The following is a 56134-nucleotide window of genomic DNA, read 5'->3' as shown; positions in this document are numbered from 1 at the left end:
GGCTGCTGCCTGTGGCTGTGCCGGGTGTGGCGGCGGTCTTGTCTGGGCCGCTGCCTGTGGTTGTGCTGGGCGTGGTGGCGGTGTCACCCGGGCTGGTGCCTGTGGCATCGCTCGTTGCGGCACTTGGCGTGCTGCCGGTGGTGGTGCTGGATGTGGTGGTCGCGGCGTCGTCTGGGATCGCGCTCGGAGCGTTCTCCGTGGTCGCGCCGGGTGTACTGCTCGTGGCGCTGCCGGGCGTGGTGGCGGCGTCACCTGGGTTGGTGCTTGGGATGTCGCTTGCGGTTTGGTCTGGCGTGCTGACGACCGGTGCGCTGCTGGGCGTGGTGGCGGACGCCTCGTCTGGGCTGCTTTCCGGCGTGCTGCTGGTGGCGTTGCCAGATGCGGTGTGCGGGGCGTTGGTCGGCGTGCCGTTGGGGGAGGGGGACGGGGCGTTGACCGGTGTGTTGTCCGGAGCAACGCCTGGTGTCTCGGCCGGGGGATCGGTCTGTGCGTCGTCGGGGGGCGGGCCCTCCGTGGGGACCAGCTGGTGGGCGGCGGGGAGGTCGCAGAAACGGACGAGGACGCCGGTGGCCAGGGCGTGGCGGATCGCCTGCCATTCGGGGCTGAACTCGGCGAACGGCCAGAAGGCGGCCTGGCGGTCGGCGCCCTCCGGCTTGCCCGGTGCGTACGCCAGCAGGGCGACCGGCGGGACCATGCCGGGGTCGGCGGCCAGGCCGACGAGGGCGTCGGCCTCGGGCGGGCCCTCGATCAGGATCGCGTCGGGCTTGAAGGCTTCGAGGGCGCGGCGTACCGCCCGTGCCGAGCCGGGGCCGTGGTGCCGGATCCCGTAGACCTCGACGGCCATCGTCAGGAGACCTCCCGGCAGGCGCGGTAGAAGTCGAGCCACTCGGGTCGTTCGCGGACGACGGTCTCGAGGTACTCCTGCCAGACGACCCGGTCGGACACCGGGTCCTGGACGACCGCGCCGACGATGCCGCCCGCGATGTCGGCGGCGCGTACGACGCCGTCGCCGAAGTGCGCGGCCAGCGCGATGCCGCTGGTGATCACGGAGATGGCCTCGGCGGTGCTGAGCGTGCCGGACGGGGACTTGAGCTTGGTGCGGCCGTCGGCGGTCAGGCCGCCGCGCAGCTCGCGGAAGACGGTGACGACGCGGCGGATCTCCTCCAGCCCGGCCGGGGTCTCGGGCAGCTCCAGCGCGCTGCCGATCTGGTCGACGCGGCGGGAGACGATGTCGACCTCGTCGTCGACCGACTCGGGCAGCGGCAGGACGACGGTGTTGAAGCGGCGGCGCAGCGCGCTCGACAGCTCGTTGACGCCGCGGTCGCGGTCGTTGGCCGTGCCGATCACGGTGAAGCCCTTGCGCGCCTGGACCTCGGCGCCCAGCTCGGGGATCGGCAGCGTCTTCTCGGACAGGATCGTGATCAGGGTGTCCTGGACGTCGCCGGGCATGCGGGTGAGCTCTTCGATGCGCGCGACCGCGCCGGTGCGCATGGCGCGTACCAGCGGGCTCTCGACCAGGGCCTGCTCGGACGGCCCCTCGGCCAGCAGGCGGGCGTAGTTCCACCCGTAGCGCACGGCCTCCTCGGCGGTGCCCGCCGTGCCCTGGACGAGCAGGGTCGAGTCGCCGCTGACGGCCGCGGCCAGGTGCTCGGACACCCAGGTCTTGGCGGTGCCCGGCACGCCGAGGAGCAGCAGCGCCCGGTCGGTGGCCAGGGTAGCGACCGCGACCTCCATCAGGCGCCGCGGGCCGATGTACTTCGGGCTGATCGTGCTGCCGTCGGGCAGCTCGCCGCCGAGGAGGTACGTGGTGACGGCCCAGGGCGACAGACGCCAGCCGGGCGGACGCGGCCGGTCGTCGTGCTCGGCCAGCCGGGCCAGCTCGCCGGCGTACTCCTGCTCGGCGTGCGGCCGCAGCACGGTGGCGTCGGTTCGGGTCACTCGGACAGCTCCTTCAGCATGTCGTCACGGAAACGCAGGGTCTCGATCAGTTCGTTGAGCGTGCGGGTGGCGGCGGCGCCGGCGATCACCGTCACGTCGCCGCCGAGGCGGTCGGCCAGGGCTTCGAGCCGTGGCGCGGCCTCCGGGACCAGCCGCTGGTCGGCGAGCCGGCACAGCTGGGTGAGGGTGTGCTCGTACCGCTGGGACGAACGTTCGGCCGCCGTCGCCAGTGTCGCCACCACCGCGTCGGCCAGCTCGCCCGTCCACGGGCCGGGAATGCGTTCGAGAACGCGCAGCAGGTCGGGATTGCCCTCCACCCAGCGGACGAGCCCGGCCGCGGCCTGGTCGCGTTCGGCGGCGGGCAGGATGGCGAGCAGGTCGGCCAGCGCCTCAGGCTCGTCCGCCACCACACCGCGGGTGTAGGTGCCGACGCCCTGCCGCGGCCCGACGGCGAGGCGCAGCAGCGCGCGGGCCCAGCCGGCGTCGCGCTGGCGCAGTGCCGCCCGCGCCCAGCCGATGTGCATGTCGCGGGCGCGGCCCATGCTCCCGTCGGCGTCTCCGTCGGTGACCGGCAGGCAGACGATCTCCATCGGCGGCAGGCCGAACAGGTCGGTCCAGGTGGTCAGCGGCGTGCGGGCGAGGATCTCGCGGAGCCATCCGGCGCGCGCGCCGACCGGGCCGCCCGCCCGGCCGCCCGGCGCGAACGAGCCGGTGGGGTGGAACGGCACGCCGTCGCGCGCCATGTCCTCGTCGTGCTCGTGCGGCGCCTCCACCACGACCCAGGTCTGGTCGCGCTGCCTGATGGTGCGGACCTCGGCCCGCACGCACTCGCGGGCCCGCACCGCCATGCGCCGCCCGTACGCCGATCCGGGCAGCCGCGCCAGCAGGTCGGACGCGAGCTGGCGTACGTCCTTGCCGCGGTCTTCGAGCGCCTCTTCGAGGAACGGCTCGTCGTCGGCCGACAACCCGTGCTCGAACGTGGCGAGGAACGCGGCGCGTTCGGGTGCGGGCTCCTTGGCCCACGTCTCCCGCAGTACCGCGCGGGCACGGGCGGGGTCGGTGCCGCGCAGCCGGGCCAGGTGGGCGACGCGCTGGTTGCGCGTGCCGGTCTCCCACACGTCGGGCCCGCCGCCGGGATCGTCGCCCGACCCGACCAGATAGGCCCAGTCGGTGTTGCGCAGCGCCAGCCACACGCCACGCCGCCCGGCGGACCTGACGATCGCGGGCCGCAACATCCGGTCGCTGCGTCCCTTTTCCAGCAGCTCGGGCAGCAACCGCGCGGGGACCCGCAGGCCCCGCTCCGCCGCGGCCTCGAGCCACTCGGGCAGTACCCGGATCTGCTCCCCGCGCAGGATCCGGCCCAATCGCGCAGCAGCCTCCAGTGGCACGGCGGGGGCGTCCTCCACCGGGGCGGGCGCGATCAGCCCCGGCCCGCCGTCCTGGCCGTCCGCCCGCCGCCCCGCCCTGCGCCGAACGGTCAGCACCGCCGCCTGATCGAGCAGCCGACCAGCCCCGCCCTCACCGACCCCGACACCCAAATCGGCGTTGCCTGGCTCTGCGTTGCTCGGCTCTGCGTTGCTCGGCCCGGCGGTTGCCTGTGTCCCGGCGTTTGCCTGTGTCCGGGCGGTCGGCCGTGTCCTGTCGCCTGGCTGCGCCTGGGGACCGGGCTCCGCGCTGCCCGGCTCCGTGCCGGTGCTTGCCCGTGTGCCGGCGCCCGGCGCCGGGTCGCCGTCCTGCGGCGCCCCGGGACTCGGCTGCGCCTCGCTGCGCGGCCGTGCGTCCTGCGGTCGGGGGGCCGGGGAGAGGGCGAGGGTCGGGGGCGGGCGGCGTTGGGTGCCCAGGAGGGCGGCGGTGACGTGGTCGTTCCAGGTGGTCACAGGATCACGGCTCCCTCGTCCTCGTGCCAGGTGGACAGGGGGCGCAGGCCGCGCGGGGTCCACTCGCCCGCGACGGTGAAGGGGGCGCCGCCGGAGACGGCGAGGAGGCGCCACGGGTCGGGGAGGCGCAGCAGCGGCAGGGAGTCGCCCGCGGGGTCGACGATATGCAGGTCGTCGGGGGAGGACTGGGCCAGGCGGACGTCTTGCAGGACGGCCGGCCAGCGGTCGAGCCAGGGGTCGCGGGCCAGGGCGGCCGCGTGCTCGGTGAGGAAGGCGCCGATGGACGTGCCGGGCGGGGTGGCCGGGTGGGCGGCGCGGCGTTCGGCGACCAGGGCGCGCAGGGGCTGGGCGCCGGGGTAGTAGGCCAGGTCGGCGTCCACCTCGGTGCCGACCAGCAGGGACGCGTCGAGGGGGCGGCCGGGGGCGCCGAACGAGAGGACGAGGGCGGGGCGGCCGGTGTCGCGGCCGCGCAGCCAGACGCGGCGGGTGGTCAGCCGGTCCTGCTCGGAGTCGTGCGAGCCCGCCACGTACCACCGGTCGCGGACGCGCTCGCCCTGGCTCAGCACCTCGTCCTGGGTGAGGGTGAAGCCGACGCGGGACCGGACGGTGTCGCGGAGCCCGGCGGGCAGCCGGTCGCGGGACCGGTGGGCGCGGACGAGCAGGCGCAGCAGCGCGTACTCCTCCAGCAGCCGGTCGGGCCAGCCGGGCTGGCGGGGCACCGCGGCGAGCCCGCGGATCTGGCCCGCCAGGGCGCCGGCCTGCGCGTCGACCAGGCGGCGGGCGACGTCGTCCCACATCCGGTAGGGGGCCTTCTCCGCCTGGGCCAGGCCGTGCGTCACCTGGTCGCGCAGCCACTGATCGAGCTCGGCGAGCCCGTCGTCGACGCGGCGTTCGCGGCGCTCGGCGGTGCGCGGGTCCTTGGCGGCGGGCTTGTCGGCCGCGGCCTTGCGCTCGGTGGCGCGTTCGCGGCGGGTGGCGAGCCATTCGGCGGCCCATTCGGGACGCGGCGCGTCGCCGGCCGCGCCGTCGCTCCACAACAGCAGGAGGCCGAGGGTGTGTTTGCAGGGGAATTTGCGGCTCGGGCACGAACACCGGAATGCGGGCTCGGTCAGATCGGCGCAGGCGAGATAGAGGCTTTTACCGCTGCCCTGACACTCGCCCCAGACCGCCTCGGCGTCGCCGCCCGTGCCGCTCCATTTGGCGGGCACGGCGACGCTCGAGGCGGCCTTGGCCGACGCCTGGTCAGGTGCCAGGCCGAGCACCTGCTCCCGACCCCATCGATCGTTCACATTGTCGAAACTATCGGGAGGGTCCGACATTCACCCGGCACTTTTCCAAGCGTGCCGCGAACGTCTCCGGAGTCAGGTGCGGAAGGGGCCGGTGACGCAATAGGTGATCCCGCCCGAGGACGCGCCGGACGTGCCTCGCTGGGACGAGAAGTACAGCCGGTTTCCGGCCGGGCTGAACGCCGGCCCGGTGATCTCCGAGCCGCTCTGGCCGCCGATCCGGAGGAAAACGCTGATCTTGTCGTCCGGAGTGATCATGCAGATGTCCATCGTGCCGCCGTCCTCGGCGATGTAGAGATCGCCGGCGGTCGACCCGGTGATGTTGTCGACGCCCGTCAGCGGGGCGGGCCCGGGACTGACCAGGCCGTCGTCGTAGGCGAGCTCGTACGTGCCGGCGGCCAGGTCGACCTGCCACACCCGGTTGTCGCCCTTCGTGGTGAACCACACGGTGTCGCCGGCGTAGTGGCACCCCTCGCCGCCGTTGAACCGCTTGGCGCCCGACACCTGGTTGCGGGTGGCGGTGGGGGAGCCGTCCGGGTCGGTGACGGTGCCCCAGGTGAACGAGCCGGACGTCGCCGTACCGGCCCGCAGCACCTGGAGCGTGCCGGACGACAGGTCGCCCCACGTGGTGGGCACGAACCGGTAGAAGCAGCCGTCGGTCCTGTCCTCGGTCAGGTAGACGACCCGGCGTACCGGGTCGGCCGCCGCGGCCTCGTGGGTGAAGCGGCCCATGGCGGGCCGCGCGACCGCGGTGCCGCCGAACGGGTACGTCTCCCAGACCTGGCCGGTCGAGGTCTCCTCGCACGACAGCCAGGTGTTCCACGGCGTCTTGCCGCCGGCGCAGTTGGTGTTGGTGCCCGACAGGATCCGGGACGCCGCCGTCACCGTGCCCGCCGAGTTGAAGCGGAGCATCGACGCGCCCCCGCCCGCGCTCGCGCTGACCTCCGAGTTGGACACGTAGATCCAGCCGGAGCCGTCGGCGAAGCAGGCGCCGCCGTCCGGGGCGTCGTGCCAGGTGTAGGAGGTGCCGGTGACCGTCTGCCGGGAGCGCGCGACGATCTGGCTGGTGAAGCCCGCGGGGAGTTGGATGCCGCGGGCGTCGGCGGCCTGGAGCGGCCCGTAGGGGGACGCGGCGTTCTGGGCGGGCGCGGCGAGCGCGGCGTTCTGCCACAACGTGCCGGAGAAGGCGGCGGCGCCGGTGCCGACGGCCGAGGCGCGCAGGAAGGTACGGCGTTCCATCGAGGACTCCTGTGGGGGGTGAGGAGAACGATCAGTTGCCGAAGCTGTGCGGAGGGTGAGACCTTCCGAACCGCGTTGAGAGTAGAGAAGGTCCTGAACATGCACCCGTAAGTCGGATGAACGGGGAATTGACGGGAGCTGTCCGCCTTTGCGTGCCCCCTGCCTCCGGGCCCCACACCGTTTCCGTTCGCGTGGAGTTTCCCCAATCGGCGTCGGAACGCGACCGGAACGTCGGCCCCGCTGGACACTCTCTCGGCCGTGAAGGTCGCCATCGTGACCGAGTCGTTCCTGCCCCAGGTGAACGGGGTCACCAACTCGGTCTGCCGTGTTCTCGAACGCCTCGACGCCCTGGGCCACCAGGCCCTCGTCATCGCTCCCGGGCGGGGCTCCCGTGAGGCCGGTCCGGCCTGCTACGCCGGTGCGCCGGTGGAGTACGTCGCCGGCGTCGCCCTGCCGTTCTATCCGTCGTTCGTCCTCGGACTGCCCACCCGCCGCGTGACCTCCGTACTCCAGGAGTTCAAGCCCGACATCGTTCACCTGGCCTCGCCGCTGGTGCTGGGGGTGTCGGGCGCCGCCGCCGCGCGCCGGCTCGACGTGCCCAGCGTCGCGGTGTTCCAGACCGACATCGCCGGTTTCGCCCGCCGCTACGGTTTCCGCGGCACCGGCCCGCTCATCTGGTGGTGGTTGCGGCGCCTGCACCGGCGGGCGGACCGCACCCTCGCCCCGTCCACGCCCGTCCTGGCCGAACTGCGGCGCCGCGGCGTCCCCCGGGTCGCGCTGTGGGGGCGCGGCGTCGACCGGCGCCGCTTCCACCCGGACCACCGTTCGGCCGGGCTGCGCGCCGCGCTCGCACCGGGCGGCGAGGTCCTCGTGGGGTACGTGGGCAGGCTCGCGGCGGAGAAGCGCCCGCGCATGCTCACCCACCTGGCCGGCCTGCCCGGGACCCGGCTGGTCGTCGTCGGGGACGGGCCCGAGGAGGAACGGCTCAGGCGCAGGCTGCCCGATGCCGTCTTCACCGGCTTCCGCACCGGCACCGAACTGTCCGAGCTGATCGCCTCGCTGGACGTCTTCGTGCACACCGGCGCCGACGAGACGTTCTGCCAGGCCGTCCAGGAGGGCCTGGCGTCGGGCGTCCCGGTGGTCGCGCCCGCGGCCGGCGGCCCGCTCGACCTCGTCCGCCCGGGTTGGAACGGCCTGCTGTACGCGCCGGACGACCCGTACGGCATGCGCGCCGCCGTCGGCACCCTGGCCGCCGACGACGCCCTGCGGCGGCGCATGTCGGCCCACGCGCTGGAAGGCGTGCGGGGGCGTGGCTGGGACGCGGTCTGCGACGAGCTCATCGCCCACTACCTGGACCTGACGGCCACGATCACCGAGCCCGCCGCGCCTGAACGGGAACGGCGCGCTGCGGCTGCCGCGGCCGCGGCGGCGGCGGCCAGAGAGGAGAGCGTCGCGTGAAAGATTCGCCAGGGAAGGGGTTCCCGTTCGTGGTGTCGGTGCACGACGTGGCGGCGAGCACCGCCGAACCGGTCGCGCGGTGGCTCGACGACCTGGACGAACGTGGGGTGCCCGCGACGCTGCTCCTGATACCGGGCCCGTTCGGCGGCGGCCCGGGGCTCACCGGCGCCCCCGACCTGGTCTCGTTCGCGCACAAGGCGGCCGGGCGCGGCCACGAACTCTCGCTGCACGGCTTCCTGCACGAGGGCGTCCCCGGCGGGCCGCGCTGGCGACATCACGTCAACAGCCTCGTCGCCCGCGGCGCGGGAGAGTTCTGGTCGCTGACCGAGAACGAGGCGCGCGACCGCCTGCGCGCGGGCCTGGAGGCGCTCGCGGACGCCGACATCGGGGTCGTGGGGTTCACGCCGCCCGGCTGGCTGGCCTCCCCCGGCACCCGCCGGGCGCTGGCCGCGCTCGGCTTCGCCTACTGGACGAGCCATCTGGCGGTCCATCGCCTGCCGGACGGCCCGCCCGTGCGGATGCCGGCCCTGTCGCACCGGCCGGGCGGTTTCGGCGAACGTACGGGCGCCCGCCTGATGGTGGAGGCGTCGCGGGTGCTCTCCCGGGCCGGGAGGCCTTTCCGCATCGCCCTGCATCCGGCCGACCTGGCCAGACCGGGCCTGCGGCGCGCGGCGCTCACCGCCATAGACCGGGCGGTGGCCGCGGGCGGCAGGCCGGTGACCTACGAGACGCTGGTGACGGAGTGAGAGTCGTCCAACTGGCCAACCTCTACAGTCCCGTGTCCGGCGGCCTGCGCACGGCCGTCGACCGGCTCGGCCGGGGTTACGTGGAGGCCGGGCACCGTCGCGCCCTGGTCGTCCCGGGGCCGTCCTACACCCGCCGTGAGACCGAGGCGGGCCTGGTCATCACGGTGCCCGGGCCGTCGGTGGCGCCGGGATACCGGTTCGTCCTCGACCCGCGCCCGGTGCTGCGCGTCCTGGGCGGGCTGCGGCCGGACGTCATCGAAGTGTCGGACAAGGCGACGCTCACGGTGGCGGCCCGCTGGGGGAGGCGCCGCGGCGTGCGCACGGTGCTGTTCTCCCACGAGCGCCTCGACGCCGTCCTCGCCCCCCGTACGCCGCCCTGGGTGCCGCTGGAAGCCGTGGCGGACCGCTGGAACCGCCGGCTGACGGCCGCCTTCGACGCGGTCGTGGTCACCTCGGCCTTCGCCGCCGCCGAGTTCGCGCGCGTGGGAGCCCCGGCGCTGCACCGCGTCCCGCTGGGCGTCGACCTCGACACCTTCCACCCGGCCCCTCCGGACGAACCCGGCGCAGGGGGCGGCGTGCGGCTGGTCCATCTGGGGCGGCTCTCCACCGAGAAACGCCCCGACCTGGCGCTGCGGACCCTGCGGGAGCTGCGGCGGCAGGGCGTCCCGGCACGGCTGGACGTCGTGGGGGACGGCCCGCTGTCGGGGGCGCTGCGCACGTACGCGCGGCGCGAGAACCTGCCGGTCCGCTTCCACGGCCACGTGCCCGGGCGCGCCGAGATCGCCCGGTTGCTCGCCCGCGCCGACGTGGCGCTCGCGACCTGCCCGTACGAGTCGTTCGGGCTCGCCGTCCTGGAGGCGCTGGCCTGCGGCACGCCGGTGGTGGCCGCCGACCGCGGCGCCGCGCGCGAACTGCTGGCAGCGGGCGCGGGCCTCGCCGTCCCGCCGGACGCGGCGTCGTTCGCCGACGGCGTGCGCAGGGTGCTGCGGCTGCCCGGGGAGGAACGCCGCGCGGCCGCGCGGGCCAGGGCCGAGCGCTACCCGTGGGACGCCACCGTCACCGGAATGCTCGACGTCCTCGCCCCCGGAACACCGCCGCCCTAGATGGAGGCCGTCCGCCCTCAGCGGCCCCGGCCGATGCCCGCCGTGGGCCGGGAACGCTTGCGGCCCTTGCGAAGCCGGGCCTTGCGCTTGCGGTGGTATTTGGCGCGATCGAGCTTCTTCTGGGCCATGGGGCATGATCCGCCCGATCCGTCCGGGAGGGCAGGGGGCTGACCGCATCCGGCCCCTGGATACCGTGAGGTCATGCTCGTTCACCCGTGGGACGCCCCGCTCGACGACGCCGAGTGGAGGCACTGGCTCGCCGCGGGGCGCGATTTCGGCCAGCTCGTGGCGCCCGGCCGCGGCCGGGATCTGCCCGTGGTGGTGCCGACCCACTTCCTGTACGACGGGGACCGCACGGTCTGGCTCCACCTGGCCCGTCCCAACCCGGTGTGGGAGCCGCTGGCCGAACATCCCCGGGCCCTGCTCACGGTGATCGACGACTACGTCTACGCCCCGTCCGAATGGGGCCGCGACGAGGGGCAGGAGGCCGAACGCGCCGTCCCGACGTCCTACTACGCCTCCGTGCAGCTCGCCTGCGACGTGCGCGTCGTGGACGACCCCGCCGAGAAGACCGAGATCCTCAACCGGCAGCTCGCCCGCTTCGAGCCGCCCGAGTCGGCGCGCCTGCCGGTCGTGGACGCGGACCCCGACGGCCGCCTGCTGCCGGGCATCCGCGGGATCGAGCTGACCGTCACCGGCGTCCAGGCGAAGTTCAAGTACGCGGGCAACAAGAAGCGCCCCGTCAAGGAGCGCATCGCCGCGCGCCTGGAGGAACGCGGGTCGCCCGCGGACCTGCGGGCCCGCACCCACCTCCGCCGCCGTCACCTCGCCGACTGACCGCCCGTACCGGCAGAGGCCGCCGCACCGGCAGAGGCCGCCGCACCGGCAGAGGCCGCCGCACCGGCAGAGGCCGCCGCACCGGCAGAGGCCGCCGCACCGGCAGGGCCCGTCGTTCGGCGCTTACTGGCTGAAGCCGGGCGGGTTGGGGAGCGGCGGGGTCTCCGGGGCCATCAGGAGGCCGCCGGCCCCGAGCGCCAGCAGGGCGACGACCGCGAACAGGCCGACCCACGCCAGGCCGGGGACGCCCGTCAGGTGCGCCAGCTGGTCGGCGTCCGAGCTGGGGGCCATCCGCCGCGCGCGCATGCGCTGCAGCTCGACCACCGGGCGGGCCGCGGCGAACAGCAGGAACCAGGCGGCCAGGTAGGCGAACCCGGCCTGCGTCTTGGCGCCGCCCAGCCACGAGACACCGAAGATCACCGCCGCGACCGCCAGGATGGAGAGCACGCCGTACGCGTTGCGGATCATCACCAGCATCGCGCCGAGCAGCGCCAGCGAGAACCACAACATGAGCGTGATCCGGCCGCCGGCCAGCAAGCCGGCGAAGAAGAGCCCGAGCAGCGGCGGCGTCAGATAGCCGGCCATCGCGGTGAAGATCATGCCGGGTCCGTGCGGCTTGCCGCGCGACACCGTGACGCCCGAGGTGTCGGAGTGCAGCTTGATCCCGTCCAGCTTGCGGCCGGTGACGAGCGCGATCAGGGCGTGCCCGCCCTCGTGGGCGATCGTCACCACGTTGCGGGCGACCCGCCAGGTCGGCCCGTGCACCACCGCGGCGAGCGCGATGAGCGCCACCAGGATGACCAGCCACCATGGCGGGGTCGGCTGCGTGCCCGTCACTCGGTCCCACAGCTCGGAGATGCTTACCTGTTCCACGTCCACCCCGGGTTGTCGTTCGGCGTCACAAGGTTAGGACGTTCCGGATAAGTGGCGCGTTCGGTTCCGTTCAGGCCGTTCCGATGAGACGTGTGCGCCGGTGTGAGGTGAGTCACGGGAACGGACGTCTGATTCGGCCACTCTTATCGGTTCGCAGGGCGGATCGGCTGGACCCCCGTTATCTTGTGGGATTCAGACGCACTAAGGTGCACTTCGCGCCGAAAGTGACGCTTCGTCCAGGTCAGAACGACAGTGTGCTCGGGCGTGCCGGGGAGAGGGTGACGGGGTGTGAGCGGGGTGGGATCCGCCGGTCGGCGGGCGGTCTTAAAGGGACTGCTGCGTCGTGACCGGCTCACGGGCCAGATCGCGATAGGGCTGGTCGGCGTACTGATCATTTCCGCCCTCGTCTACGGCGTCGGCATGGCCAGCGCACGTTACAAGGTCTCCGACGTCGGCGCCTGGCTCACCGCCACCGGCAAGGGCATGATCGTCCACGCGAACGGCCTGCTCGGCAAGGTGGACGGCAAGGCCCAGCTCCCGGCGCGGATCCGCAACTCCAACATCAAGATCATTCAGGACGGCAACACCGTCCTGCTGGTCGACGAGGCGACCGGCGTCGTCAGCCGCATCGACCCGTCCCAGCTCAAGGTCACCCAGAGCCGCGCCTTCGGCCCCGGCGTGCAGATCGCGGCCGCCGACGGGGTCGCCTACACCGTCGACCTGGCCAAGGGCGCCGTCCAGCAGATCGACCCGGTCAGCCTGGCCGCCGTCAACCAGCCGGTGGCCCTGCCGCCGCCCCTCGACATGGCGGGGCTCGACGCCCGGGGCACGTTGTGGGTCCCGCTGCCGCAGAGCGGCACGCTCCAGCCGATCCTGAACGGCGTCAAGGGCGCCCCCGCCGAGGTCGCCCGGCCCGGCGCCGAGCTCCAGCTCTCCATGGTCGCCGGCGTCCCCACCGTGCTCGACACCACGACCGGCACGGCCGCGATCGTCGGCTCCGGCGGCGTCCGCAAGGTCGCGCTGCTCTCCTCGGTCCGCGGCGCCCCCAAGGTCCCCGCCCGGGTCGAAGGACAGACCCTGCCGATCCTCGGCGCGGCGGGCTCCCTGGTGCTGCTCGACACCGGCACCGGACGGCTGACCTCCGCCGGGCTGCGCCTGCCGCAGCGCCACGCCTTCGGCGCCCCGCAGGTCCTGGGGTCCAGGGTCTACATCCCGGACGAGACCGCCGGCGAGCTCATCGTCTACAACTCCGCCACCGGCCGCATCGAGCGCCCGGTCCGCGTCTCCGGCCGCCCCGGCGCCATCGACGTCTTCGTCAAGGACGGCATGTTGTGGGCGAACGACCCCGACGGCGACAAGGCCGTGGCCATCGGCCCGGACGGCGTCGCCAAGCCCATCCAGAAGTACACCGACAAGGTCCCCGGCGGCCAGCGGCGCCCCATCCCGTCCCAGGGCGACGGCGGCGACCGCGGCGGCCGTGACGGAGGCAACGGCAACCAGGGCGGCGACCGTCCCGGCAACCAGGGGCCGCGCAAGCCCGGCCCCGACCAGCCCCCGACCGCGCCGAGCGGCGTGCGGGCGACCGGGGAGAACGGCACGATCAAGGTCGACTTCGTGCCGTCCGGCTACAACCGCATCCTGCCCGCGGAGTACGTCCTCACCGACGCGCAGAACCGCGCGGTGCCCGGCGCCCAGCCCGCCTCGGTGCCCGCGAGCGGCCAGCCCTACCAGTTCACCGTCGGCAACCTGCCGTGCGAGCAGACGTTCCAGTTCCGCGTGCACGTGCGCTACCAGGACCCGCGCAGCAAGGCCGTCCGCAACGGCAGCCACGGTCTCAGCAACCGGACCGCCGCCTGCGTCAACCCGAAGGCGCCCGAGTCGGTCCAGGCCCAGGCGAACCCCGCCTCCGGCGACATCACCGTCAACTTCGTCCCGGGGGCCGACTCGGGCGCGGTCACCGGCTACGTCGTGACCAACGACCAGGGCACCCCGTACCCGGGCACCGCCACCGCCGGGCCGGGCGGGCCGTACCAGTTCGTGGTCGAGGGCCTCGCCTGCCAGGCGGGCGACTACACGTTCAAGGTCGCGGCCAGGTACACCGAGCAGGGGCAGGAGAAGGAGGCCCTCTCGCAGTCCTTCGCCAACGCGCGCCCCTGCAACGAGCCCGGCGCGGTGACCGGCCTGAGCGCCGACCCCGTCAACCACGGCGCCACGGTCCGGTGGGGCGGCGGCACGGGGCGCGGCGTGACGTTCGAGGTCACCTCACCGGGCGGCACGCAGAACGCCGGCACCGCCACCAGCGCGAACGTCACCGGGCTGGCCAACAACACCACGCACCAGATCACCGTGCGGGCGCGCAACGGAGCGGGCGAGACCACGGCGACCACCTCGGTGAACCTCGCCTACCAGACGTCGGTTCACCGAAACAAGGCCAACAACCAGACGAACACCATCATCCGGCCGCAGCCCAGGAAGACGGGCGAGGCCGGACGGATCAACCAGGGCCAGTACATCGACATCACCGTCATCTGCCAGATCCGCGGGGAGAGCGTCACCGAGTCCGAGACCGGCGAGACGAGCGTCTGGTGGAACCGGATCAACTGGAACGGCGGCACCGCCTACCTGAGCGTGACGCTCATGGAGGGGCCGCGCCAGCCCGGCGGAACGATGTTCGAGTGCGCCTGACGCGAGGGAGCAAGGACGGGTGACCGACAACCACACCAACATGGCCGACGGGGAGGCGCTGGCGGCGCGGTTCGCGCAGATGTTCGCGGCGCTGGCCGGCAACATCGAGCGGGTCATCCGGGGCAAGCGCGACAAGGTGGAGCTGTCCCTGATCTGCCTGCTGGCGGAGGGGCACCTGCTGGTGGAGGACGTGCCGGGCGTCGGCAAGACGACGCTGGCGCGGGCCGTCTCGGCGTCGGTGGAGGCGCGCTGGGCGCGCATCCAGTTCACCCCCGACCTGCTGCCCAGCGACATCACCGGCGTCTCGATCTTCAACCAGGGCAAGAGCACCTTCGAGTTCCACCCCGGGCCGATCTTCGCCAACCTCGTCGTCGCGGACGAGATCAACCGCGGCTCGCCCAAGACCCAGTCGGCGCTGCTGGAGGTCATGGAGGAGCGCCGCGTCACGGTGGAGGGCACCCCGCACCCGGTGCCGCGCCCGTTCATGGTCATCGCCACCCAGAACCCGGTCGACATGGACGGCACGTACCCGCTGCCGGAGGCCCAGCTCGACCGGTTCCTGATGCGCATCTCGATGGGCTACCCCGACCACCAGTCCGAGGTGGCGGTGCTCGCGGGCATGCCGACCGGGGCCATGCTCGACAAGATGCCGCCGATCGTCGGGCGCGAGGACGTCGGCCGCATGATCGAGTTCGCGTCGCGGCTGCACGTCGCCGCGCCCCTGTACGACTACGTGGTGCGGGTCGTCGCGACGACCCGGGACCACCCCGAGCTGCGGCTGGGCGCCAGCCCCCGGGCCAGCCTCGCGCTGCTGCGGGCGGCGCGGGTGCGGGCGGCGGCCGCCGGGCGTTCGTACATCGTGCCGGAGGACGTCAAGGCGCTGGCCGTGCCCGTGATCGCGCACCGGCTGATCGTCACGCCGGAGGCCGAGCTGCGCGGCCGCACCGGCGCCGACGTCGTGGGCGAGGTGCTGGCCAACGTGCCGACACCCCAGGCCGCGGCCGTCTGATGCTGACTCCGCTGGGGTGGGGGACCGCGGCGGCCGGGGTCGCGCTGTACGGGACGGGCTGGTGGCTCGGCTACCCCGAGCCCGCGATGCTGGCGCTGGCCGGGCTGCTGGCGGTGGCCGGCGCCGTGGTGTGGACGCTGCCGCGGCCCAAGCTGGAGATCAGGCGCGAGATCTCGCCGCTGAAGGTCGAACGCGGCGAGCCCGCCGCCGGCGTCCTGCACGTGACCAACCGGGGACGCGGCATCCGCGGCGGGCTGACCGGGCTGGACACGGCCGGGTCGACGCCGGTGTCGGTGGACATCCCGCGGCTGCGGGCCAAGGGCACCCGGACGGTCACCTACCGGCTGCCGACCGGCCGGCGCGGCGAGATCCCGGTCGGGCCGCTGCGCCTGGTGCGGGCGGACCCCCTGAACCTGGCCCGGCGCGTACGGGAGTTCGGCCGCCCCGAGACGTTGCTGGTGCGGCCCAAGACCGTCCAGCTCGGGCTGCTCCCCTCGGGGCGGGCCTACCACCTGGAGGGGCCGACGAGCGACAAGTCCCCCGCGGGCACGACGACGTTCCACGCGCTGCGCGAGTACGTCATCGGCGACGAGATGCGGCACATCCACTGGAAGTCGTCCGCGCGCACCGGCACGCTCATGGTCCGGCAGCTGGTGGACGCCAGCCTGCCGACGACGACGCTGGTCATCGAGGCGCAGCCGGAGGCCTGGGCCGACCAGGACGACTTCGAGCTCGCGGTGGACGCGGCGGCCTCGGTCGCGGTCGGCGCCTGCCAGGCCAACTTCCCGGTACGGATCCTGGCGGGCGGCGGCCCGGTCGCCGACACCAGGGGAGGCCCGGACGACGCCGAGGCGGTCCTCGACCACCTCACCAGGGTGATGCCCGCGGCGGGCGCCCAGCCGGTGCTCGACGTCGTCCGCCGGGTGCGGCCCGGCGGGTCGCTGGTCGTGGTGACGTCGGGACGGTCCGACCTCGGCCGGATCGCGACGGTGCGCGGCCGCTTCGACCGGGTCGTGGTGTTGCGGGTCAGGCCGGAGAGCGAGGCGGTCGCGCCGCCCGGCGTGCACCTGGTCGACTTCGGCGACCTGGAGACGCTGGCGAACGCGTGGCAGTACCTGGGGAGGCGGCGATGAGGCGGTATCTCTCGCTCGTCGTGACCGCGAGCCTGGCCGCCGTGGCCGGGCTGGCGTTCCACCGTGTCTTCGGCTTCGGCCCGGTCGTGCCGGTCGTCGCGGTCGCCGCGACGGTCCCGACGGTGTTGTCGGCCGCGCTCGCCGGTCCCAGGTCCGACCGGCCCTGGCCGTTGTGGGTCTCGCTGGTCCTGACCGTGATCGGCTGGACGGCGACGGTCGCGGTCACCGTGCTGCGGCCCGCGCTCAGCGGCGGCACGCTGCCGCAGGCCCTGCGCGAGGGCGTGCTCAGCTCGTGGAAGTCGATCCTCACCACCCTGCTGCCCGCACCGGCCAAGCCCGAGTTCCTGGTGCTCGTCCACGTGCTGGTGTGGCTGGCGGCCTTCGCCTCAGCCGAGCTGTCGCTGCGCACCTCGCTGCGGGCCGCGCCGTGCCTGCCCGCGTTCGCGGTGTTCGGCGTGGCCCTGATGCTCGGCGTGGACGGCCCCGGCTCCAACCTCCCGCTCGTCGCCGCGACGGTCGTCCTGATCGTCGTGCTCGTCCTCATCCGCGGCCGGATGGGCGTCCAGGCAGGTGCCCAGGCAGGTGCCGGGGCGGGCGCAGAGACAGGTTCCGGGGCCGGCTCCGAGGCGGGCACTGGAACGGGCGCGGGGGCGGGCGCCAGGGCGGACTGGCGGCCGGTCCTGCTCGGGCTGCCGGTCGCCGCCGCGCTCGGCGGGCTGGCCTTCGTCACCGGCCCCCACCTGCCCGTCAACGCCGAGCCGTACAACCCGCGCGAGAACGTCGCCGCCCCGCCGCCGCAGCAGCGCGACAGCGTCAGCCCCCTCGACCGGGTGGGCGGCTGGCTGCACAGCGGCAACCAGATCCTCTTCAGCGCCCGCGGTGGCAAGCCCGAGCCGTTCCGGCTGGTCGTCCTGGACAGGTTCGACGGCGTGACCTGGTCGTCCGCGGCCAGGTTCACGCCGACCGGCAGCCGTGTCCCCGCCGACCCCGAGCCCGGCGAACGCCTGCCCCTCTCCCAGACGATCACGATCCGCGAGCTGCCCGGCGTGTGGTTGCCGGCCGCCGACCGGCCCCGCCTGGTGAAGGGCCTGGGCGTGGTCGTCGACCCGGAGAGCGGGACGATGGCGTCGGCGCAGCAGCTGAAGGCCGGGCAGGCATACCAGGTCGACGCCCAGGTCAGGACGTGGAAGGACGCCGACTTCGGCGGGGCGGGCGTCGCCCAGGACGCCCAGGCGAAGGCGGCGACGGAGCTGCCCTGGGGGCCGGGCGCCACCGCCGCGCCCGTCCAGATCGCGGAGTTCCGGGCGTTCGCCCAGCGCGCCACCGCCGGGGCCACCTCCCCGGGCCAGCAGGCGGCCATGCTCGCCGACCACCTGAAGAAGTACGCGCGGTACGACGTCAGCGCGCCGCCCGGCCACAGCTACCGGCAGCTCGACTACTTCCTCGGCGAGAGCCGCCGAGGCACGCCCGAGCAGTTCGCCACCGCCTACGCGCTGCTGGGACGCACGCTCGGCCTCCCCACCCGGGTCAAGGTGGGCTTCACCGGCGGCACGCTGGTCGGCGACGAACGGGTCATCCGGTCCGGGGACGTGATGGTCTGGCCCGAGGTGAAGCTCGACGGGTACGGCTGGGTGGAGTTCGACCCGATCCCCGTTCAGGCCAAGCGGTCCAAGGACAGCACGGTCGCGACGGGGGAGACCAAGCAGGGCCTGGAGAACGCGCAGCGCAACGCGGTCAACCAGAACCGCGGCAACAACCCGGGCAAGTCCGCCCCGCCCGTACCGCCCAAGGCGGGAGCCGACGGCGGCTTGGGCATCCCGGTGTGGACGATGCCGGTCGCCGGGGTCGTGCTGCTGGTCCTCGGCTACCTGCTCGCCGTCCTGATCGCGCCCGTGCTGCGCAGGCGGCGGCGCCGTTCGGGGTCGCCGGCGGAACGGATCGCGGGGGCGTGGCACCAGACGCTGGAGCACCTGCACGACGTGGGCCTGGCCACCGCCCGGACGCTCACCGCGCACGAGGTCGCCCGGTTCGGCGCGCGCAACCTGGGCGACGCCGCCCTGGCACATCTGCGGCCGCTCGCCGACCTGGTCAACCGGAGCCGGTTCTCGGCCGGGGCCGCAGACCCCCGGGCGGCGGACGCGGCGTGGGAGCACAGCGACCAGGTCGGACGGCTGGTCACCGCCAAGGCGGGCCTCCCGCGGCGCCTGCTCCGCCGCCTCCACCCCCGATCCCTCCGCCCCCGCTAGCACGCCCCTGCGTCGGGGCCGGGGGCGGTGCGGGCGGGTCAGTAGGGCTTGGGCTCCGACTCGACCATGGCCTTCAGGCGGGCGGTGTCGCCGGTGGTCCAGCCGTCCGGGCCCGCGATGGCCGCCCATCCCTCCACCGCGTTGGTGCCGTACTCGTGCCCGTGCGGGGCGGGCGGCCCGTACGCCAGCATCAGGTCGACGGTCGTCTGCCAGAAGCTGACCAGCGGGAACCACCGCACGTCCGCCGAGACGTCCGGCCCGCGCGGCAGGTCGAGCCAGTCGGGCCGCTGGAAGAGCAGCTCGGGGCTCCACCACACCACCGGGTCGGAGGCGTTCTGGAGGTAGAGCACGCGCGGGCGCTCCCGCCCCGCCGCCGCCAGGTCACCCGGGAACTGGGCGAACCGCACCGCCCGTCCCCGGTCGTACACCGCGCGCCAGACGGGACTGCCGGGGTCGCGCCCCGCGATGATCGTGCGCCAGATCGGGTTGACGTTCGGCGGGCCGACGAGCAGCGCCCCGTCGGTGCGGGCGAGCAGGTCGTCCAGCCCCGCGAAGGCGCTCTCCACGCCGTACGAGCCGAGGCTCTCGCCCGCGACGAGCAACCTCGGGCGGCCGCCGGGAGGGAGCGTCTCCAGCTTGGCCCGCACCTCCCGGATGAGCGCCGCCGTGGCCCGTGCCGCGCGGTCCCGGTCGACCAGGAAGGACGCCCAGCTCGGCAGGTAGGAGTACTGGAGGGCGGCGATGGCGGTGTCCCCGCCGTACATGAACTCCAGCGGCTCGCTGATGCGCGGGTTCAGCCATCCGCTGCCGGTGGTCCCGGCGACGGTGAGCACTGCCCGGCCGAACGCGCCCGTGCGCTCCAGCTCGCGGACGGCCAGCCGCGCCTCGTCCGTGAACTCCTGATGGCCGACCTTGTGCGGCATGCCCACGTACACCCTGATCGGGTCCAGCGCGGGCCGTCCGGTGAAGGCGCTGATCCGTTCCCTGGACGGCGCCGTCGCGGTGAAGTTGCGCCCCTGCGCGCCCAGGCTCGCCCAGCCCACGGCCGAGGCGGGGCTGCCGGAGACGAACGGCGAGCCGGGCCGCGCGATGCCGGGCAGCGTCCCGGCGTTGGCCGCCGCGGACGTGCGGTCGGCGACCGCGAGCACCGTGTCGTACACCACGCCCTTCAGCGCCGCGGCGAGGATCACCGCGCTCAGCGCGAGGCCCCCGAGGTAGGCGAGCCCGCGCGGCACGAAACGGTCGAGCAGCTGGATGAGCGCGAGCGTCCCGAGCCGGACCGCCCGCGCGGCCAGCAGCAGCCCGGCGCCCACCACGGCCGCGACGAGCAGCACGAGCGGGATGATCCAGTCGCTCTCCGGCGGCAGCCCGGTCAGGCGGCGCAGGTCGCCCTGCATGCGCACGCTCTCGATCCACGCCAGCGGCAGCGTGATCAGCGTCCCGGCCACGGCGAAGATCCGCCAGCCGTACGTCCTGGCCCGCGTGGACGGGTACCGCCCGCCCAGCGCCCAGCGCACCGGCGCCCACACCAGCGTGCCGGCGCAGTAGCCGATGAACGCGGTGACGCCGCCGATCACGCCCTGGAGCAGCCACGAGCGCGGCACCAGGGACGGCGTCAGCGACGACCAGAAGAACACCAGGCCGACGACGGCCCCGGCGAGCCCCGGCCGCCGCCACATGAGGGCGGGTGTCACCGCACGCGGCCCCTGGGCGGGCACCAGGTCGAGTTCAGGTCCGCGCCCGGCCAGCCCGCCGTGACCGCGCCCGCCACGTACGCGCTCTGCAGGAAGTCCAGGAGCGCGTCGCGCGGGTCGGCGGCCTCCCGCACCGCCTCCCACGGCAGCCGGGCCTGATGGGTCGCCCCGGTCGGCTCCCAGGTCGCGGCGTCCGGCCGCAGCGGCTGCCCGGTGAGCGCCTCCGGCTCGGGATGGGTGTAGGAGTAGAACGCGGGCGCGCCGGTCTGCCGGTCGCCCGCCCACCAGCCGAAGCTGATGACCTCGTGGCTGTAGGCCTCGCGGGCGACCGGGTCGGCGCCCTCCATCTCCGGCGCGGGCCGCCCCGAGAACCGGGCGGTGGCGAGGTCGAAGCTGTGCCAGAACAGCTGCACCGGGCTGGCCTTGCCGTCGAACCAGCCGCTGAACTCCTGGAAGACCTCGTCCGCCCACAGCAGCGCCCGCCGGAAGTCCTCGACCGCCGCCCGGTCGTAGGCGTCGTGCTCGGTGTCGTCGGCGAACGGCGTGGTCATCGGCACCCCGTACGGCTCGGCCTTGATCTTCACCTGGATGCCGAGCCGCCGCAGCAGCGCCTCCAGCTCGTAGTAGAACGCGGCGACCGACAGGCCGTCGCGGAGCGGGACGGCCTCCTCGCGCCCGCCGGCCCGGACGTCCAGACGATGGTTGACCAGGTCGAAGGCGATGGTGAAGCTCACCCCGTCGTGCAGCATCCGGCCGGTCGAGTAGCCCCGGTCGGTCACCTTGAGGGTGGTGTGCCACCAGTGGTTGCGCGGTGCCGCCGACGCGAGCTGGATCTTCCCGACGATCTGCGTCCAGAGATGCAGCGTGTCCTTGGTGGGCTCCCATGCCGCCAGCGGCAGGGCGGGCAAAGCGTCGCTCATAACCGCGCTTCTACCCAGAACGGCGTTCCGGACCAACCGCTTTGTCGTTCCTTGGCATGGATCAGGGCAAGACCTGCTGGTGGGGCAGAGTGGTACTCCCGTTCCGCCGTCGAGGAGGCGTCATGACCGACCCCGCCGGGCCGCGCCCGGTCAGCCCGGCAAGTCCGGTCCGTCCGGTACGTGCACCGGAGCCCGCTGACCTGGAACGGGCGTGGCGCGACGTGAGCGCGGTGCTGCCGCCCACGCCGGTCGTGCCGACCCCGCTGGCGCCCGGCGCGGTGCTCAAGCTGGAGACCTTCCAGCCCGTCGGCGCGTTCAAGATCCGGGGCGCGCTCGCCGCCATGGCCGCGCTGCCGCCCGGCGAGCCCGCCGTCACCGCCAGCGCCGGCAACCACGGACTGGGCATGGGGTACGCGGCGCAGCGGCTGAAGGCGGACGTCACCGTCGTGGTGTCCACCCGCGCCTCGCCGGCCAAGGTCGCCAGGATCAGGGCCTACCCGGTCCGGCTGGTCGAGCACGGCGCCACCTACGACGAGGCCGAGGCGTACGCGCTCGGCCTGCCGGGCCGGTACGTCTCGCCCTACAACGACCCGCACGTCATCGCCGGTCAGGGCACCATCGGCCGCGAGCTCGACGCGCAGGTCGAAGGCCCGCTCACGGTGGTCGCGCCGGTCGGGGGCGGCGGGCTCGCCGCCGGGCTGAGCCTGTGGGCGCGCGAACGCGGCGACGTGCGGCTCGCCGGCGTCGAGTCGGCCGTGTCGCGGGGCGTCTCCGCCTCGATCACCGCCGGGCGCGTGGTCGACGTGGAGGTCGGCGACACCTTCGCCGACGGGCTCCCCGGCAACCTGGAGCCGGGCAGCGTGACGCCGGGCGTGCTGCGCGGGCACGTGGACATGACGACCGTCACCGACGCCGAGCTCCGCACCGCGATGCGGTGGTTGTTCGCCGAGCACGGCCTGGTCGTGGAGGGCGCGGGCGCCGCCGGCGTGGCCGCCGTGCTGTCCGGCCGGGTCGAGGTCACCGGCCGCCTGGTCGTCGTCCTCTCCGGCCGCAACATCACCGTCCCCGTCTACCGGGAGGCACTGCGCGACGACTGACGTGGTGGCCGTCCTGGTGGCCGTCGCGGTGGGCATCTTGGCCGATTTGTAGGCACACCCGCTGCTGGTGCGTTACCGGAAAACCAGGCTTGGCGTGTTTTGGTCATGGCCGGGGTGGATAGATGATATTGCCGCTAAAGTCCCCTGTTCAGGCAAAGGGACGGGTGACTCGTGAGTCGACAGGGGAACGGCGGGGTCTGGCGCGCCGTGTTCAGCCGGGATCGCATGACGGGGCAGGTGGCGATCGGACTGGTCGGCCTGCTGGTGGTGACCGCCGTCGTCTACGGCGTCGGAGTCGCCAGCGCCAAGTACAAGCTGTCGGACGTGGGCGCCTGGCTGGGCGCCACGTCCAAGGGCATGCTCGTCCACGTCAACGGCCCGGCCGCCAAGGTCGACGGCAAGGCGCAGCTGCCCGCGCGGCACCGCACGGCCAACATCAAGATCATTCAGGACGGCAACACCGTCCTCCTGGTCGACCAGACGACCGGCGTCGTCAGCCGCATCGACCCGTCCCAGCTCAAGGTGACCCAGAGCCAGCAGTTCGGCGGCGTCCGGCTGCAGGTCCTGGCGAACGCGGGCAAGGCCTACACCGTCGATCCGGTCAAGGGCGTCGTGCAGGAGATCGACCCGGTCAAGCTGGCGCCGGTGGGCAACCCCGCCACGGTGGCGCCGCCGCTGGAGGAGGCCGGGGTCGACGTGCGGGGCACGCTCTGGGTGCCGTCGCCGCAGACCGGCCAGGTCGTGCCGTTCTCCGGTGGCGCGCTGCACGGGCCGGTCCGCGTCGGCACCGGCGGCGACCGGCTGTCGCTGGCGATCGCGGCGGGCGAGCCGGTCGTGGTCAACGCCACCGCCGGAACGGCCACGATGGTCGGCCCGGACGGCACCGGGCGGCTCACCGCCAACCTGCCCTCCACCATGCGGCAGGCCACGCGGACCGGCGCCGAGACGCTGGTGCCTCCCCGGACCGAGGCCAAGACCGTGCCGCTGCTCGTGCAGAGCACCGGCTCGCTGGTGCTGCTCGACACCGGCACCGCGCAGTTCCGCAGCGTCAAGCTGCGGCTGCCGCGGCACCGCTACCAGGCGCCGCAGATCCTCGGGTCCCGGGTCTACATCCCCGACGAGTCGGCCGGCGCGCTGCGCGTCTACAACACCGCGACCGGCGGCATGGAGGGGACCATCGCGGTGGCGGGCCGCAACGCCGACCTCGAGGTCTTCGTCAAGGACGGCATGTTGTGGGCGCACGACCCGCAGCGGTCCGGCGCGGTCGTCCTCGACGGCCGCGGCCCCGCACGGGCCTTCGGCAAGTACGAGGACCAGGTGGCCGGCGGCAACAACCGCCGCAGCCTGCCGCAGGGCCAGGGCGGGCAACAGCCGTCGACGACACCGAACAACCCGCCGCAGCCCCCGCCGCCGCCCAACCGCACGCCACCGCCGCCCGGCGCCCCTCCGGAGCCGCCCACCGGGCTGGTCGTCACGCCCGGCGCCGGGACCATGCGGATCGGCTTCCAGCCCGCGCTCGGCGGCTCGCCGACCGGATACGTCCTCAAGGACGTCCCGGCCGGGCTGACCGCCGCCCCCGCCGCACTCGCGCCGAACGCGGGCGAGTACGCGTTCACCGTCTCCGGCGGCGACTGCGCGCAGGAGTACCGCTTCCGCGTCGCCGTCCAGTACAAGGACGCCCAGGGCCGGGCGGGGGAACGGGTCTCCGGCTACACCGACCCCGTCCGCCCGTGCGTGGCCCCGGGCGCGCCGTCCGGCATCCAGGCGCAGGCGACCGCGCAGGGCGCCCGGCTGTCGTGGGCCGCGCCCGCGGGCGCACAGGGCGCCGCCGTCAGCTACAAGGTCGGCTGGACCGGCCCCACGTCCGGCACGAAGAACGTCACCACCACCAGCGCCACCCTCGGGACGATCTGGATCAACGGGCAGTACACGTTCACCGTGAGCGCCGCCAACGGCGCGGGCTCCGGCGACGGCACCAGCACGAGCGCCACCCTGACCGGGCCGTCGAGGTCGTACGCCATCCAGCACAACGGCAGCTCCGACGCCTACGCGAGGTCCGCTGCCAACGGCACCAGCGGCACCGTCTACACCTACAACGACAACGGCCACACGCTGACCGTGCTGTGCCAGGTCAAGGGCGCGTACTACACCCACCCGACCGCCGGCGCGAACTTCGCCGGAGACCTCTACAACAGGGTCAGCACGCCCAGCGGCCCCGGCTACATGATCGGCTACCTGGCCAACACCCCGGGCAGCGCCGGAACGGGCTGGAGGAACTTCGTCGGCCTACCGCTGTGGCGCTGCTCCTGAGCCTGACCCGCGCCCGCGTTCAGCGCGCGTCATGTGAGCCCAAGCTCGCGCGTCATGTCCTCTAGGCCCGGACCCGGGATGCCATCCCTGGGTCCGGGCCTACGGCGTGCGGGCTCGGGGCGTCCGGCCGCAGGGCGTTGGGACCTGACGCGTCCGCCTCTAGGAGGTGACGCGGGCGTTTCTGATGCAGATGGGCTTGGACCAGGACACCTGCGGTGAGTTGTCGGCGCCAAGGCCCGGCACGGAACCCACCTGGAAGCAGTAGCCCAGCTTGGGGTTGAGCTTGGAGAACGTGGCGGTCACGGCGCCGTTCTGCAGCGGCACGACCGCGTTGCGGGCGAACGGGGCCTGCTGCGCGAGGATCGGCAGCCGCCGCGCGTTCGGGGGCAGCCGCCACGTCAGGATGACCGAACGGCCGATCTCCCGCGCCTTGAGCCCGTAGGGGCGCGCGGACAGCAGCTGCGACTTGGTCAGCGGGGCGTTGCCCTGGGGCAGCTGGGTGCCGCCGCCCTGCGCCGGGGGGCCGCTGGACGCGGGAGCCGTCGGGTCGGTGCCGCCGCCCTTGTCGCCGCCGGTGAGGGCGAGCGCGCTGATGCCCACCACGAGCCCGCCGACGAGGGCGATGGACGCGGCGACGATGAGCCCGCGGCGCGGACCGTCCCCGCCGTCGAACTCCTGGCCGGGCGGCTGCGGCTGGGTGGTGTGCGGCGGCCCGGTCACCACCGCCTGCGGCGGCCAAGCGGGCACGACGCCGTCGACGGGGGAGGGGGACTGGGCGGGCGCGCCGGGACCCACGAGACCGCCCGCCAGGCCCGCGCCCGCGACGCCACCGGCCAGGCCCGCACCGGCGATGCCGTCCGCCGGGCCCGCGCCCGCCAGGTCGGCGGGGCCGGCGAGACCGGCAGGGCCCGGCGCGACGGCGCCCGGCGCGCGGCCGGCCACCGTCCGGGCGTCCGCGATCTCGGCGTCCGCCGCGCGGGCCGCGCCCGCCCGCGCCGCTGCCGCCCCGAGCTGGGTCGGCGCGTTCGCGGAGACGTCGAAGGCCGACGGCCCCTCGGGCGCCAGATGCGCGGCCGGGGTCGTGTCGGGCCGGGGGGTCGTCGGCGCCCACTCGGGCACCGCCGGCGGCCGTGGATGGGACGGGACCTGCGGCGCGACGACGTTCTCGAAGCCGCCGCCCCCGTCGCCGCTGTGGGTGAGGTCGGTCATCGGCAGGCCCAGCTCGGCTTGGAGGCGGCGCAGCCGCTGGGCGAACTCCACCGCGGTCGCGTACCGCTGCTCGGGCGTCTTGGCCATCGCCCGCGAGATGACCTCGAAGGCCTGCTGCGGCACGTCGGCCCGCTGGAACACCGGCGGCGGGTCGTTCATGATGCGGAACACCAGCTGCGCGATGCCCTCACCCTGCGGGCCCTTGAACGCGGGCCGCCCGGCCAGCAGCTGGTAGAGGGTGGAGCCGAGCGAGTAGACGTCCGCGCCGACGCCCGGCGTCCTGCCCTCCAGCACCTCGGGCGCCGCGTGGTGCGGGGTGAACGCCTGCGTGTGGCTGTGGTCGAACGAGTCGGTCAGCCGTGCGATGCCGAAGTCGGCCAGCGCGGGCTCGCCGTACCGCGAGACCAGGATGTTCTGTGGCTTGACGTCGCGGTGCAGCACGTCGGTCTCGTGCGTGGCCGCCAGCGCGCTCGCCATCTTGACGCCGACGCGCAGCACCTCGGGGACGGGCAGCGGCCCCTCCCGCTCCAGCCGGTCGATGAGCGCGCCGCGCTCGAAGTACTCCATCGCGATGTACGGGCGTCCCGACCGGGTCGTCCCGGTGTCGAGCACGGTCACGATGTTGGGGTGCCCGGACAGCCGTCCGGTGATCTTGCACTCGCGCTGGAAGCGGCGCATGGCCGAGTCGTCGACGGCGCTGATCGACAGGACCTTGAGCGCCACCGCCCGGTCCAGGCGCTCCTGGTGGGCCCGGTAGACGACGCTGAATCCGCCCTCGCCGACCTGCTCCAGGACCCGGTAGCCGGGAACGTCCTCGGTCATGAGAGGGGCAGGTCCTTCTGATGGGGGGCCGAGGGTGTTCCCCCGGGGGTACCAGATTAGTACGGGGACGAAACGGGCGTGTGCGGACGGGCGGATGGGGCCGGTGGCGGACATTCGCCAGTAGTCGTTAGGTATTGAACGACGTATGGTCCGCGTGGCACGCTGCCCGGGTGATCTACGAGGCGCTGAACGACGAGCACGACTACGAGATCGACGAGATCGAGGGCGCCCTCCCCGGCGGGCTGACCGGCACCCTCTACCGCAACGGCCCCGGACGCTGGCAGGTCGGGGAGAGCCTGCTCGACCACATCTTCGACGGCGACGGCATGGTGTCGCGGTTCGCGTTCGGCGGCGACGGCCGGATCCGCTACCGCAACCGGTACGTCCGCACCCGCCACTACCGGTACGGGCAGCGCACCGGCCGGGTCGGCCTGCGCGGCCTCGGCACCCAGCGCCCCGGCGGCGCGCTCGCCAACATGCTCCGGCCGCCCGCCAACGTCGCCAACACCGGGATCATCCGGCACGGCGGGCAGCTGCTCGCGCTCTGGGAGGGCGGACGCCCGTTCCGCCTCGACCCCGAGAGCCTCGAGACGCTCGGCGAGCACTCGTTCGGCGGCCGGCTCAGCATGGCCGCCGCGTTCTCCGCGCACCCGTCCCGCTGCCCCGACACCGGCGAGCTGTTCAACTTCGGCATGGACTTCACCCGGGTGCGCAGCCTGCGCTGCTACCGCGTCGACCGGCGGGCCCGGCTGCACCACATGCCGCGGATCTCGCTGCCCTACAGCCCGTGGAACCACGACTTCGCGCTGACCCGCCGCCATCTCGTCTTCGTGATCAACCCGGTGATCCCCAAGGTCGCGCAGATCCTGCTGGGCACCGGCTCGATCGCCGACGGGCTCCGGTACGAGCCGCACCGGCCCACCTGCTTCACGATCGTGCCGCGGTACGGCGGCAAGGCGCGGATCGTCGAGCACGAGGCGCTGCTCGGCTTCCATATCGTGAACGCTTTCGAGGACGGCGCGGACATCGTCGTCGAATTCGTGCGGTTCGCGGACTGGAATCAGGTGTCCACGGCATTCCGGGATTTCCGTACGAGCGACTTTCCGTGGGGTTGCGCGCTCATGCGCTGCCGCATCACCCCGTCCGGCCGCGTCGAGGCCCAGGATCTGTGCGAACTGCCGATGGAACTGCCGCACGCCGACGTCCGCCAGGCGGGGAGCCCGCACCGTTTCACCTACTTCGCAGGGCGCACCGGCCCCGCCGCCGTCGGCATCCACGCCTACGACCACCTCAAGGGCGTGCGCACGGTGCACGAACTGCCGCCCGGCCACGGTTTCGGCGAGCCGGTCTTCGTCCCCCGGGCCGACGACGCGGACGAGGGCGACGGCTGGCTGCTCGCGCTCGCGTACGACCCGGACGAGCATCGTTCGCGGCTGCTCGTGCTGGACGCCCGCGACCTGGAGGCCGAGCCGGTCGCCGTCGCGCACCTCCGGCACCACGTTCCCATGGGATTCCACGGTTCGTTCGTCCGCGAATAGCGGGAGATGTCACCCACCTCGATTAATCGTTCTGCCAATTCCGCGCCACCGCGCGAGCACCCTCCTTAATCTCTGACCGTCGTTCGCTCAGCAGGTCAAAGAGGAGTTGGCTCGATGCCGGAAGATGTCAGGTCGCGCGCCGCGACGGAGTCGCAGTATCGGGACCTAGTCCGGTTGGCGTACTTCGTTCTCCCCGGCAAGGGCAAGCGGTTCTACCGCCTCGCCGTGGCACAGCGCGTCGTCGACGGCGTGATGGCCCGCCGCGGCGACGTCGCCCGGCAGCGGACCAGGGTGCTGCGCCGGTCGATGCGGCCCTCCTGGCGGCTCCGCGTCGGCCTCGGGCCGTGGTTGCGCGCCCTGCCGGCCAAGCTCCCCGACCCCGCCCTCACCAAGGCCCTGGCGAGCATGGAACCGCGCGTCCGCGTCGCGTACGTGCTGCGCCACATCGAGGGCCTGCCGCGCTACGAGGTGCGCGACCAGCTCATCGCCCTGCGCGTCCGCGACGCCTGGTCCGTGATCGACGACGCCGACGCGGCCGACCTGCCCGCGATCGCCCGTTCGGAGCCGTTCGAACCCGCGCCGGTCCGCCGTCCCCGCCGCCGTCCCGTCCTCCCGCTCGCCGCCGCCACGCTGACCACGGCGCTGATCGGCACGCTGATCGTGACCGAGAGCGGCGGCTCGGTCCTCGGCGGCACGCCCGCGGCCGAGGCCCGCAACGTCCGCCTGATGGTCTCCGCCCCGGACGCCTGGACCCGCCGCCCGCACAGCCTGGACGTCTGGCCCGCGCGCGGCGACCTGGCCGCCGACAGGGCCTTCACCGGCCGCGCCCTCGACGCCTGGGCGGGCACCCGCCGCCCCGGCGCCCGCCGCCTGTCCGGCGAGGCGCAACTCCTGTTCGCGGGCCGGATCAACGGCACCCCCACCGCCCTCCTTCGCCAAGGTGCCCACATGGCCCGCTACACCACCGCCCCACCCGCCAACGTCCACCCCAACCCCACCGCCAATCCGACGCCCGCCCTCAACCCGGCTCCCACCACCAAGACCCAGCGTCCCAAGACCCCCGCCGACCCGGCATCCGCCACGAAGACGCCCAACGCCAAGGTGCCCAACGCCAAAGTGCCCAACACCAAAGTGCCCCAGAGCCCGGCGGCCGGCGGGGCCGGGGGTACGGGGGGCGGTGGATCGGGGCGCGGGATCCTTGAGGTGTTCGCGGTGAGCGGCGACGCGTCCAACCCGATCGCGCTCGGCGGCGGGCGTTACCTGCTCGCGCCCTGGGACAAGGGCGCGACCACGCCCGCCGGGCGCAAGGTGGCCGTCGCCGAGGGCGTGACGGCCCCCGTGACCGTCCGGACCCGCTGCGGGCGCGGCCCGCTGCTCGACATCACCGGCGGCGACGGCGCCCGGACCGTGGGCGAGTTCGGCGGCCTGCGCCCGGTCGTCCTGACCTACCGTTCCTCGACGGCCACCGCGCCCGCCAAGCCCGCCAAGGTCCCGGCGAAGCCCGCTCGGCTGAAGACGTCCAGCGTGGAGGTCTGGGACCGGCTCGGCTGCCTGCTCCCGGCGCCCACGCGGCCGGTCGCCGAGGCGGGGGCCTGGACCTTCTGGACGGGGTCGCTGCCGCACGGCGGCGGGAAGGCCGACTGGGCCTGCGGCGGCTTCACCTACGCGGACGGCGGCACGGTGAGCCAGGCCGCGCTGCTGGCGGACGAGGAGGAGCACGCCGCCGGCATGTGCGACCCGCGCCGCCCGGCCGGCGGAACGTGGTGGCAGGCCCCGTCCGACCGCTGGTACTACGTCGCCGCCGCCGCGCGCGGCCTGACCCCGCGCGCCACCGGCCCGGTCCGCCGGCCCGAGATCGCCAAGAGGCTGCTCGTCGGGTCCGCCCCCAAGCCCGCCGAACGCCCGTCCGACCCGGTCGTGCTGACCGCCAGGACCGGCTGACCCGCGTCACGCCAGGCCGGTCAGCGCGCACTTACCGCGATCGGGCACACTAGGGGTGCACCGAACGAGATTCAGCCGGTTGGCGCGCGACCGGCACGCGAAAGGGGTCGCACATGGGCAAGGGTCCGCTCTCCGGAGTGCGGGTGATCGAGCTGGCCGGGATCGGGCCGGGCCCGTTCGCCGCCATGTTGCTGGCCGACCTGGGCGCCGAGGTGATCCGCGTCGACCGTGCCGCCGCCGTCCGCCCGACCGGCGGCGCGGTCGGCACCGACTTCACCAACCGGGGCAAACGTTCGATCGGGATCGACCTCAAGAGCGAGCAGGGCAAGGAGGTCGTGCTCCGCCTGGTCGAGAAGGCCGACGTGCTCCTGGAGGGGTTCCGTCCGGGCGTGACCGAGCGGCTCGGGCTCGGCCCCGACGACTGCCTGGCCCGCAACCCCGAGCTCGTCTACGGGCGGATGACCGGCTGGGGCCAGGAGGGGCCGCTCTCGCAGTCGGCCGGGCACGACATCGGCTACATCGCCGTCACCGGTGCGCTGCACGCCGTGGGCCGTGCGGGCGGGCCGCCGCAGGTCCCCATGAACCTCCTCGGCGACTTCGCCGGCGGCAGCATGTACCTCATCGTCGGCGTGCTGTCCGCCCTCCTCGAGGCCAAGACCAGCGGCCGGGGCCAGGTCGTCGACGCCGCCATCGTGGACGGCACCGCCCACCTGTCCACGTTCATCCACGGCTTCATGGCCGGCGGCATGTGGCAGGACGAGCGCGGCGTCAACATGCTCGACACCGGCGCGCCCTGGTACGACGTCTACGAGACGGCGGACGGGAAGCACATGGCGGTCGGCGCGCTCGAACCGCAGTTCTACGCCGAGTTCATCCGCCTGCTCGGCCTGGAGGGCGAGGACCTGCCCGGACAGCACGACCGCGACGGCTGGCCCGACCTCCGCGAACGTTTCGCCGCCGCGTTCAAGGCCAGGACCCGCGACGAGTGGGCCGAGGTCTTCCTGCCCGGCGACGCCTGCGTGGCGCCCGTCCTCTCGCTCAAGGAGGCGGCGGAACACCCGTACAACACCGCGCGGGACGTCTTCATCGACGAGGGCGGGCACCTCCAGCCCGCGCCCGCCCCGCGTTTCTCGCGGACCCCGGCCGAGGTCGAGGGACTGCCGGTCCTGCCCGGCGTCGACAGCCGCGACGTCCTCACCGACCTCGGCTTCGACGACGTCGACGATCTCCTGGCCTCCGGCGCCGTCGCCCAAGCCTGACCACGACCCCAAGGGCCCGGCGGACACCCCCGCCGGGCCCTCCGCACCGCCGGGCGGCCATGCGGTCGCGTTCCCGGCCGACGTGGTCAGAGGCCGAGGCGTTTGGCGACGATCTCGTTCATGATCTCGTTGGTGCCGCCGCCGATGCCGAGGATGCGGGCGTCGCGGTAGTGGCGCTCCACCTCCGACTCGCGCATGTAGCCCATGCCGCCGTGCAGCTGGACGGCCTCGTGCACCACGTGCTCGACGGCGTAGACGGCGGTGTTCTTGGCGTACGCGGTCTCGGTCAGCACGTCCTCGCCCGCGACGTACCGTTCGGCGACGGTCCGCGTGTACGTGCGCGCCACGTCCACCTGGCGGGCCATCTCCGCGATCTTGTGCCGGACGAGCTGGCGTGACGAGAGCGGGCGGCCGAACGTCTCGCGGTCGCGGACCCAGTCCATCGTGAGGTCCAGGCAGCGCTGCGCCGTCGCGTACGCCTGGACGGCCAGCGACAGGCGCTCGGTGACGAAGTTCTGGACGATCTGCAGGAAGCCGCTGTTCTCGTCGCCCACCAGGTTGTCCGCCGGCACGCGCACGTCGGTGAACGAGAGCTCGGCGGTGTCCGAGCACTGCCAGCCCATCTTGCTCAGCGAACGCGACACCCCGAAGCCGGGGGAGTCCTTCTCGACGACCAGCAGCGAGACGCCCCCGAACCCCGGCTCGCCGGTGCGGACGGCGGTGGTCACGAAGTCGGCCCGCACCCCCGAGGTGATGAAGAGCTTGGCGCCGTTGACGAGGTAGGAGTCACCGTCGCGCACGGCCGTCGTCCGGATGCCCGCCACGTCCGACCCGGTGTCGGGCTCGGTGATGCCGAGCGCCCCGATCATCTCGCCGGCCAGCACCGGGCGCGCGAACCGGTCGATCAGCCCCTTGTCGCCCGAGGCGATGATGTGGGGGAGCGCGATGCCGTGGGTGAACAGCGAGGCCACCACGCCGCCGGAGCCGCCCGCCTGGATGATCTCCTCCGCCACGATGAGCGCGTCGAAGACGTCACCGCCCGAACCGCCCGCCTCCTCCGGGAACCCGGCACCGAGCAGCCCGGCCCCGGCCGCCTTGCGGTGCAGCTCGCGCGGCAGTTCCCCGGCGTCCTCCCACTCCGGCAGGAACGGCATGATCTCGCGGGCGGTGAACTCGCGGACGAGCTTGCGCAGCGCCGTGCGCTCGGGCGTGTTCCAGGGACTCAACGACGTCCTCCTCATTCGCGCCAGAATCAGATTCGGAATCTAACAGGCGTGGGTGGCGGCCCCGGACTCCGGATTTCGGTAACACTCCCCGTGTTCGTCTGATTACCTGATGAGGTCGAACGTACGTCACGCATCTCGGGGGATGCCCATGCACGCGACACCGCGACGGAGGCCGAGGTTCCGCTGGATCTGGGTGGCGGTGGCGGTGGTCGCGGTGGGGGCCGTCACGGTCGGCATGATCCGTCTCCAGGAGAAGGCCTGCGCCGCGACCGTCGCCCCCGCGAACGCCGTCACCCCCGTCACCCCCGTCACCCCCGTCACCTCCGTCACCTCCGTCACCTCCGAGACCGCTGGGACGGCCGTTCATCATCCTGACTGGTCCGTGGTCATGTGCTCGATGGGGCCGCTGCCCGCCACCGGCCACTACGTCTCGGTGTCGGCCGAGGAGTACGGCCAGGCCACCCTGTGCGGGGCGTACCTGGAGATCGACGGGCCCGAGGGCGCCGTGCGCGCGCAGATCGTCGACCGATGCCGCGCCTGCGCACCCGGACGCCTCGATCTCAGCGAGCGCGCGTTCGCCGAGATCGGCGACCCGGCCAAGGGCGTCATCCCGATCCGTTACCGCCTGGTGCGCGACCCGCGGCCCGCCTCCAGGCTGGCGGTCCGCGTCAAGCCCGGCTCCACCGAAGACTGGCTCGCCCTCCTGGTCCTCGGCCACGGCAACCCGATCACCCGCGTCGACCTGCACACCGGCGACGGCTGGCGCCCGCTGCGCCGCGGCCTGGACAACCACTGGACGATCTCGCGCCAGGGCGCGGGCCCGTACCGCGTCCGCGTCGCCGACCGCCACGGCAACCAGGCCGTCCTGCCACGCGTGCAGCTGTCCTCGTCCACCGTCCAGCGCACCACCGTCCGCCTGTACGGGACGCAACGTCCGAACGCCGGCTCAGCATCCCCTCCGCGCACCCCCGCCACCTCGCCGTCAACGACCCCCGGCTGCCCCTGAGCGGCGACCAGGCGCCCGCCGCGGGCGGGTGGGGGCGGGTCAGGAGAGGTCGGTGCGGAGGCGTTCGATGGAGTCGGTCATGTGCTCCTCGATGAGGCGGAGCAGGCGTTCCTCTTCGCCGTCGGCGATGGCGTCGACCAGGCGCTGGTGCTCGTCGACCAGCTCTTCGGGCTCGGGGTACTTGGCCTGGAGGGCGTTGAGGCACATGCGGGTCTCGACGAGGAGCGTCTGTGCCATGCGTTCCAGCCGGGGGCTGCCGGAGGAACGGACCAGGACCTCGTGGAAGGCCTGGTCGGCGTCGCTCATCTTGACCCGGTCGCGTTCCCGCGCCGCGTCCATGAGCTGTTGCAGCGCCTCGGTCAGCTGCATCACCGCCTCGCCGCGGTTGCGCTGCATCAGGAGCACGCAGGCGGCCCGCTCGATGGCGAGCCTGGTCATGTAGACGTCCTCCACGTCGCCCTCGTCCAATGTGATCACGAACAGGCCGCGGTGCGGCTCGCTGAGCAGCAGGCCTTCCTGCACCAGGCGCTGCATCGCCTCGCGCAGCGGGCCGCGGCTGATGCCCAGGCGCGCGGCCAGCTCGGCCTCGCCGAGCTGGTCGCCGGGCGCCAGGGAGCCGTACAGGATCGCCGAACGGAGCTCGTCATAGACGATCTCTACCGTGGATCTGCGGGGTACCGGTTCAAGCTCACCCAACTGGCCCATTACGGGGCCCCTCCTTAGTGGCGAAGAGCGTGCCCAGCCCGGGGTGCACGGGGGTCGCGCCGGTCAGGCGCAGCCCCTCCCAGACGCTCACCTGGTTGGCGGTGAGAACGGGCTTGCCCACCCGCTCCTCCAAAGCGTCCAGCCAGGAAACGGTGTGCAGCGCGGTGTCGGGCACCAGCACCGCCTCCGCCTCCGGATGGTCGTTGGCCGCGACGAAGTCCAGGACTTCGGCGCGGCCCAGGGTGCCGACCTCGGCCGCGGTGATGATGCCGCGGCATGACATGGACACCACCTCGACCCCGGCGTGGCCGAGGAAGGCGGCGAACCGGTCGGCGACGTCCCGCGGATAGGTGGCCGCGACCGCGACCCGGCTCAGGCCCAGGTGCCGCGCCGCGTTGACGAACGCGAACGAGGTGCTGGACGCGGGCACGCCGGCGGCCTGCTCGACGCCCGCGACCTGCGCGGCGGCGCCGTCCCAGCCGAAGACGAAGCTCCCGCTGGTGCACGCCCACACCGCGGCCGTCACGTTCATCGCCCGCAGTTCGCGGGCGCCCTGGGCGAGAACGTCGGAGCCACCGATGTCGAGCAGGGCGTCGACCCGGTGCGCGTCCTCGCGCATGGTGGTGTGCACGACCGGAAGGCGGACGCCGCCGCCGAGCAGCCTCTCGATCGCCGGATACTCGTCCTCGGCGCTGAACCCCGGGTACAGGAATCCGACGGAGTCGAGAACGTCACCCATTGATCCTCCCGAGGTCACCGGCCGTGAGGTAGATTGTCGACAATCTTACCATCAGGTGGCTGGGCGACCCCGGGAAGTGAATCCTCAGGCCGCGGTGGTCGAGCCGAGATGGACGAGCGACTGGCCCTCGCCGGCCGCGGGGACGCCCATGGCGCGCAGCGCCGAGCACATCGTCACCTGGTTCGCGGTCAGCACGGGCTTGCCGAGCATGCGTTCCAGGGGCGCGATGATGTCGTACGTCGGCACGTTGGTGCAGCTGATGAACACCGCCTCCGCCTCCGGCCGGTCGACCTGGGCGACCGCCTCGACGATCTCCCCGTAGCCGACCTTCCAGATATGGCTCAGCAGGCCGAGCCCCACCCGCGACACCACCTGCACGCCATGGGCGCGCAGGAAGTGCACGAGCCGGTCGGTGACGCTGTCGATGTACGGCGTGACCACCGCGATCCGCCGGGCGCCGATCAGCCGGAGCGACTCGGCGAGGCCGCCGGAGGTCGTGACCGCGGCGGGCGCGCCCGCCGCCCTCATCGTCTCCTGCAGCCGGTACTCGCCGGTCGCCCCCCGGATGAAACTGCCCGAGGCGCAGGCGTACGCCACCGCCCGGGGTTCGGGGGTGAGCACGTCGCGGGTGGCCTGCCGCACGATCGAGTGGTCGGAGAGCGCGGAGGCCATCTCCACGGTCACCGGCACCGGTACGTACGGCAGCCGCGTCATGTAGAGCGAGACGTCGTCGGGCATCCAACGCCACAGTTCGCGGTCCAGGGCGAAGTCGAACGGTGCCACGACACCGATGCCCTGTTGCGCCAGCAGCGCGGGTGTGACGACGAGGGCGGGATCGATCGCCATCGCCGGTCTCCCGTCAGTCCTCGAGACGCTGGTAGACCAGGCGTTCGCCTACGGCTCCCGACCTCCAGACGTCGTTGCACGCCTCGGCCATGCGGTCGAGGCCTTGAGTGATGGTCGCGTAGACGTTGCCTGGGACCCAGCCGACGTCTCCGTTGAGCAGCAGGTTGTTGCGCCCGTAGAAAATCGCGAGATCGATCACGCCGGGGAGCCCGTCGATCCCCTTCTCCTCCTTGAACGCGCGGTCGAGCATGCCGCCGGAGAAGTCGAAGTAGACCACGTCCCCCGGAATCGGCGTCACCGTCGGGTTCTCGAGGCCTATCGCCTCACCGAAGCGCTCCACCATCGTGTAGATCTCGTTGCGGGCGTACTTCGCGTGGTAGACGTCGCCCCCCTGCGGAAGCGCCTGCCACACCGCCTCGCACGTCCGTGGTGCGTCCTTGTCCAGCAGTTCCGCGACGCAGGAGACGCCGCGGCGCTCCAGCGCGATGCTGATCTTCCTTGGCATTCCCACCCTGGCCCGGAGTCGTCGCTCTGATTGTTGACAATCCTACGAAGCGTTCATAGCGTGTCAATGCCTCGATCGGTTGCATTCTCGTTAACTGCTGACCAGCGTCGATAGCGGAGAGTTGCGGAGCGTTACGTGGACTCAGTGGTAGTGCTGCGGGGCGATGACGTTCCGCCCGGCATGGCTCAGGTCGAAAGCCTGGCCGACGTGCGGTACGTCCGCGAGCATGAGCTCGCCGGCGCGCTCCAGGGCGCCGACGTCCTGTTCATGTGGGACTTCTGGTCCGACGCCCTGGCCCGCGCCTGGCCGGGCGAGGGCGGCCCGGAGTGGGTGCACATCGCCAGCGCGGGCGTCGACCGGCTGCTGTTCCCCGGCCTGGTCTCCGGCGACGCGGTCGTGACCAACTCACGCGGCGTGTTCGACGAGCCGATCGCCGAGTACGTTCTCGGGCTGGTGTTGTGCTTCGCCAAGGGCCTGCACACCACGCTGCGGTTCCAGGCGCGCCGCGAGTGGCGCCATCGCGAGACCGAACGCGCGAGCGGGGCGCACGCGGTCGTCGTCGGCACCGGGCCGATCGGCCGCGCCATCGGCCGCAAGCTGTCGGCCGCCGGGCTGGCGGTCACCGGCATCGGCCGCACCGCACGCGGCGCCGATCCCGACCTCGGCGAGATCCACGGCATGGACGAGCTGCACCAGACGCTCGGCCGCGCCGACTACGTCGTGCTCGCCGCGCCGCTCACCGACCTCACCCGGGAGATGATCGACGGCACCGCGCTGAAGGCGATGCGGCCGACCGCACGGCTGATCAATGTCGGACGCGGGCAGCTCGTCGCCGAGGACGACCTGGTCGAGGCGCTGCGCGAGCGCCGGATCGCGGGCGCCGCGCTCGACGTCTTCGCGACCGAGCCGCTCGACGAGTCCTCGCCGCTGTGGGACCTGCCCGACGTCATCGTGTCGCCGCACATGTCGGGCGACACCATCGGCTGGCGGCAGGAGCTCGTCCACCTCTTCGCCGACAACCTCGGCCGCCGCCGGGACGGCCGGCCCCTCCGCAACGTGGTCGACAAACGGCTCGGCTACGTCCCGTACGAGGAGACCCCCCGATGAGCCTGACGACGATGACCGCGGCCGAGCTGCTCGCGGGTTACCGCGACCGGACGATCTCGCCGGTGGAGGCCACCGAGGCCGTCCTCGCCCGGATCGCTCAACTCGATCCGCAACTCAACGCGTTCTGCCTGGTCACCGCCGACGAGGCGATGGCCGCCGCGCGCGAGGCGGCCGAGCGCTGGCGGCGCGGCGAGCCGTGCGGCGTGCTGGACGGCGTCCCGGTCTCGATCAAGGACGTCCTGCTCACCCGCGGCCACCCGACCCTGCGCGGCTCCCGCACGATCTCGCCCGACGGCCCGTGGCCCGACGACTCGCCCTCGGTGGCGCGGCTGCGCGAGCACGGCGCGGTCATGGTCGGCAAGACCACCACCCCGGAGTACGCCTGGAAGGGCGTCACCGACAGCCCGCTCGCCGGCATCACCCGCAACCCGTGGGACCTGTCGCTCACCCCGGGCGGTTCGAGCGGCGGAGCCGCCGCGGCGGTCGCCGCCGGTCTGGCCCCGCTCGCCGTCGGCACCGACGGCGGCGGCTCGGTGCGCATCCCGGCCGCGTTCACCGGCACGTTCACCATCAAGCCCACCTACGGCCTGGTCCCGCACTACCCGGCGAGCCCGTTCGGCACCCTCGCGCACGTCGGCCCGATCACCCGGACCGTCGCCGACTCCGCCCTCATGCTCGACGTCCTCGCCGGCCCCGACGCCCGCGACTGGTCGGCCCTCCCGCCGCCCGCCGCCCCCTTCACGACCGGCGACCTCGACCTCTCCGGCCTGCGCGTCGCCTACAGCCCGACCCTCGGCTTCGCGTCCGTCGAACCCGAGGTCGCCGCCCTCGTCACCGCCGCCGTCGGCGTCTTCGCCGACCTCGGCGCCAAGGTCGAACAGGTCGATCCCGGCTTCGACGACCCGGTGCGCGACTTCGAGGTGTTGTGGTTCGCCGGCGCCGCCAAGGTGATCGAACACCTCTCGCCCGCCCGCCGCGCCGAACTCGACCCGGGCCTCCGCGAGATCACAGAGGAGGGCGCCCGGCTCTCCGCGCTCGACTACCTGGAGGCCACCGCGACCCGCATGCGCCTGGGCCAGACCATGGGCGCGTTCCACCAGGACTACGACCTCCTCCTGACCCCGACCCTCCCCATCACGGCCTTCGAGGCCGGACGAGAGGCCCCCGAGGGCGCTCGCGCCCGCTGGACCGGCTGGACCCCGTTCACCTACCCGTTCAACATGACCCAGCAGCCCGCCGCCAGCGTCCCCTGCGGCTTCACCGCCGCAGGCCTCCCCGTAGGCCTCCAGGTGGTAGGCCCCCGCCACGCCGACGCCCTGGTCCTCCGCGCCTCAGCCGCCTACGAACAAGCCCACCCCTGGCACACCCACCACCCCGCCCCAACCCTCCCCTGACCGCCCCGCGGTCCCTCCAGCCGTCCCCACCAAGGTGGCCTAGAGATCCGCTGCGCTCCCTGCCCCACCCGGACAGGCCGGCGCGGACGGGCTGGGGTTAGTTGAAGGTGATGACTGAGCGGCCGTGGGTCTTGCCTGCGGCCATGGACTCCAGGATGTTCGGCGCATCGTCCAGGGTCACGCGGGTCACGTCCGGGACGATGTTGTGCGCGGCGGCGAACTCCAGGGTGTCGCGCATGTCCTTGGGGGAGCCGGACGGCGAGCCCATGACCCGCCTGCGGCCGAGCACGAGCCCGATGGGCTGGAGGGTGACCGGCTCCGGTCCGTACCCGAGGTAGAGCAGGGTGCCGTCGGGGCGCAGGCCGCCGAACGCGGCCAGGCCGGTGGCGGTGTCGGGTGCGGTGTTCATGACGAGGTCGGCGCCGCCCCAGGCGAGCAGGGCCTCCGCCGGGTCCTGCGCCTCGGCGGCGATGAAGTGTTCGGCGCCGTACGCCCGCATCTCGTCCTCCGCGCGGCGTGAACGGGAGACGACCGCGACGCGGGCGCCGATGGCGGCGGCGAAGCGCACGGCCATCGTGCCGACGCCGCCGGTCCCGAGCACGGCGACCCTGGAGCCCGCGACCGCGCCGGCCTGGCGCAGCCCGTTGAACGCGGTGATGCCGGCGCACATGAGCGGTGCCGCGGCCACCGGGTCGAGCGCCGCGGGCAGCGGGGTGACGAATCCGGCGCGGGCGATGAAGTACTCGGCGTAGCCGCCGTCGTGGTTGACCCCGGTCACCTGCTTGGGGCCGCCGTCGCAGAGCATCTGGTCGCCGCGCACGCAGTAGTCGCAGTGCCCGCACGAGGAGTAGAGGAACTGCGCGCCGACGGGCGTGCCGACCTCGGGCCACTGGACGCCCGGGCCGAGCTTCGCCACGACACCGCTGATCTCGTGGCCGGGGACGACCGGGAAGCGGCCGAACGGGTAGTGCCCGTGAAGCTGGTTGACCTCCGAGAAGCACATCCCGCAGGCGGCGACCTTGACGAGGATCTCGTCCGGGCCGGGCTCGGGGATCTCTCGTTCGGCCAGCTCGAGGCGGGTCTCGGGAGCGGTGAGTGTAGCGCTGATATATGAGGTCATGTATTGACGATATAGCAATGTAGCGATGTTCTGCAAAAGTTTGTAGCATCGTTCTCATGAAGGCCGTCCAGGACGACACCCGCGACCGCATCCTGCGCGCCGCCGCCAGGCTGCTGGCCGAATCGGGCGGCGAGCCCGTCTCCACCCGCGCGATCTGCAACGCCGCCGGGGTGGGGGCGCCGACCCTCTACCACCACTTCGGTGACAAGGAGGGGCTCTTCGACGCCGTCGCGAGCCGGGGCTTCGAGGACTACCTCGCCGAGAAGCGCGCCCAGCCCGGTACGGGGGACCCGGTGGAGGACCTGCGGCGCGGCTGGGATCTGCACGTCGACTTCGGCGTCACCCATCCGGCGATCTACACCCTGATGTACGGCGGCACCCGTACCCCGTCCGCGACCAAGGAGGCGCACACGATCCTGCTCGGCCTCCTTGAGGCGGTGGCCCGGGCCGGTCGTCTGCGCGTGCCCGTCGAGACCGCCGCCGGAATGGTCCACGCGGCCGGCATGGGCGTCACGCTGTCGCTGATCGCCAACCCGGAACCCTCCGCCGACGCCGGCCCGGACGGTGGGGGAGTGTCGGCTCGGACTCGGGAGGCCGTGCTGGCGGCCATTGCCGGCCCGGTCGATGACGAGACTTTCGTTGCCGAGGCCGACGTGATGGACGACGGGGACCTTGGGGGTGCCTGGCGGTCGGCCGGGGCCAGGGCGTCGGGTGGCGCGGGGGAGAGGGGGGCGAGGGCGCGTGTTGAGCGGGCCGGGGGAGTGGGATGGCGGGCTGTCGCGTTGCGGGCGGCGCTCGATGACGAGGGAGGCGCGCCGCTCAGCGTGGCGGAGGCGGCCTTGTTGCGGGAGTGGCTTGATCGGCTGGCCCGGTAGCGGGCGGGCTATGGCCGTGGGGGTGTTGAGGCGCTAGTGTCCCAAGCAAGCACATGCTCGGTTTGGGAGGGTTCATGCGCCGTGGCGTCTACCTGCTCGAAGAGGTCGAGTTCCATCCGATGAACTCGCGCCGGCCGCTGGAGTACCTGCGGTGGCTGACGGAGTACAAGCGGGAGGACGACCGGCTGGCCGCGGGGGAGCACGAGCTGACCGAGGGCCTGTCGATCCGGTCGCGGGAGATCGACCTGGTGGGGGCGTTCTACGCGGTGGGGATCACCGGGCACCCGCAGTTCAAGGTGGTGACGCTCTGGGACTGCCACGGCGGGTGGGACGGCGGCTGGCGGCAGATGCTGGAGATCTACGACGACGTCCAGGAGAACCTCTTCCTGTCCGACATCGACGACCTGAGGTTCGGCGCGTTCTCCCGGCCGCTCGGGGCGGCCCCGGGGAGCCCGGCGCTGGCCGACGTGCTGACCGACGGGTACGCGGCGCCTCTCTACCTCTTCGAGAGCGCCGAGGTCAGGCCGGGGGCCGCGCTGGACTACCTGGCGGCCGTCCAGGAGGAGCGCGCCCCGATGATGGCCGATCACGGTCACCGCCTGATCGGCTCGTACGAGGTGCAGTTCTGCGACACCGAGGCCGTCACGTTGTGGGGCACCGACATCGACGCGCACCTGGGACTGCAGCGCGCCCGGGACGCGGCGCTCGGCCTGGACGACGAGGCCGAGCCCGACCACAGGCTCATCTCGTGGCGCAAGCGGGCCCGGGAGTTCCTGTCCGGGCCGTGGCGGGAGACCCTGCTCAGCCCGTACCCGGGCAGCAAGCTCGCACCCGCCGACTAGTCCTTGGTCTTGCGCTTCTTGCGCTTGACGTTGACCCCGCCCCAGAACGCCAGGCCCTGCACGACCACGCGCGGCGCGCCCGGAACGCCCGGGCCGCTCGCCGTGGGGTCGAACGCCCCCATGACGCCGAGGCCCTTGACGTGCACGGTGAGGTCGTCGGGGACGATGACGTCGATGCCGCCCATGATGGCGAACGCGCGGATGCGGACCTCCTGCCCCGGCGTGAAGCGCGCCTCGCGCAGGTCGACCTTGCCGCCGCCCCAGAACGCGAACCCGGTGAACTTCTCCGGGACGTTCCACACGCCCTGCCGCTTGAACTCGCTGCAGAACGCGAATCCGCGCTTCCACGACGGCGCGTCGGAGATCGGCGCCCCGAAGGCGGGCGGCTGCCGCGGGGCGCCGGTCGTGGGCAGGTCCCGGGTGACGGGCTCGAGCTCGGCGTAGGTCTTGGCGGTGTAGACCGCGGTGAGGCGCTCGTCCAGCTCGTCCAGCGTCAGCCGGCCTTCGCCCGCGGCCTCGCGCAGCACCTGTGCGACCTGGTCGCGGTCGGCGTCCGACGCCCGCATCTCCGGCGGCTGGGGAGATCGTTCCGGGAGGTTCATGGCCAGAGCCTAAGCGGGTTCGAGTCGGATGACGATGGACTTGGACGTCGGGGTGTTGCTGATCTCAGCGGTGCTGTCGAGAGGGACGAGCACGTTGGTCTCGGGGAAGTACGCGGCGGCGCAGCCGCGGGCCGTCGGGTAGGCCACGACCCGGAAGCCGGGCGCGCGCCGCTCTTCGTCGTCGGACCATTCGGACACCAGGTCGACCATGGCGCCGTCGGCGACGCCGAGGTCCTTCAGGTCGTCCTCGTTCACGAAGACGACGCGCCGGCCGGCCTTGACGCCGCGGTAACGGTCGTCCATCCCGTAGATCGTGGTGTTGTACTGGTCGTGGCTGCGCACGGTCTGCAGGAGCAGGCGGCCTTCCGGCACGCGCAGGATCTCGAGGGGGTTGACCGTCAGGTTGGCCTTGCCGGTCGCGGTGTCGAAGCGGCGCTCGTCGCGCGGCCCGTGCGGCAGGACGAACCCGCCGGGCTCGCGCACCCGCGCGTTGTAGTCGGCGAAGCCCGCCACGACCCGGGAGACGTGATCGCGGATGACGTCGTAGTCGCGCTCCATGGCGTCCCAGTCGATGCCGGGGGTGGGTCCGGGGCCGGTCAGGGTCGCGCGGGCCAGGCCGCAGACGATCGAGACTTCGGAACGCAGACCGGGGGCGGCCGGGGCGAGGCGGCCCCGGGAGGCGTGCACCATGCCCATCGAGTCCTCGACCGAGACGAACTGCTCGCCGCCGGCCTGGCGGTCGCGTTCGGTGCGGCCGAGCGTCGGCAGGATCAGCGCCTGCTCGCCGGTCACGGTGTGCGAGCGATTGAGCTTGGTCGACACGTGCGCCGTCAGGCGGCAGGACCGCATGGCCGCCTCGGTCACCGCGGAGTCGGGGGTGGCGCGGACGAAGTTGCCGCCCATGCCGAGGAAGACCCTGGCCCGGCCGTCGCGCATCGCGCGGATCGCGGACACGGTGTCGAAGCCGTGCTCGCGCGGCGGTTCGAACCCGAACTCCTTGCCGAGCGCGTCGAGGAACGCGGGCGCGGGACGTTCGAAGATGCCCATCGTGCGGTCACCCTGCACGTTGGAGTGGCCGCGCACCGGGCACACTCCCGCACCGGGCCGCCCGATGTTGCCGCGCAGCAGCAGGAAGTTGACGAGCTCGCGGATGGTCGGCACGGCGTTGCGGTGCTGGGTGAGGCCCATCGCCCAGCACACCACGATCCGCCGGGACGCCAGCACGTCGGCGGCCGTCGCGGCGATCTCGTCCCGGGTCAGCCCGGTCGCCTCGATGACCTCGTCCCAGTCCAGCGCCCGGATGTGCTTCTCGAACGCCTCGAAACCGGCGGTGTGCTCGTTCAGGAACGCCCGGTCGACCCCGTCGCCGGCCTCCAGGATCAGCCGGTTGAGGGCCTGGAACAGCGCCAGGTCCCCGTTCAGCCTGATCTGCAGGAACCGGTCGGCGAGCGCGGTGCCGCGCCCGGCGAGCCCGGCCGGCGTCTGCGGGTTCCTGAACCGGATCAGGCCCGCCTCCGGCAGCGGGTTGACCGCGACGATCCGGGCCCCAGCGTGCTTGGCCTTCTCCAGCGCCGACAACATGCGCGGATGGTTGGTGCCCGGGTTCTGCCCGACCACGAAGATCAGATCGGCCTGGTGGACGTCCTCCAGCAGCACCGAGCCCTTGCCGATGCCGATCGTCTCGATGAGCGCCGAGCCCGACGACTCGTGGCACATGTTGCTGCAGTCGGGCAGGTTGTTGGTGCCGAACGCGCGCACGAAGAGCTGGTAGGCGAACGCCGCCTCGTTGCTCGTCCGGCCGGAGGTGTAGAAGACCGCCTCGTCGGGGGAGCCGAGCGCGTTCAGCTCGGTGGCGAGCAGGCCGAGCGCCTCGTCCCAGGAGACCGGCTCGTAGTGCTCCGCACCCGCCCGCTTGATCATCGGCTCGGTCAGCCGGCCCTGCTGCCCCAGCCAGTGGTCGGACCGTTCGCCCAGCTCGGCCACGGTGTGACGGGCGAAGAACTCGCGCGTCACGCGCCGCGTCGTGGCCTCCTCGGCCACCGCCTTCGCACCGTTCTCGCAGAACTCCGCGACATGCCGCTTGCCGCCCTCGGGCCAGGCGCAGCCGGGACAGTCGAAACCCTGCTTCTGGTTGACCCGCAGCAGCGTCAGCGCCGACCGCCGCACGCCCATCTGGTCGTACGACTGGCGCAGCGCGTGCGTGATGCCGGGAATGCCGGCCGCGCTGTCCTGGGGCGCGGAGATCTCCAGATCCCGGTCGCCGGCGTCTTCGGCGGGTGGCTTGCGGCTCATATGTCCTACTTTCGCACGTTCGGCGGGGTGTAGAACGTGCGGGGCCGAAGCTCCGGGCGGGCCCGTGGGGACGCGGCCGGCGCGCGTGGTTAGGTAGCCCCATGGCGAGTGAGACGGGCAAGCCCGCGAGGCGTCGCGGGGCGGAGGTCACCACGCCTGCCGAGCTTCTGGCCGCTCCCGGCTTCGTGGCCCGCCGCCTCTACCAGTCGTACGTGGCGCTCTGGACGCGCGTGGTCGACCCTGTGCTCACCGGCCCGCAGTTCGCGGTGCTCACGGCGGTCAGCAGGTACCCGGGCGTCGGCCAGGGATCGCTGGCCGCCTCGGTCGCGCTCGACCGGTCCACGATGGCCGACATCGTGCGGCGTCTCGAGGACAACGGCCTGATCGTCCGGCGCACCGCCGTACTCGACGGCCGCCGCAAGCTCCTCTACCTCACCGACGACGGCGAACGCCGGCTGGACGAGGTCAACCGGCGGGCGCGCAAGCTCGAAGAGGACCTCATGCGCGGCCGCTCCGCCGCAGGCCGTGAGGAGTGGATCCGCGAGATGACCGCGATGGCCACCCACTGGGAAAACCTCCTCAACGACTGACCCCCGCTGTCCCCGCCGTCCCCGTCCCCGTCCCCGTCCCCGCCCTCCGGCCGCCCCCGCTCTGGCCTTTCTTGGCCGTCACCGCCCAGGCCACCCGGCCGTCACGACCGTGTGCGACGTGCCCTTCTAGTCCGGTGCGGGCTAGTCCGGTGCGGGCTGTCGCCGCCGTACAGGAGCGTGCGCCCGTCGATGCGCCGGACCGGCGGCTGGACGAACACCTCGGCGGACCACATGCCGTACGCGACGTTCAGCGTGTCGAGCCGGTAGTACCAGCCCCACTCGGCGGCGAGCCGGTAGTTGACCTGCCATCTGAGGGTGTGCCGCCGCTTCAGCGGTACTCCCTCGCTCTTCCGTCCCGCCTCGAGCCCCGTGAGCTCCCGCGACGAGTGATCGGGAACGAGCTTCACCCGCAGAACGCCGTCCGCCTCGGTCAGCCTCACCATGTCCTCGGGCGGGAGCCCCTCGGCCAGCGAGAACTCGGGCTCGTAGCCCGTCCCCTCGTACATCCGTACGTCATGCACGAACGGCGGCGAGGCGTCGGGCAGGGGGAAGGCCTCGGGCAGGGCACTACGCCTGGCCGCCTGAGGCCCGCCCCTGGTTCGCCTCGTCCAGTACGTCCGCACCCACTGCACCGCCACGTCCACGCCGCGGATCGTCGCACGTCCGCCGCTCCCCGAGCCAAGGATTTACGCCGCCCCAGACCAGGTCGCCGCCGACGCCCCGCCGCCGCACAAGCAACCCCAGTCCGCAAGGCGCTTGGCTCTGCCCAGGGAACGTTCGGCCCGGCGTGGGGCCGTCTGCCTGGGGTTGCGGGGGTGTTCAGTTCGTGCGGAGGGGCGGGACCGTGCCGTGCTCCAGGCCGTACTGGATGAGGGTGACCAGGAGGTCGGCGTCTTTGGTGAAGCCTGTGACGAGCAGGCGGCCGCCCTTGCGACCGTCACCGCCCTTGATCTTGATGACGCTGTAGATGTCCCAGCCGAGCATCTGGCCGACCCAGTGGTTCTGCCCGCGGTGCGAGATGTGGCTGATCTGGTCCCAGGGGATCACGCGGAACTGGGTGGCGTGCTCGTAGACCAGCCCCAGCTCGCGGACCCGGAACACCTCGCCGGGCGTCATGAAGTACCGGCGGGTGCAGGAGGCGCCCCACCAGAGCCCGGCGATCGCGACGGCCAGCAGCAGTGCTGCCACCAGCTGCCCGGCCTCCCCGTCGGCGAAGATCGCGATCAGGATGGGCACCGACACCAGCGCGGCCAGGAGACCCACCAGCAGCGCGCCCACGCCGATGCCGCCGCGCCGCGCGTCGTCGGTCTCGAAGCGTTTCACGAACGTGCCCAGCGCCTTCTCCGCCGCCCGCACCATCGCGCCCGCCCTCCTGCCGCCGCACCCTCGTTCAGGATCACGTACGCCGGGACGCCCACGGCTCGATCATGACCGGTGACCGCAACCGGCCAGCGCCGCTCCGCCCGACCCACCGCTCACCACCCGAACCACCCGCTCACCACCCGAACCACCGCTCACCACCCCGGACGCCAAACCGCCGTCCGCCGTCGCAGGCCGGCGAGCCACCGTCCACCGTGCAGGACGAGGATCAGCCTGCTCGCCATGTCGGGCGTGGAGTCGCCGTCAGGCATCGCGGGCGTGCGGGAGTCGTCCGTGGCCGCGGGTCGGGATCGCCGTTCACTCCGCGAAGATCTACGCGTCCGCCCCGGGGACGTGGTGTCGGTGCTCGCCTGGCGGGTGTGGAGTCGCCGTGCATCTGCCGGGCGTGCATCTGCCGGGCGCGGGGGGCGGCGTTCACCTACTTCAGGGTGGAGTCGCCGTCGGCTGTGTTCCGTTCCACTTCGGGCGGATGGAACGGTGAGCGGCGCTGGGTGCATCCCATAGGGGACTCGAGGAGAGTGAGCATGGCGCTCGTTGACCAACTGCCGGCCCTGGTGGGCGTGATCGTCGGTGCCGCCGGCTCGTACGCGGCGGCGAGCCTCACCGAGCGGACCCGCTGGCGGCGGGCTCGCTCCGAACGCTGGGACCAGCAGCGGTTCCAGTCGTACGCGAGCTACGCCAACACGTTGAAGGCCCAGCTCCGCATCTCGCTGCGCATCGGGGCGGCGCGGGGCTTCGACCACGTCGTGGATCCCCTCGACCCGGACGAAGGGCTCAAGCAGCTCGCCGAGGCCGAGTCACGGCGTGCGGCCGAGTGGGAGTCGGTCCTGCTGGTCGGTGACGCCGCCACGGTCGCCGCGGCCCGGGCCTGGCACGAGTCCATCTGGAGCGTCGAGAAGTACGCCCGTGGAATGAAGGACGATCCGGAGGGCTGGGCGAACGCCCTCCAGCGCACCAGCCGCGCCCGGGACGCCTTCTACGCTCACGCCCGCGCCGACCTCGGCATCGAGGGCCCGCCGCCGCCCTCGGGCAACTGGCCGCGCGTCTGGGAACCGTCCGACCAAGCCTGACCCGGAACCGGCCCGTTTCCACCCTTCCTGAACGGAAGGCACGAGCCCCTCAGGAAAGAGAAAGGGCGATGATTATGGCCACGCGCAAGCATTTGGTATCCGCGGATCATCGCCTCACCTCCAGGGGCGCCCTCCAACCGTCGAGGGCGCACCCGGGACACCCCGGAAGGGCACCTGCGGGAACGCATCCAGAAGCACCCCCGGGATGCACCCGGACGGCAGGAACGGGCGGCGTACGCGGGCGGCGTACGCGGGCGTCGGACACGGCTGGTGGACGTGGGCGGAGCGCCCGGCCCGTGGAGGCGGTGGGTGGTGCGGCGCGGGTCATCGGGTGCCGATGATGATGGTGGCGTTGAGGTCTTCGGAGTGGGCTGTGCGGGGGGCGAGGCCGGCGTGGGCGAACGCCGTGACGGCGGCGGGGGCCTGGTGTTCGCTGGTCTCGATCAGGAGGTGGCCTCCGGGGGCCAGCCACTCCGGGGCGGCGCCGGCGACGCGGCGGAGGATGTCGAGGCCGTCGGAGCCGCCGTCCAGGGCCACCTGGGGCTCGTGGACGCGGGCCTCCGCAGGCAGGTAGGGCACCTCGCCGGACGGGACGTAGGGCGTGTTGGCCACCAGGAGGTCGACGCGGCCGCGCAGGCCGGGGGGCAGGGGCGCGTAGAGGTCGCCTTCGTAGACGTGGCCGCCGGGGATGTTGCGGCGGGCGTCGCGGACGGCCGCGGGGTCGATGTCGGCGGCGTACAGGTCGGTGCCGGGGAGCGTCGCGGCGATGGCCGCGCCCAGTGCGCCGGTGCCGCAGCAGAGGTCGACCACGGTCGCCGGGGGAGTGAGGAGCTTGACGGCCTGGTCGACCAGGAACTCGCTGCGGCGGCGGGGCACGAACACGCCGGGGGAGACGTGCACGCGCAGGCCGTAGAACCCGGCCCAGCCCAGGACGTGTTCGAGGGGGAGCCCGGCGACGCGGCGGTCGACCATGGCGGCGAGCTCGGCGGGGGTGCGGGCCGTGGCGGTGAGGAGGGCGGCCTCGTCTTCGGCGAAGACGCAGCCGGCGGCGCGGAGCGCGGCGACGATGCGGAGATCGGTGACGTTGTCGGGCACGAGAGCCTCTCGGACGAGGGTGCTCTCAGCCGAGGCGGCGCGAGGTGAGAGCACCCGAGCATGAACTGGCGTTGACGGGTCTCACCTCCTCAGGCCGTGCGCGGATCTGTAACGGTATCGGACGCTCGCCGCAGGTAGCCGAGCAGGTCGTCCAGCAGGTCCTCGGGGTCGGCGCGGCCCTTGCCCTCGGCGGCGAGATGGCCGGCGGCGGCGAGGTCGGCGGCGCCGTGCGCGAGGGAGCGGATCAGGGACGCCAGGCGAACGGGGTCGCCCGCGGGCAGGGCCCCGGCCTGCTGGGCCGACGAGACGAGGCCGACGAGGGCGGTCTGGGCGGCGTGCGCGGCGGCGCCGAGGCCTTCGGCGTCGGCGGTCCAGGTGCCGAAGACGAGCTTGAAGCGGTTGGGGTGGCTGCGGGCCCAGGCGATGTAGCCGCGCATCGCCGCGCGGAGGACCTCGCCGGGCGGGCCGGCCGGGCGCGCGGTGGTGAGCGAGGCGAGCTCGCGGGCGGCGACGGCGGCGAGCAGCGACTGCTTGTTCGCGAAGTGTTTGTAGGGCGCGTTGTGCGAGACGCCGACGCGGGCGCCGACCTCGCGCAGCGTCACGGCGTCGACGCCGCCTTCGTCCAGGAGGCGGGTTGCGGCGTCGATCAGCGCCTCGCGGGTGCCCATCCGGCCAGCTTAGCGACGGTTGACGTTGTCAACCTCGCCGACTAGGTTGACAACGTCAACCAAGGAGGTCGTGATGGGGCGTGTGGTGGTGACCGGGGCGAGCGGCGGCATCGGCGAGGCGATCGTCCGCCGGCTGGCCGCGGACTCGTCCGTGGTGATGGTCGGGCGCGACGACGGGCGGCTGCGGGCGGCGGCCGAACGTGTGCGGAGCGCCGTGCCGCACGCGGACCTGACGCTCGAACGGGCCGACCTGGCGCTGATGGCCGACGTGCGGGCGCTCGCGGCGAGGCTCCCGCCGGTGGACGCCCTGATCAGCAACGCCGCCGTCATGGCCCGCCTCGACGACGTCACGTCGGAGGGGATCCAGCGGACGCTGGCCACCAACCACCTCGCGCCCTACCTCCTGATGCGGCTGATGGCGGGGCGGGCCTCGCGGTTCGTGGTCGTGGGCGCGGACCCCGGCGGGCTGGCCCGGGTGCCGGTCGACGTCGACGACCTGGGGTCCGTGCGCGGGCTCGGCCCGGTGCCCAGCGTCCGGCCGTTCGTGCTCTACGGACGTACCAAGAACATGAACGCGATGTTCGTCTACGCCCTGGCCCGGCGCCTCGACGGCTCGGCCACGGTGAACGGGGCCCATCCGGGGATCATCAAGGGCACCGGGCTCGGCAGGGAGACCCGCGGCGCGCTGAAGGCGTTCAAGATCCTCCTGGAGGCCGGCCCCCGTCTGAAAGGACCCGACGCGGGCGCGGACACGCCCGCGTGGCTGGCCGCGTCGGACGAGGTCGAGGGTGTGACGGGCCGGTTCTTCGTCGGCCGGACGCAGGTGGACACCGCACCGCACACCACCGACGCCGCACGTTGCGACAGGCTGTGGGAAGAGAGCGCGCGCCTGGCCGGACTCGCCCCATGACGCGTCCCCGGTACGCGCCGGGCCGGACTCGCCTCCCGGTACGTCCCGTTACGCGGCCGGCGGGCGGTCCGGCGCGCGAGGCGGAACACACTCCTCATAGGTGATCTGGCAGATCCGGGCCGGTCACTCGCCGAGCATGGCGTGCATCATCTCGACCCACGTGGTCACGAACGTGTCGTCGTCGACCCCGACGGAGGTCACCCGGAGCACGCTGCGCAGCACGCGGGACGACAGCAGGGAGCCGAGCCCGACGGCGGCGACGGCGGTGGCGCGCTCCTCCGGCAGGGCGGCGCGGTCGTGCAGCCAGGCGGCGAACCCGGCGTACGTGCTGCTCACCAGCTGCTCGATCGCGACCTCGACGATCCCCGGCAGGCTGCGCGCCTCGGACGCCATGATCCGGAGCAGCTCCTCCTCGCTGTCCAGCTCGGCCAGGATGTACCGGGCCGTGAGGGTGAGCTCCGCCCGGAGGTCGCCGAGGTCGGTCAGCACGCGGCGGATGTCGCGCAGCGCGTCGAGCCGCGCGAGATGCCGCTCGATCCCGGCCGAGAGCACGGCCTCCTTCGACCGGAAGTGGTGGTAGAGACCACCCGCGCCCGGGGTGAGCCCGGCCGCCTCCTCGATCTGGGCGACGCTCGTGCCGCGGTAGCCGTTCTCGCCGAAGAGCCGCATGGCCGAGTCGACGATCCGCTCTCTGGTCGGGCTTGACGCTGTCACGCACCTAAGTAAACACTGAGCAGACAGCAGTGTCTACTTACGGGGACTCGCTTATGACTGAGAACGAGGAACGGCCGCAACCCATCCGCAAAGGCCGCGTCGTCCGCGCGGCGCCCATGCTGGGGATGGCGAGCCGCACCGCCGGGGAGGCGGTGGTCGCCTCGCTGCGCAAGAAGGTCACGGGCAAGGACACCTCCGCCGAGGTGCACGCGCGGGCCGCCGAGCGGTACGTCCAGAGCCTCGGACGTTCCAAGGGCGTCCTGATGAAGGCGGGTCAGCTGCTCTCCTTCGTCTCGTTCGCGCCCGCGGTCGACGGCGACTACCAGCGCGTCTACCGGACCGCGCTCGCCCGGCTGCAGGACGACGCCCCGCCGATGCCGACCGAGGTCGCCCGCGGGGTGGTGACCGCCGAGCTCGGCGCGCCGCCCGAGGAGGTGTTCGCCGAGTTCACCCCCGAACCCCTCGCCGCCGCCTCGATCGGCCAGGTGCACGCCGCGCGCCTCCACGACGGCCGCCAGGTCGCGGTGAAGATCCAGTACCCGGGCGTGGCCGAGGCGATCCGGGCCGACCTGGGCAACACCGAACTGCTCGCCACGTTCTTCCAGCTGGCCCGCCCGCTCGCCGGCGGCATGACACGGGTGGACGTGCGCAAGCTCGCCCACGAGGCCGCCGAACGCATCGGCGAGGAACTGGACTACCGGCGCGAGGCGGCCAACCAGGCCGAGTTCGCCGACGCCTACCGCGGCCACCCGTTCATCCGCGTCCCCGAAGTGATCTCCGAGCTGAGCACCGGCCGGGTCTTCACCATGGGCCTGGCCGAAGGAATGCGCTGGTCACAGGCCCTGACCGTGGACGACCAGGCCCTCAAGGACCAGTGGGCCGAGGCCGTCTACCGTTTCACGCTCGGCACCCTGCGCCGGTTCGGCCTCTTCAACGCCGACCCGCACCCGGGCAACTACCTGTTCAACGCCGACGGCACCGTCACCTTCCTCGACTTCGGCTGCGTCAAGCGCTTCAGCCGCCGCCAGGTCTCCGGCATCCGCGACCTCGTCCAGGCGACCGCGGCCGGCGACGCCGACGGGGTCTTCGCCGCCATGGCCGAAGCCGGCTTCATCGACGTCTCCAACCCTGACCTCCCCGAACCGGCCGAGGTCCTGGCCTACTTCCGCACCTCGCTCCGCCCGATCGTCGACCCGCAGCCGTTCACGTACACCTCCGACCACGCCGCCGAAGCGGTGCGGAGCATGTTCTCCCCGTTCGGCCCGCAGAGCTCGGTGGTCCGGCGCCTGTCCATACGGCCCGACTACCTCCTGCTGACCCGCATCGACCTGGGCATGACCGCCGTCCTGGCCGAACTGAACGCCACCGGCCCCTGGGACGCCATCTGCCGCGAGTGGGACCACGGCGATCCGCCCGCCACCCCGTACGGCGAACTCGACCAAGCCTTCTGGAGGGAAAATGCCGACAACCGTGACCGAGCCGGTTCGCTGGGTTGACGACCTGCGCTCCTTCGTCGTCACCGGTTACGACGAGGCGTCAGAGATCCTGCGCGGCCCCGGCTGGAGCAGTGACCCCGCCCGCAACCCCGAGGCGCCCGAGATCCTCCGCGCCCTGCCGCCCGGCGTCCTCCTCTTCCTGGACCCGCCCGACCACACGCGCCTGCGCACCCTGATCGCGCCCGCGTTCACGCCGCGAGCCCTGGAACGCCTCCGCCCCCGCGTCATCGCCGTCATCGACGCCGTCCTGGACGATCTCTTCGCGTCCCCCGAAGTCGACCTCATGGAGGAGGCGGCCTACCTCATCCCGCTCGCGGTCATCGCCGAACTCCTCGACGTGGGGCTGGAAGGCGCCGAACTCTTCCGCGCCCGAACCCCCGCCCTCGTCCGCATGCTCGAATGGTCGCCCACCGCCGACGACCTCGAACAGAGCGTCCTCGCCGCGCAGGAACTCACCATGTTCCTGCTGCCCGTCCTCGACGAACGCCATCGCGCGCCCCGCGACGACTTCATCAGCGCCCTGGCGACCGCCGGAATGACCCCCGAGGAAATGGTCGGAACGTGCGTCCTCCTCCTGGCCGCCGGCCACGAGACCACCGCCAACCTCATCGGCAACGGAACGCTGGCCCTCCTCCAGAACCCCGACCAGATCCCGCACCTCCACGCCAACCCGCCTCACGCCATCGAAGAACTCCTCCGCCTCCAAACCCCCGTCAAACGCGTCGGCCGCCTGGCCCTCACCGACCACCGCATCGGCGGCTGCGAAATCCCCGCCGGCCATCCCGCCGTCCTCCACATCGACGAGATCCACCGAGACCCCCGCCGCTACGGGCCCGCCCCCGACCCCGACCGCCTTGACCTGTCCCGCGTCCCGCAGCCCCATCTGGCCTTCGGCTCCGGGCACCACTACTGCCTAGGCGCCGGCCTGGCCCGCATGGAAGCCACCGAAGCCCTGCCCCGCCTCTTCACCCGCTACCCCACCCTTCGCCTAGCCACCCCTGATCCGACCTGGCGCTCTTCGAGTACGTTCCACAGCCTCACCTCCCTTCCCGTCCGCCTGTAGCAATCGCGGCATTTGGTTCGGGAATTCGCGCCTGGGGGCGGGGACGGGGGCTGGGGGCTGGGGCTCTGTGTTTGCCTGCCCGGTCTGCATGTCTCTGGACGTCTCTCTGGTCAGGACGGAGGCACTGAACAAGGGCCCTCCTTGGCTCACCGGTCGTCCCTTGGTTCACCGGTCGTCCAAGTACGGGAGCCGGGCGAGCGGGAAGCGGCTTCAATCTCGGCAGCGACTAGAAGGGGGATGGGGCTGAGGTCTCTGGGTTCTTGTGGGACGGAACATCTCCGGTTCAATCTCTTTGATCCTGTCGGGGCGGCGGCATCGGTCACTCCGTTGATCCAACCTTCCGCCCGAGTGCAGGTCGGGGCGGTCTGTTGTTCAGACGCGGCAGCGACAAGAAGGTATGAGGGGCGTTAAGGTCTGGCTTTCGCTGCGGGTCGACACGTTCCTGCTTAGATCATTAACCCTTTCGGGATTAGCGGCGTCGGCCGCCCCTTTGGTCCGGCTGTTCGCCCGGGTGCGGAGTCAGTGGGCTTTCTGTTCAAACGCGGCAGCGACAAGAAAGTGGGCGGGCGGTTGAGCCTTGATGCTTCGCTGCGGGTCGATGCTTCTCCGGTTAGATCTTTAGCCCCTTCGGGGTTGGCGGCCCCGGTCACCCCTGTGGCTACGCGTGGGCGCCCGGATGCGGGTGGGTGGGATCTGCTGTTCAAGCTTGGCATCGACAAGAAAGTAGGCGGCCGGTCAGGGCTTTCCTGCCATTGCGTGGGCGGGTCTGTGGTTGATGTTCGAACTTTTTGGCCGCGCGAAGCGCGGGTTTCCGGCACAACCTCAGGCGGCAGCGCCGCCTCCGCCTAATCGCACCCTTGGACCTCTGGGGCCTGCGCCAACGTGCCAGCAACGCTCGGAGGGGCGGAGGCTTGTGCGCAATGGGCCAGTCCGGCTCCGCTCAGCCATCCACCAGCAGCAGCCGGCTCAGACTCCGACTCACCCGTGCCGGGCCACGCACGACCGTTGGACGATCAACCACCCAACGGTGCCGCCCGCCGCGACCTGATCAACCACCCAACGGTGCCGCCCGCCGCGACCTGATTGCGTCCGGGTGAATTGTTGGCCACCTGCGGCCATCCGAAATGTCCGTAATCAGATAATTGCAATCCGTGACCGTCGATATAATCAAGACATGCATTCGATCGCGACGGATCTAGAGACCGCTTCCACCGCGGAATTGGTGGAAGCGGTAGCCGCGATCGCCACCCAACTCGCACACCGGCCCGCCCCCGACTCCGGATCTGCTTGCATGGAGTTGGCCGAGGAGTTGGCGCGTGCGTTCGATCAAGGCGAATTCGCATTGGCTGCGATGATCGCAGTAGTGGATCGCACCGGTGAAATGAAAAACTGGGGGCTGCCGTCCACCCAGGCGTGGCTGCGCTGCCGTCTGGGGATGCGGGAAGGCCGCGCGAAAGAACGCATCACCCTGGCCCGGCAGTTGCCGCGTTTGGAGCGGGTGAGTAAGGACCTGGCTGCCGGTGCCCTGTCGCTCGGCTACGCGGCTACGGTTGCCGACGCCGTGCAGCGGTTGAACGATGAGGACTGCGCGGCCGCCGAGGACATCCTGTTGAACGCGGCCAACGACGGCTTGTCGGCGGGCAAGGTGGCGCGGTTGGGCCGCAAGATCCATGACCTGGTGGCTGAGCAGAGCGGCACCGAGAAAGCCCCCGAGGACGTCAAGCGCGGTTATGAGCGTTCGTGGTTGACGTTGAGCCGGTCGTTGGATGGTGGGTCGTATGTGAACGGGTGGCTCAATCCCGAAGACGCCGGGATCCTGGAGGGCACCCTCGGCCCGCTGACCAAACCCGCAGGCACCGACGACCGCCGCGACCTAGGTGAACGGACCGCAGCAGCGTTGACGACGGTGCTGTCGCAGGGGCACAAGGACACCCGCGTCACCGTCATCGCCAACCTGGAGACGCTGATGGGCGAGGGCGCGCCCGGTTGGCTGCGTGACGGCACCCAGGTCCCGGCCGAGCAGGTGCGGCGGCTGGCGCTCACCGCCGGCGTCTCACCGCTGCTCCTGGGGCCGGGGAACGTGCCGCTCTACCTGGGCCACACCGTCCGGATCGCCAGCCCAGGCCAACGCAGGGTGCTGGAAACCCAATACGACACCTGCGCGGTGCGTGGGTGTGAGGTGCCGGGCTTCCTGTGCGAAGTCGACCACGTCGATGGGTGGGCGCTGGGAAACAGCCCCACCGACATCAACAAACTCGCGCTGTGCTGCGGCTGGCACAACCGGTGGAAACACACCCACCCCGACCAGATACAGATCACCAAGGACCAGCACGGACGCTACGTCTACCGGGCGCTGCCACCCGGCGGGATCGCACGATCAAGACGCGGCAGATGGCCCACGGGACGAACACCCGACCCAGGTGACAGCGACAACCCGTGGAACGGCCACCACCTCGCAGCCTGAACACCCCACAACCAACCTTTGGGCCCGGCGGAGACACCACACCACCGGGCCCACAGGCACGCCCACAAATGCCGCAGCCCTCCTGCCGTCCGCCGCGAGCATCACAGTGGTGTCTCGCGTCAAGAAGTTGGCTCAGAAACCCGGATCTGAAAGTTGGGGATGCTGGCTCGGGTTGGTGTAGATCTCGACCGGCCGGTGGCCACCG

46 protein-coding genes are annotated in these 56134 nt (G+C 72.8%); 24 read left to right on the top strand and 22 right to left on the bottom strand.

Annotation, left to right across the window (positions count from 1 at the left end; all coding sequences use genetic code 11):
- From ABZ810_RS16515 to ABZ810_RS16495, 5 genes are all read right to left on the bottom strand, one after another.
- The coding region (locus ABZ810_RS16515) for a DUF5682 family protein (RefSeq protein WP_358403736.1) at window positions 1-844 on the bottom strand (844 nt) is incomplete at its 3' end.
- A gap of 2 nt (window positions 845-846) precedes the next feature.
- Window positions 847-1938, bottom strand: a complete 1092-nt coding sequence (locus ABZ810_RS16510; RefSeq protein ID WP_358403734.1) for an AAA family ATPase — start codon at window positions 1936-1938, stop codon at window positions 847-849.
- Window positions 1935-3422, bottom strand: a complete 1488-nt coding sequence (locus ABZ810_RS16505; RefSeq protein WP_358403733.1) for a DUF5691 domain-containing protein — start codon at window positions 3420-3422, stop codon at window positions 1935-1937. Before ABZ810_RS16505 ends, ABZ810_RS16510 begins: the two co-directional genes overlap by 4 nt.
- A 389-nt stretch (window positions 3423-3811) precedes the next feature.
- Entirely contained in the window at window positions 3812-5104 is a 1293-nt protein-coding gene (locus tag ABZ810_RS16500) for an SWIM zinc finger family protein (protein WP_358403731.1), read from the bottom strand.
- 72 nt (window positions 5105-5176) lie between these two features.
- The gene (locus ABZ810_RS16495; RefSeq protein WP_358403730.1) at window positions 5177-6340 is read right to left on the bottom strand and encodes an alkaline phosphatase PhoX; all 1164 of its coding nucleotides are present in this window, start codon (window positions 6338-6340) and stop codon (window positions 5177-5179) included.
- A gap of 258 nt (window positions 6341-6598) precedes the next feature.
- On the opposite strand from ABZ810_RS16495, the gene ABZ810_RS16490 reads away from it, so the two are divergent.
- The 4 genes from ABZ810_RS16490 to ABZ810_RS16475 all read left to right on the top strand — a co-directional run bounded on the left by ABZ810_RS16490 (window position 6599) and on the right by ABZ810_RS16475 (window position 10484).
- Complete coding sequence (locus ABZ810_RS16490) at window positions 6599-7798, top strand: glycosyltransferase family 1 protein (protein WP_358403728.1); 1200 nt, start codon at window positions 6599-6601, stop codon at window positions 7796-7798.
- Window positions 7795-8544, top strand: a complete 750-nt coding sequence (locus tag ABZ810_RS16485) for a polysaccharide deacetylase family protein (protein ID WP_358403727.1) — start codon at window positions 7795-7797, stop codon at window positions 8542-8544. Before ABZ810_RS16490 ends, ABZ810_RS16485 begins: the two co-directional genes overlap by 4 nt.
- Window positions 8541-9647 (top strand): glycosyltransferase, encoded by a 1107-nt coding sequence (locus ABZ810_RS16480; RefSeq protein WP_358403726.1) that lies wholly within the window; start codon window positions 8541-8543, stop codon window positions 9645-9647. Before ABZ810_RS16485 ends, ABZ810_RS16480 begins: the two co-directional genes overlap by 4 nt.
- 201 nt (window positions 9648-9848) lie before the next feature.
- Window positions 9849-10484 (top strand): FMN-binding negative transcriptional regulator, encoded by a 636-nt coding sequence (locus ABZ810_RS16475; protein WP_358403724.1) that lies wholly within the window; start codon window positions 9849-9851, stop codon window positions 10482-10484.
- Window positions 10485-10607: 123 nt separating this feature from the next.
- Here the strand turns inward: ABZ810_RS16475 and ABZ810_RS16470 are convergent, their stop codons facing one another.
- Entirely contained in the window at window positions 10608-11363 is a 756-nt protein-coding gene (locus ABZ810_RS16470) for a M50 family metallopeptidase (RefSeq protein ID WP_358403723.1), read from the bottom strand.
- 414 nt (window positions 11364-11777) lie between these two features.
- On the opposite strand from ABZ810_RS16470, the gene ABZ810_RS16465 reads away from it, so the two are divergent.
- Genes ABZ810_RS16465 through ABZ810_RS16450 form a run of 4 tightly spaced genes read left to right on the top strand, consistent with a single transcriptional unit; the run spans window position 11778 to window position 18430 of the window.
- Window positions 11778-14042 carry a hypothetical protein gene (locus ABZ810_RS16465; protein WP_358403722.1) on the top strand — a complete coding sequence of 755 codons (2265 nt, stop codon included), beginning with the start codon at window positions 11778-11780 and terminating at the stop codon, window positions 14040-14042.
- Window positions 14043-14061: 19 nt separating this feature from the next.
- On the top strand, window positions 14062-15051 hold the full coding sequence (locus tag ABZ810_RS16460) for a MoxR family ATPase (RefSeq protein ID WP_358403720.1): 990 nt from the start codon (window positions 14062-14064) through the stop codon (window positions 15049-15051).
- Complete coding sequence (locus ABZ810_RS16455; RefSeq protein ID WP_358403718.1) at window positions 15051-16184, top strand: DUF58 domain-containing protein; 1134 nt, start codon at window positions 15051-15053, stop codon at window positions 16182-16184. The genes ABZ810_RS16460 and ABZ810_RS16455 overlap by 1 nt, the downstream gene beginning before the upstream one ends.
- On the top strand, window positions 16181-18430 hold the full coding sequence (locus tag ABZ810_RS16450; protein ID WP_358403717.1) for a DUF3488 and transglutaminase-like domain-containing protein: 2250 nt from the start codon (window positions 16181-16183) through the stop codon (window positions 18428-18430). Before ABZ810_RS16455 ends, ABZ810_RS16450 begins: the two co-directional genes overlap by 4 nt.
- A 38-nt stretch (window positions 18431-18468) precedes the next feature.
- Here ABZ810_RS16450 and ABZ810_RS16445 read toward each other — a convergent pair whose 3' ends face one another.
- Together ABZ810_RS16445 and ABZ810_RS16440 are read right to left on the bottom strand one after the other, a co-directional pair.
- Window positions 18469-20124, bottom strand: coding sequence for an alpha/beta-hydrolase family protein (locus ABZ810_RS16445; protein ID WP_358403716.1), 1656 nt, complete (start codon window positions 20122-20124; stop codon window positions 18469-18471).
- On the bottom strand, window positions 20121-21044 hold the full coding sequence (locus ABZ810_RS16440; protein ID WP_358403714.1) for a DUF5996 family protein: 924 nt from the start codon (window positions 21042-21044) through the stop codon (window positions 20121-20123). The genes ABZ810_RS16445 and ABZ810_RS16440 overlap by 4 nt, the downstream gene beginning before the upstream one ends.
- A gap of 122 nt (window positions 21045-21166) precedes the next feature.
- On the opposite strand from ABZ810_RS16440, the gene ABZ810_RS16435 reads away from it, so the two are divergent.
- Both ABZ810_RS16435 and ABZ810_RS16430 read left to right on the top strand, forming a co-directional pair.
- Window positions 21167-22141 (top strand): pyridoxal-phosphate dependent enzyme, encoded by a 975-nt coding sequence (locus ABZ810_RS16435; RefSeq protein ID WP_358403713.1) that lies wholly within the window; start codon window positions 21167-21169, stop codon window positions 22139-22141.
- Window positions 22142-22378: 237 nt separating this feature from the next.
- Complete coding sequence (locus ABZ810_RS16430; protein ID WP_358403711.1) at window positions 22379-24451, top strand: fibronectin type III domain-containing protein; 2073 nt, start codon at window positions 22379-22381, stop codon at window positions 24449-24451.
- Between the two features lie 159 nt (window positions 24452-24610).
- On the opposite strand, the gene ABZ810_RS16425 is transcribed toward ABZ810_RS16430, so the two are convergent.
- Entirely contained in the window at window positions 24611-26482 is a 1872-nt protein-coding gene (locus ABZ810_RS16425) for a protein kinase (protein WP_358403709.1), read from the bottom strand.
- A 170-nt stretch (window positions 26483-26652) separates the two neighbouring features.
- Here ABZ810_RS16425 and ABZ810_RS16420 point away from each other — a divergent pair, with 170 nt between their 5' ends.
- From ABZ810_RS16420 to ABZ810_RS16410, 3 genes are all read left to right on the top strand, one after another.
- Complete coding sequence (locus ABZ810_RS16420; protein ID WP_358403708.1) at window positions 26653-28020, top strand: carotenoid oxygenase family protein; 1368 nt, start codon at window positions 26653-26655, stop codon at window positions 28018-28020.
- A gap of 114 nt (window positions 28021-28134) precedes the next feature.
- Entirely contained in the window at window positions 28135-29961 is a 1827-nt protein-coding gene (locus tag ABZ810_RS16415) for a hypothetical protein (RefSeq protein ID WP_358403706.1), read from the top strand.
- Window positions 29962-30074: 113 nt separating this feature from the next.
- A complete protein-coding gene (locus tag ABZ810_RS16410; RefSeq protein ID WP_358403705.1) occupies window positions 30075-31220 on the top strand; it encodes a CaiB/BaiF CoA-transferase family protein in 1146 nt (381 codons plus the stop codon).
- A gap of 86 nt (window positions 31221-31306) precedes the next feature.
- On the opposite strand, the gene ABZ810_RS16405 is transcribed toward ABZ810_RS16410, so the two are convergent.
- A complete protein-coding gene (locus ABZ810_RS16405; protein ID WP_358403703.1) occupies window positions 31307-32446 on the bottom strand; it encodes an acyl-CoA dehydrogenase family protein in 1140 nt (379 codons plus the stop codon).
- 148 nt (window positions 32447-32594) lie between these two features.
- Between ABZ810_RS16405 and ABZ810_RS16400 the strand changes: the two genes are divergently transcribed.
- Window positions 32595-33452, top strand: coding sequence for an expansin EXLX1 family cellulose-binding protein (locus tag ABZ810_RS16400; RefSeq protein ID WP_358403702.1), 858 nt, complete (start codon window positions 32595-32597; stop codon window positions 33450-33452).
- A gap of 39 nt (window positions 33453-33491) precedes the next feature.
- On the opposite strand, the gene ABZ810_RS16395 is transcribed toward ABZ810_RS16400, so the two are convergent.
- The 4 genes from ABZ810_RS16395 to ABZ810_RS16380 all read right to left on the bottom strand — a co-directional run bounded on the left by ABZ810_RS16395 (window position 33492) and on the right by ABZ810_RS16380 (window position 36247).
- Complete coding sequence (locus ABZ810_RS16395; RefSeq protein WP_358403700.1) at window positions 33492-34157, bottom strand: GntR family transcriptional regulator; 666 nt, start codon at window positions 34155-34157, stop codon at window positions 33492-33494.
- Complete coding sequence (locus ABZ810_RS16390) at window positions 34141-34896, bottom strand: maleate cis-trans isomerase (protein WP_358403699.1); 756 nt, start codon at window positions 34894-34896, stop codon at window positions 34141-34143. Before ABZ810_RS16390 ends, ABZ810_RS16395 begins: the two co-directional genes overlap by 17 nt.
- Before the next feature lie 84 nt (window positions 34897-34980).
- Window positions 34981-35742, bottom strand: a complete 762-nt coding sequence (locus ABZ810_RS16385) for an Asp/Glu racemase (protein WP_358403697.1) — start codon at window positions 35740-35742, stop codon at window positions 34981-34983.
- A gap of 13 nt (window positions 35743-35755) precedes the next feature.
- On the bottom strand, window positions 35756-36247 hold the full coding sequence (locus ABZ810_RS16380; RefSeq protein WP_358403695.1) for a DUF3830 family protein: 492 nt from the start codon (window positions 36245-36247) through the stop codon (window positions 35756-35758).
- Between the two features lie 180 nt (window positions 36248-36427).
- On the opposite strand from ABZ810_RS16380, the gene ABZ810_RS16375 reads away from it, so the two are divergent.
- On the top strand, window positions 36428-37354 hold the full coding sequence (locus ABZ810_RS16375; protein ID WP_358404382.1) for a D-2-hydroxyacid dehydrogenase: 927 nt from the start codon (window positions 36428-36430) through the stop codon (window positions 37352-37354).
- On the top strand, window positions 37351-38748 hold the full coding sequence (locus ABZ810_RS16370; protein WP_358403693.1) for an amidase: 1398 nt from the start codon (window positions 37351-37353) through the stop codon (window positions 38746-38748). The genes ABZ810_RS16375 and ABZ810_RS16370 overlap by 4 nt, the downstream gene beginning before the upstream one ends.
- 97 nt (window positions 38749-38845) lie before the next feature.
- Here the strand turns inward: ABZ810_RS16370 and ABZ810_RS16365 are convergent, their stop codons facing one another.
- On the bottom strand, window positions 38846-39868 hold the full coding sequence (locus ABZ810_RS16365) for an alcohol dehydrogenase catalytic domain-containing protein (RefSeq protein ID WP_358403691.1): 1023 nt from the start codon (window positions 39866-39868) through the stop codon (window positions 38846-38848).
- Window positions 39869-39924: 56 nt separating this feature from the next.
- On the opposite strand from ABZ810_RS16365, the gene ABZ810_RS16360 reads away from it, so the two are divergent.
- On the top strand, window positions 39925-40743 hold the full coding sequence (locus tag ABZ810_RS16360) for a TetR/AcrR family transcriptional regulator (RefSeq protein WP_358403689.1): 819 nt from the start codon (window positions 39925-39927) through the stop codon (window positions 40741-40743).
- A gap of 74 nt (window positions 40744-40817) precedes the next feature.
- A complete protein-coding gene (locus tag ABZ810_RS16355) occupies window positions 40818-41585 on the top strand; it encodes a hypothetical protein (protein WP_358403688.1) in 768 nt (255 codons plus the stop codon).
- Here the strand turns inward: ABZ810_RS16355 and ABZ810_RS16350 are convergent.
- Both ABZ810_RS16350 and ABZ810_RS16345 read right to left on the bottom strand, forming a co-directional pair.
- On the bottom strand, window positions 41582-42187 hold the full coding sequence (locus ABZ810_RS16350; protein WP_358403687.1) for a DUF1707 domain-containing protein: 606 nt from the start codon (window positions 42185-42187) through the stop codon (window positions 41582-41584). The genes ABZ810_RS16355 and ABZ810_RS16350 overlap by 4 nt on opposite strands.
- Window positions 42188-42196: 9 nt before the next feature.
- A complete protein-coding gene (locus ABZ810_RS16345) occupies window positions 42197-44479 on the bottom strand; it encodes an FdhF/YdeP family oxidoreductase (protein ID WP_358403686.1) in 2283 nt (760 codons plus the stop codon).
- A gap of 101 nt (window positions 44480-44580) precedes the next feature.
- Here ABZ810_RS16345 and ABZ810_RS16340 point away from each other — a divergent pair, with 101 nt between their 5' ends.
- Entirely contained in the window at window positions 44581-45069 is a 489-nt protein-coding gene (locus tag ABZ810_RS16340; RefSeq protein ID WP_358403684.1) for a MarR family winged helix-turn-helix transcriptional regulator, read from the top strand.
- A gap of 101 nt (window positions 45070-45170) precedes the next feature.
- On the opposite strand, the gene ABZ810_RS16335 is transcribed toward ABZ810_RS16340, so the two are convergent.
- Both ABZ810_RS16335 and ABZ810_RS16330 read right to left on the bottom strand, forming a co-directional pair.
- A complete protein-coding gene (locus tag ABZ810_RS16335; protein ID WP_358403683.1) occupies window positions 45171-45713 on the bottom strand; it encodes a hypothetical protein in 543 nt (180 codons plus the stop codon).
- Between the two features lie 175 nt (window positions 45714-45888).
- Window positions 45889-46428, bottom strand: a complete 540-nt coding sequence (locus ABZ810_RS16330) for a hypothetical protein (protein WP_358403682.1) — start codon at window positions 46426-46428, stop codon at window positions 45889-45891.
- Window positions 46429-46973: 545 nt separating this feature from the next.
- Between ABZ810_RS16330 and ABZ810_RS16325 the strand changes: the two genes are divergently transcribed.
- On the top strand, window positions 46974-47519 hold the full coding sequence (locus ABZ810_RS16325) for a hypothetical protein (protein WP_358403681.1): 546 nt from the start codon (window positions 46974-46976) through the stop codon (window positions 47517-47519).
- A gap of 324 nt (window positions 47520-47843) precedes the next feature.
- Here ABZ810_RS16325 and ABZ810_RS16320 read toward each other — a convergent pair whose 3' ends face one another.
- Together ABZ810_RS16320 and ABZ810_RS16315 are read right to left on the bottom strand one after the other, a co-directional pair.
- Window positions 47844-48614 (bottom strand): putative protein N(5)-glutamine methyltransferase, encoded by a 771-nt coding sequence (locus ABZ810_RS16320; RefSeq protein WP_358403679.1) that lies wholly within the window; start codon window positions 48612-48614, stop codon window positions 47844-47846.
- Window positions 48615-48703: 89 nt separating this feature from the next.
- Window positions 48704-49282 carry a TetR/AcrR family transcriptional regulator gene (locus ABZ810_RS16315; protein ID WP_358403678.1) on the bottom strand — a complete coding sequence of 193 codons (579 nt, stop codon included), beginning with the start codon at window positions 49280-49282 and terminating at the stop codon, window positions 48704-48706.
- A gap of 73 nt (window positions 49283-49355) precedes the next feature.
- Between ABZ810_RS16315 and ABZ810_RS16310 the strand changes: the two genes are divergently transcribed.
- Window positions 49356-50192, top strand: coding sequence for an SDR family NAD(P)-dependent oxidoreductase (locus tag ABZ810_RS16310; RefSeq protein WP_358403676.1), 837 nt, complete (start codon window positions 49356-49358; stop codon window positions 50190-50192).
- A 123-nt stretch (window positions 50193-50315) separates the two neighbouring features.
- Here ABZ810_RS16310 and ABZ810_RS16305 read toward each other — a convergent pair whose 3' ends face one another.
- Window positions 50316-50906, bottom strand: a complete 591-nt coding sequence (locus ABZ810_RS16305) for a helix-turn-helix domain-containing protein (RefSeq protein ID WP_358403674.1) — start codon at window positions 50904-50906, stop codon at window positions 50316-50318.
- A gap of 53 nt (window positions 50907-50959) precedes the next feature.
- Between ABZ810_RS16305 and ABZ810_RS16300 the strand changes: the two genes are divergently transcribed.
- The 3 genes from ABZ810_RS16300 to ABZ810_RS16290 all read left to right on the top strand — a co-directional run bounded on the left by ABZ810_RS16300 (window position 50960) and on the right by ABZ810_RS16290 (window position 55929).
- The gene (locus tag ABZ810_RS16300) at window positions 50960-52402 is read left to right on the top strand and encodes an AarF/ABC1/UbiB kinase family protein (RefSeq protein WP_358403673.1); all 1443 of its coding nucleotides are present in this window, start codon (window positions 50960-50962) and stop codon (window positions 52400-52402) included.
- A complete protein-coding gene (locus ABZ810_RS16295) occupies window positions 52377-53465 on the top strand; it encodes a cytochrome P450 (protein WP_358403672.1) in 1089 nt (362 codons plus the stop codon). Before ABZ810_RS16300 ends, ABZ810_RS16295 begins: the two co-directional genes overlap by 26 nt.
- A gap of 1174 nt (window positions 53466-54639) precedes the next feature.
- On the top strand, window positions 54640-55929 hold the full coding sequence (locus tag ABZ810_RS16290; protein WP_358403671.1) for a DUF222 domain-containing protein: 1290 nt from the start codon (window positions 54640-54642) through the stop codon (window positions 55927-55929).
- The last annotated feature ends 205 nt before the right edge of the window (window positions 55930-56134 follow it).

Source organism: Spirillospora sp. NPDC047279 (genome assembly GCF_040643285.1).
In the GTDB taxonomy this organism is placed as follows: domain Bacteria; phylum Actinomycetota; class Actinomycetes; order Streptosporangiales; family Streptosporangiaceae; genus Spirillospora.
This window is presented reverse-complemented; position numbering and strand designations above follow the sequence as displayed.

Bases quoted from the DNA above. Each gene is read 5' to 3' on its own strand.
- ABZ810_RS16375 (WP_358404382.1), top strand. From the start codon at position 36,428: ATGGCTCAGGTCGAAAGCCTGGCCGACGTGCGGTACGTCCGCGAGCAT.
- ABZ810_RS16355 (WP_358403688.1), top strand. From the start codon at position 40,818: ATGCGCCGTGGCGTCTACCTGCTCGAAGAGGTCGAGTTCCATCCGATG.
- ABZ810_RS16400 (WP_358403702.1), top strand. From the start codon at position 32,595: ATGCACGCGACACCGCGACGGAGGCCGAGGTTCCGCTGGATCTGGGTG.
- ABZ810_RS16395 (WP_358403700.1), bottom strand. From the start codon at position 34,157: ATGGGCCAGTTGGGTGAGCTTGAACCGGTACCCCGCAGATCCACGGTA.
- ABZ810_RS16465 (WP_358403722.1), top strand. From the start codon at position 11,778: ATGGCCAGCGCACGTTACAAGGTCTCCGACGTCGGCGCCTGGCTCACC.
- ABZ810_RS16410 (WP_358403705.1), top strand. From the start codon at position 30,075: ATGGGCAAGGGTCCGCTCTCCGGAGTGCGGGTGATCGAGCTGGCCGGG.
- ABZ810_RS16300 (WP_358403673.1), top strand. From the start codon at position 50,960: ATGACTGAGAACGAGGAACGGCCGCAACCCATCCGCAAAGGCCGCGTC.
- ABZ810_RS16365 (WP_358403691.1), bottom strand. From the start codon at position 39,868: ATGACCTCATATATCAGCGCTACACTCACCGCTCCCGAGACCCGCCTC.
- ABZ810_RS16455 (WP_358403718.1), top strand. From the start codon at position 15,051: ATGCTGACTCCGCTGGGGTGGGGGACCGCGGCGGCCGGGGTCGCGCTG.
- ABZ810_RS16360 (WP_358403689.1), top strand. From the start codon at position 39,925: ATGAAGGCCGTCCAGGACGACACCCGCGACCGCATCCTGCGCGCCGCC.
- ABZ810_RS16315 (WP_358403678.1), bottom strand. From the start codon at position 49,282: ATGGGCACCCGCGAGGCGCTGATCGACGCCGCAACCCGCCTCCTGGAC.
- ABZ810_RS16325 (WP_358403681.1), top strand. From the start codon at position 46,974: ATGGCGCTCGTTGACCAACTGCCGGCCCTGGTGGGCGTGATCGTCGGT.
- ABZ810_RS16290 (WP_358403671.1), top strand. From the start codon at position 54,640: ATGCATTCGATCGCGACGGATCTAGAGACCGCTTCCACCGCGGAATTG.
- ABZ810_RS16370 (WP_358403693.1), top strand. From the start codon at position 37,351: ATGAGCCTGACGACGATGACCGCGGCCGAGCTGCTCGCGGGTTACCGC.
- ABZ810_RS16350 (WP_358403687.1), bottom strand. From the start codon at position 42,187: ATGAACCTCCCGGAACGATCTCCCCAGCCGCCGGAGATGCGGGCGTCG.
- ABZ810_RS16340 (WP_358403684.1), top strand. From the start codon at position 44,581: ATGGCGAGTGAGACGGGCAAGCCCGCGAGGCGTCGCGGGGCGGAGGTC.
- ABZ810_RS16385 (WP_358403697.1), bottom strand. From the start codon at position 35,742: ATGGCGATCGATCCCGCCCTCGTCGTCACACCCGCGCTGCTGGCGCAA.
- ABZ810_RS16380 (WP_358403695.1), bottom strand. From the start codon at position 36,247: ATGCCAAGGAAGATCAGCATCGCGCTGGAGCGCCGCGGCGTCTCCTGC.
- ABZ810_RS16390 (WP_358403699.1), bottom strand. From the start codon at position 34,896: ATGGGTGACGTTCTCGACTCCGTCGGATTCCTGTACCCGGGGTTCAGC.
- ABZ810_RS16495 (WP_358403730.1), bottom strand. From the start codon at position 6,340: ATGGAACGCCGTACCTTCCTGCGCGCCTCGGCCGTCGGCACCGGCGCC.
- ABZ810_RS16330 (WP_358403682.1), bottom strand. From the start codon at position 46,428: ATGGTGCGGGCGGCGGAGAAGGCGCTGGGCACGTTCGTGAAACGCTTC.
- ABZ810_RS16310 (WP_358403676.1), top strand. From the start codon at position 49,356: ATGGGGCGTGTGGTGGTGACCGGGGCGAGCGGCGGCATCGGCGAGGCG.
- ABZ810_RS16435 (WP_358403713.1), top strand. From the start codon at position 21,167: ATGACCGACCCCGCCGGGCCGCGCCCGGTCAGCCCGGCAAGTCCGGTC.
- ABZ810_RS16440 (WP_358403714.1), bottom strand. From the start codon at position 21,044: ATGAGCGACGCTTTGCCCGCCCTGCCGCTGGCGGCATGGGAGCCCACC.
- ABZ810_RS16415 (WP_358403706.1), top strand. From the start codon at position 28,135: ATGCCGGAAGATGTCAGGTCGCGCGCCGCGACGGAGTCGCAGTATCGG.
- ABZ810_RS16425 (WP_358403709.1), bottom strand. From the start codon at position 26,482: ATGACCGAGGACGTTCCCGGCTACCGGGTCCTGGAGCAGGTCGGCGAG.
- ABZ810_RS16450 (WP_358403717.1), top strand. From the start codon at position 16,181: ATGAGGCGGTATCTCTCGCTCGTCGTGACCGCGAGCCTGGCCGCCGTG.
- ABZ810_RS16475 (WP_358403724.1), top strand. From the start codon at position 9,849: ATGCTCGTTCACCCGTGGGACGCCCCGCTCGACGACGCCGAGTGGAGG.
- ABZ810_RS16345 (WP_358403686.1), bottom strand. From the start codon at position 44,479: ATGAGCCGCAAGCCACCCGCCGAAGACGCCGGCGACCGGGATCTGGAG.